Raw genomic sequence first — 57671 nt, 5'->3', positions numbered from 1 at the left:
TTACGGAAAACGTATATTATGAAATATTTAACTACTAAATAAAAAAAATACTATTATTTTATTACAGTACATGCTTTTTGGTTCTATTTTATTAGGCTATGTTTTAAAACATTGTTGATATTGTAGTATAAAGCTCATGGACAGAGGAATTTACTTTAAGAACTCTAAAAAAAAACAGATGATACATTAATATCACCTGCTTCTATATAACCTTCTAACATGAAGATTAATACCCTTTATTAAAATTGTTTAATTATTAAATCTGCTGTACCTAAGTTGGTAACAACCGGTATATTATGTACATCGCATACCCTAAGCAATGCTGATACATCTGGTTCATGTGCTATTAATGCTATTCTCATATATCCCACTCCCTATTCTAAACCATTTAATCTAGCTTTTATCTTTTATCTAAAAATATATTTTCTTTCTTCTCATACCTATATTCAATACTAAAGCTATAGACATAATAGTTGTTAAAAGTGAACTTCCACCATAACTTATTAATGGTAATGTTATTCCTGTTATAGGTAATAATCCAATTGTCATACCTATATTTTGAAATATTGCAAACAAGAAGTATGAAATTATTCCAACACATATAATAGATCCAAAAATATCTTTTGATGTTCTTGCAATAGAAATCATCTTATATATTAAAAATCCATATAAGGTTAATAATACTATAGCTCCAATAAGCCCCCATTGTTCAGCTATTGCTGCAAATATAAAATCTGTTTGAACTTCTGGAACATTCTGAGCTGAATATCCTGTTGTTCCATCAATTTTTAATGATGGCCTACTTCCAAGTATTCCGCCTGATCCTATTCCTATTAATGACTGTGTTAAGTGATATCCAGATGTAGCATCTGCTGCTTCAGGATTTAAAAACGCTGTAAATCTTTGCTTTTGATATGATTGAATAAGTCCTGAATTCCAAACTATAACTATTAATAGTACTAAGCTTAACAACCCACCACCTATTACTTTCATATCAAGTCCTGCTATATAAAATATACCAAGAACTATAAAAAAGCAAACCATAGTCATTCCCATATCAGGTTGAGTTACAATAAATATAACTGGTACCAATGCATAAAAGACAAGTATAAAGAAACTTTTAAGATTATTTATTTCTCCATCCATCTCATCTAACTTTTTAGCTAGCATAAGTATAATTCCTAGTTTTGCAAGTTCAGCTGGTTGTAATTGAAAGCCTCCAACTCTAATCCATCCCCTTGCACCATTAACTACTACTCCAATTCCCGGAATCTTAGCAGCTAAAAGCAGTATTACAGATCCCCAATAAAATATTGGAACATAATTTAATATTATTGTATAATCTATAGCAACAAAAAAATACAGTGCAATTATAGATAAAACAAGCCAAAAAAATTGTTGTTTTGCAAAAGCAAAACCATATTCTCCTTTAGTACACATATAAATGTTTAAAATACCATATAGCACTAAAAGCACTGTAGAAATTAATACAGTTTTATCAATTTCTTTTATTAATCTTAAGTCAATTTTGAAGTTTTTAAGCAATTCCTCACCTCGAATATATAGAGATTTATAATAAAATTATATATATATATTATCTTATTTTTCTCTATAAAAAGCTATTAATTCAACAAATCATAATAAAATATTAATATTTTATTATAAGCTTTATCTTCTTATACTTTTAATAGGAATACTTGCAATTAATGCAGAAGTATTTTCACCTTCCATATCTTCACTCTTATTTACAGATATTTCAACATCATCTACTTGAATTTCTATATATTTAGATATTACCGCAAGTATTTCTTTTCTTATTTTTTCTAAAGTATCTGTAGGAATTTCCCCTCTATCATGTATAAGTATAAGCTTTAATCTATCCTTTGCAACTTGCTTAGGTGTTGGTCTACTGCTCAACCCCTTAAAAAATCCCATTTAAGACCCTCCTTACTTACGTTTAAATAATCTTTTTAATGATGTAAAGAAACCAGTTGATTCTTGTTGTAAATTCATTATATCAACTTTTTCTCCTGTAATTCTTTTAGCTATATTTCTAAATGCTTGTCCTGAATATGATTGTTCCTCTAATACTATTGGTTCTCCCTTATTAGTAGAAACAGTTATGTTTTTGTCATCAGGAACAACTCCTAAAAGTTCAACTGATAAAGTTTCTATAATATCACTTATGTCAAGCATATCTCCATTTTTAGTCATTTCATAATTAAGTCTATTTATTATTAACTTATGATCTTCTAGACCTTTAGCATCTAATTTTCCTATAACTCTATCTGCATCTCTAACTGATGTTATTTCTGGATTTACAACAATAACAGCACTATCTGCACCAATAACAGCGTTTTCAAATCCTTGTTCTATTCCCGCTGGTGAGTCTATAATAACATAATCAAATTCTTCCTTTAATTCATTTACTATTCTAAGCATTTCTTGTGGGCTTATATCGTCTTTATCTTTAGTTTGGGCAGTTGGAAGTAAACACATATTTTGAAATCTTTTATCTTTTATAAGTGCTTGTTTTAACCTACATCTTCCCTCTAGTACATCAACTAATGTATATACTATTCTATTTTCTAATCCTAACAATACATCTAAATTTCTAAGTCCTGTATCTCCATCAATAACTACAACTCTTTTACCAAGTGCAGCTAATGCAGTACCTATATTTGCTGTTGTAGTTGTTTTTCCAACTCCACCCTTACCTGAAGTTACTACAATAGATTCTCCCATTTACATTCTCCTCCGATATTATATATATTTATTTGCTAAATATGGTTCAACTATAATGGTTCCGTCCTTCACTTTTGCTATTTCTGGATACTTAGGTTTTTCTAATCCATCTGGTGAAATAGTTATTACATCTGCTATTTTTAATATTTCTGGTTCTAGTAAAAAAGCAGCAATAATAGATTTTTTATTCCCTGTATTCCCTGCATTTACGCTTCCTTTTAGTGATCCTAAAACGATTATATTGCCACCTGCATGAACTTCTGCTCCGCTATTAACATCTCCTATAATTACAATATTACCTGGGTAAGTCAAACATTGACCACTTCTTACAGTACGTCTTATAAATTTAGTTTTTCCTTCATATACCCCATTAAATATTTTCGTTTGTATATTACTTTCTTGCTCTAATTGTTCAAAAATAATTTCGTTTAATTCTATTTCATTTAAAAGAGATTCTTTAAGTTTTTGAATATCATTTTTTTTTATCAAACTTAAATTCACATTAAGAATTAAGGTTGTACCTTTGTAAAAATGCTTACCTTTTGATAACTTTTTTATTAACATATTTAACATGTCTTCAAAGCTCTCGAATTTCTCCATATCAATTGTCGCATTTATACCTTCCCTGTTTCCCTTTATTAAAACACCATCCTTATGCATTGCTACCTCCAATCAAGTGATTATTATTTATGTAAAGCAACAAGATTTAACTATCTAGTTCATCACTTCTTAAACATAGCATTAACTAAAATATTATTACATTAAATAATATTAGCAATGATATATTAGGATAAATTATGTATATATTAAATATAAAATTAATACTCATTTTTGATATTACAACCTAGTTTAAATTATAACATTATTATATTATTTTTGTACATATTAATTTGGCTTTAACACTTAAAACTGCTTGTTAAAAAGTGACTTTTTGAAAGTTTAAAAAACTTCTTATAATTTTCTATTCGTAAATAAAAAAGTTATCTTAAACTTAAATTCGTTTAAGATAACTTTTTATTATTTTTCTATATATTAGTTTTGAGTAACAGTCGCTTCATTTATTTATGGTTTAGTTGTATTAAAAGGATTTTCTAATACATATTTTTTAAATGATTCTGATTGCGATGCATAATTAGTTCCAATTAATTGATCTTTAAAATATGCTTCATAAACAGCTTTAACTGCTGGAGCTATCTCTCCACCATGTCCTCCATCAAATACAACTGCAACTACTGCTATTTTAGGATTATCAGATGGAGCAAAACTTATATATGTTGCATAAGGTGATCTACCTATTTCCTTTTGATTCTCTCTAAAATCTGCAGTACCTGTTTTACCTGCTGTTGGTATAGGAAAATTTCTAAATGTAGCGGAAGCAGTACCACCTTCCGCTTCATTAACACTTGACATACCGTTTCTAACAGCATTTATTGTATCACTTTTCATTTCTACTTTATTTAAAACTTCTGAACCAAATTCTTGAACTACATTTCCATCATTATCAGTAATTTTATCTACTAAATGAAGTTTATATCTAGTTCCACCATTTGCTACAGTTGAAACATATGATGCTAATTGCATAGGTGTATATAAATTTATACCTTGACCTATTGCAGCATATACTATTTGAGCTGGTGACGTTATTTCTGCCGGTTTGTCATTAACTGCAAATCTAGTAATTATTCTAGTAACTGCAGCAACTTGCTCATCTGCATTAAATTTTTTACCTTCACTTTCCCACTTAGCCACGCTTTGTTTATATTTATCTGAATTATCTACTATTGTTTTTACATAAGGTTTTATACTCTTAGAAAACTCATCTTCTGTTTCTTCAATGCCCTTTCCTGGTTCAACTTTTTTTAATCTTTCCTCAACCTTATCTTTTATAGACTTTTTAGCTTCTTTTATTTTTTCAGTATCATCTTCTGAAAATCCTATATCAAACGGAACAAAATTTCTTTCTGCTCCCTTATAATCTCCTTTTTCCAAATAATCTACTAATTCGTATTTAGCATAGTATACTGATTGATTTTTAAATGATTCAAAATTATATGTTTGACCAAAATTTTCTTCTATCTCTATCCCTGTTGTAGCTTTTTCCTTAGAATCAGGTGGAATTCCTAATCCAAATTCCCATGCATATTTTGCTATAGAATTTAATCCTTCAATTCCTTTACCATTTAACATATACATTCTATAAGCAACTTCATAGAAATAATAGTTACAAGATACCTGTATTGCCTTAGCTACATCTGTAGGTCCATGAGTAGCACCACTATTGTGATAAATTAAACATTCTGGACCAAACGTCGGTCCAAATGTTTCAGGATGTTCTTTAAATATACCCCTATCTAATATAGTTTCACCTGGAGTAACTGCCCCTTCTTCAAGACCAGCAATTGATGTTAATACTTTAAATGTTGATCCTGGCGGGATTTTTCCCATTGTTGCATAATTATAAAATGGTTTTGGATATAAATCATTAACATCTTCTCTATACCCATTCGCATCTTCTGGAAATAATTGATTAACACTTTTACTTAATCCCTTATTTTGTATTAATTGATTTGCAAAAGCTTCATAATCTGGTGAAAAATATTCTTTGGTTTCTTCTTCACTTACCGTTCCTGGTATTGTAAATACATTAGGATTATAGTTTGGATAACTAACTAAAGATAAAATTTTACCACTATTGACATCTACTGCAATTAAAGCACCTCTTGTTGCATTAGAATATCTTGATCCATCACTATCATAAACATTTTCTCTTATATTCTTTATACCATCTGCAAAAGCATGCTCTGCTGCATATTGAATTTCACTATCTATTGTAAGATGAACATCATTTCCTGGATAAGATTGAAGCTTAAACAGTTCTTCTGTAACTCTACCTTGAGAATTTACCTTTACTGTTTTTCCACCTTTAACACCCTTTAATTGTTCCTCAAATGCTGACTCTATACCAGATTTACCTATTAAATCTGATGATACATCATATCCTCTTAATTCATACTTATCACTTTGTGAACTATCAATAGATGACACATAACCTAAAGCCGAAGATGCTAATTCTTGATTAGGATAATATCTTACAGGCTCTAAATTAACATCTATTCCTGGCAATGAACTAAGCTTTTGATAAACTATAAAAGCAGTATCTTTTTTTATATTACTTGCTATTGTTACAGCTTTATAACCTTTAAAACTTTGCATTTTTATAGCATCTTTTATTACAATAAAGTTTCTAATATCCCTTAATGAATATCCATTTTGTAATAATATATCTGTTATTTCTTTTCCGCTCATTTTACTATATGCTGCACTTTGTTCCTTATTAGGACTCGGATCAACACACTTAATTAAATTATAAGCCTTGACTAAATAATAAAAAGTATCTTCTGGACTTATCTTAACTAATTCTTCATTTATTTTTTGATTTTGATTGTCATCAAGTTCTTCTACATCCTTGAAAAGAGTTTTGTGAAGTTCATCATTTAAACCTCTATCTCTTTTAAACCTAATTTCTTCATATTTTCTTGATTCTGCATCTGATGTTTTATACTCGAAGTAAATTTCATTATTATCATTTAATTTTAAATTTAAAGTATCTTGAAATTTTTCTCCATTTTCTTCTAATACTTTAAAAAGTTCTTTCATAGTTGAATAAAACACTTTATCTGCATCTGTAGTTTTAGTATATGTAAGAGTATATGTTTGTATATTAGTAGCTAATAAATTACCACTTTGATCATATATCTTTCCTCTTGGTGCTTTTTCCGATACGAATCTTGTCGAATTGGCATTAGCTCTTTCTTTATAATTATCATAATTTAACACTTGAAGATATATAAGCTTTATAGTAATAGCTCCAAAGATAATAAACATTATTATACTCAAAATAGTATACCTTGAAATTTTCTTTTTCTTTGTTGGCTTATTTACTATCATTTAAACCTCCATGGTCTTTTTTTATATTCCTCATCTGGAATTTTCATAATTAGCTTATATACAAAAAACATAATTATAGAATTGTATAATGCCATTCCTATACCTTTGAATAGTTCCATATCTATTCTTAAAAAATAGCATATTATAAATATTCCCATATATTTTAAAACAGTTATTAAAAACATAGAAATTATGGGAATTAACTTTTTAGTTTTAAATATATTTTCACCAATTATACTTGCAAAAAGACATAATAATAAATTTAATATAGAATTTATTCCAAAAACATTAAAGAAAAATAAATCCTGTAGTATTCCACTTACCGATCCTATAAAGACTGCCTTTTCTCTTCCATATACAAGTGAGTATGCAATAGCAAAAGTAAGTAATATGCTCGGATATACCCCATGTATAGAAAAGAACGGAATTAAAGAATTATCCAATATAGCTAATCCTATAGATATTAAAATAACTATTAATTTTTCCATACTAAAACCCCTAATATTTTATTTCTCTTGTGTCTTTAGGAGATACAATAAATAATTCTTCTAGCTTATTAAAATCTACATAAGGTTTTACAACAGCACTCTTCATAACTTTTATCTTATCTTCGTCAACATGAGTAACTTCCCCTATTTTAATTTCTTTAGGATAAATCAGTCCAACACCTGATGTAATTATTACATCACCCTCTTTTACTTCTGAATCAATTGGTAAATTGTATACCTTAGCTAAATTTCTATTTTTATTATCTTTATATCCTTTTAAGTATCCAGTTGATTCTCTAGTACTTTCAACCATAACGCTTACAGCTATGTTTTCATTGATCAATGATTGAACTATACTCCAGTTACTTCCTACTGATGTTACTTGACCTACAAGACCTTGTGCAGCCATAACAACCATACCTTTTTTTATACCTTCATTTTCGCCCTTATTAACTATATATCCATCTAAAAAATTTCCACCGCTATATCCGATTATATCGCATCCTATATAATTGTAATTGTTATTTTGCTCTGCAAAATTTACAATTGATCTTAATCTTTTATTCTCTTCTTCTAAATCTGAATATTGTATAAGTTTACTTTTAAGTTCTTCATTTTCTACTGTTAGCTTTTTACTTTGATCTTTAACTTCTGAAAAATTTAAAAAGAAATCTAAAGTTTCTTTCACTCTGTTTGTAGCCTTATAAATAAGCGTTTGAGCTGGTTTCAACGCATTACTAGCACCATTTTCAATAACAGTTTTATTCTCTCTCTTGACTGTATAAACTATAAGTCCTAAAAATGTAACTGACAGCACTATAATAGTTACTGCCAGTTTGTTTTTAAGAAATTTCATTTACTAACCTCTTTGATCTTTGCTTATCTTATCAAAATCTTCTAGAGCTTTACCAGCGCCTAAAACTACACAATCAAGAGGTGCCTCTGCTATATGTACAGGCATATTTGTTTCTTCATTTATTAAAATATCCAAGCCTTTTAATAAAGCTCCCCCACCAGCTAACATGATTCCTTTATCCATAATATCTGCTGCTAATTCTGGTGGTGTTTTTTCTAGTGTTGTTTTAATTGCTTCAATAATAGCACATACTGGCTCTCTTAAAGCTTCTCTTATTTGAGATTCTGTAATTTCTATTACTTTAGGTAAACCACTTATCATGTCTCTACCTTTTATTTCCATAGTTCTATCATCATTATTAAATTCAACTACTTCACTTACTTTATCACTTTCTTCATCAGATTCACTTGCAGCTTCAACATTTACTGAATTATTAAGCTTTTTACTTACGTGAGCTGAACCTATCTCCATTTTAACTTGTTCTGATGTTCTTTCACCAATCATTAAATTAAATTCTTTCTTAATATAAGAAATTATTGCTTGATCTAATTCATCTCCAGCAACTCTTAATGATCTGCTTGTTACTATACCACCTAATGATATAATAGCGACTTCAGTTGTTCCTCCACCAATATCTACTATCATACTACCTGTTGGTTCACTAACTGGTAATCCTGCGCCGATAGCTGCTGCCATTGGTTCTTCCATTAATATAACGTCTCTTGCACCCGCTAATTTAGTAGCTTCTTCGATTGCTCTTTTTTCTACCTCTGTAATTCCTGATGGATAACAAACTATTATTCTTGGGCTCTTAAATGCATTTTTAGTAGAAACTTTTTCTATTAATTTCTTTAGCATTGTTTGAGCTACATCAAAGTCTGCAATTACTCCATCTCTTAAAGGTCTTATTGCAACTATATTTCCTGGTGTTCTTCCTATCATAAGTTTAGCTTCTGAACCTACTGCTAGTGGTTTTCTAGTTATATTGTTCATTGCTACAACAGAAGGTTCTCTTAAAACTATTCCTTTTCCTTTTGCAAATACTAAAGTGTTTGCTGTTCCTAAATCTATTCCCATATCTTTTCCAGATCCAAAAAATGCCATTGTATTTTTCCCCTTTCAATTTTCAATTATACAAATCCTTTTTCTTTTAAGCTTATAAAATTATTTTTCCCAATTATTATATGATCAAGCAATTCAATCCCCATGATTTCACCACACTCTTTTATTCTAAGAGTTATATTTTTATCTTCCTTGCTGGGTGTGGGGTCTCCTGAGGGATGATTATGAGCTATTATTATTTTTGCACTACTTTTATTTATTGCTTCCTTAAAGATTTCTCTTGGATGGACGATAGATGTATTAAGACTACCTTTGAATACATCTTTTGTGCCAATAACAATATTTTTAGTATTTAAAAATATTACCTTTAATATTTCTTGCTTTAATAAACTCATTTCTCCATTAATTAATGTCGCTAAATCATTAGGACACATAATTTTTACATCTCTATCTACTGATTTAAATGTTCTAAATCTTTTAAAAAGTTCAGCTAAAGCTAGTATTTGAGAAGCTTTGCCTTCTTTTATTCCCTTTATTGATGTTATATCATCTAAACTTGCTTCTAAAATTCCATCTAACCCTTGAAATTCTGATAATAACCTATTGCTAAGTTGAAGCACATTTTCACCTTTAGTACCGGTTCTAAGTATTATTGCTAATAATTCAGAATTATTTAAAGTATCCGCTCCATACGATAATAACTTCTCTTTAGGTCTTTCACTTTTAGGTATATCCTTAATTTTAAGACTATTTTCCATAAATACTCTCCTCTTAATATTTTGGATACCCCATCCCTTAATACTATATAGCTTCTTCAAGCATAGTTTTCAATTTATTTAAAGGAAGTCCTACAACATTATAGTAACATCCTCTAATTTCTTTAACAAAAATTCCACCTATACCCTGTATTCCATAGGCTCCTGCCTTATCTAAAGGTTCCTTGGTTTTTATGTATTTTCTAATCTCATCGTCATTCATCTTTGAAAAAACAACCTCTGTAGCAACGCTATCTTTTAATACTAAATCTTTTTTAGTGTTAATAACTACTACTCCTGAATATACCTTATGGCTTCTTCCTTGAAGTAATTTAATCATATTGAATGCATCTTCTTCATCTTTAGGTTTTCCAAGTATCTTATCATCTAATGTAACTATAGTATCTGCTGATATTATTATAGCATCTTCTTTTATCTTATCTTTAATGCTCATTGCTTTTCCTAATGCTATACTTTGAACATACTCATCAACTGAGTTTTCAAAAATCACTTTTTCTTCATCAAAATCACTAACCATTATATCAAAATCATCACATAATCTAATTAGTAATTCTTGTCTTCTTTGTGATGCAGATGCCAATATTACTTTCATATAATCACATCCCTTTAATAACTATCATCAAATAAATATCTCTTATTTATAATAATTATAGACATATTACATATTTTTAATAATTAAAATATATAAGGTGTAGTAATTGTGACGACTTACTACAGTCACTTACTACACCAATATAGTTTATCATTTAACTAGTTCTTAAACAAGTACGTTAAAGCAACTTGTAACACTTTTATAAAAATTTAATTTTATTGTAATAATTATTCTATTGCATATTTTTTAATCTTTCATAAAAGTATTTTAAGTATTCATTTACATTATTTTTATTTAATTCATCTGGTAAATTATTTATATAATCACTGATTTCTTTTAAACTATTATTTGTATCCAAGTTCTCTTTTTTTGTAATATTTAAACACCAAGTTTTATAATCAGATGTTTTTACACTTTTTACATTTTCATCTTCTAATGTGCTATTTATCTTTAAAAATGCATTTATAAGTTCTGCAACTTTATTTTGTTCTAAATTTTCTTTAGATATACTAAATTTAATTTTCACAGCATTTATTCCTTGAGATATTAAATTTTCCAATTGTTTTTCACCATCTTTTTTAGAATACAATCCTATAACAACTCTATAATGACCTTCTTCTTCAATAATGTAAGAATTATATTTAGAAGGTATTGTTCTCATTGCTGCATCTGCATTGTCTTTGTTGGAATAATATCCAAATTGTAGTGCTATAAACTCTTGATCTGAAACAACATTTTCTTGTTGATTGAATGAACTAATATCTAATTTCCCCTTAAATATGAATTTACTAAAATACATTCCCATTAAAATTGATAATAAAGCTATTATTAATATTATAAATATAAGTTTCATCTTTCCATGTTTTTTATATTCATATCTAGTATACTTCATAAAATACCTCCTAAAATTAAATTATGTAAAATATATTAATTATATTTGTAATAATATATTTATTGTTAACTTTACATTTATATGAATTATGTTAGGTATTTTATTTTATAAATTTTACTTACGATATCTTATTTAATATAAGTAAATCTGATGTTTCATATTTACTATCTTCAAAAAAGTTTTTTGCAATTCTTAATTTATTGAATCCAGAGTTATTCCAAAACTTAACTGCCCTCTTATTTTTTGAATTTACACCAACTTTGAAACACTCTATACAATATTTACTCTTAAAATATTGCAAAATTTCTATTAACATATTTTTTCCAAGCCCTTTGTTTCTAAATCTTGAATCTATTAAATATAGCCATATGAATAGCTCTGATTTTTCTTGTAACTCTAATCTGCCTTTAAACACACCATAAATCTCATTATCTTTTTCTATTTTTAAAAATAGTTCTTCTTCTGTTAAATAATATTCTAAAAATCTTCTGAAAAATAATTGTTGGTCTAAAGAAAATAAATCAACACTGAATTTGTCATTTAAAATTATCCATTTATTTAATCTATCTATGTCACTCTTTTTTACACTAGTTATTTCAAAATCTTCATAATAAAACTCAACATCTACCAATACATATATCCCCTCTTTCAATTAGTTCTAGATATTAATTACTTATTAAGTAATAATTCTTTATTAATCCATATTTATCCTTTATTAAATATAAATATTTGTTACGTTATTTGAAATGATAATTTATTTTTAAATTTGGCTCTATTTTAAATCTATGTTGATATACATGATAGATAAATATTGTATATTAATTTTTTTGAACTTACTCAGCCATTGTACCTGAGTTTAGCTTCTTTTAGTTTTAACAAAAATAAGGTATATAATAAAATTTTATAATCTTATTACATACCTCTAATATATAAATTTAAAATCAAATTTATAATATATTATTATCTTATTTCTTTTAATACCTCTAATAAATAACTCCATACTCTTTCTACAGAAGAAATACTCATATGTTCATTTGGAGTATGTGCATCAAATATATCTGGTCCAAAACTTATCATATCTAAGTCTCCTAATTTTTCTTTAAATAATCCACATTCTACACCAGCATGAATTGCCACAACTTCTGCTTCTTCATTATACATTTCTTTGTAAACATCTTTACAAATTTCTCTTATCTTAGATTCTTCTTTATATTGCCACTCTGGGTATCCAGCTGTATTAGACACAGTTCCGCCTAAAATTTCAGTTAAACATTTTATTCTTAAAACTATTTCTCCTCTTAAAGAAAATACAGAACTTCTAACTGCACTATCATATTCTACATGATCTTCTTTTGTTGTAAGAACTCCTATGTTAGTTGAACTTTCAGTTAAACCTTCAATATCAGAACTTACTGTATTTATTCCATTAGGATATAAGTATAAAAGATTTATTACATTTTCTGTACTTTTCTTTGAAAATACTTTTTCTATATTTTCTTTTAATTCTTCTATTTCTAATTGAATATTAGGATCTTTAACTCTAAATTCATTTTTAAACTCATCTCTTAATGTAGATATTATATTTAAAAATTCTTTTTCCTTATCAGCATCTATTAATAATTCTGCAATTGCTTCTCTTGGTATAGCATTATTCTTAGATCCACCGTTTAATGATACTAAATTCAACTCCATTTGGTTAAGTATATTTTTTAATACTCTTCCTATAAGTTTATTAGAATTTCCTCTTCCCAAATGTATATCAGATCCTGAATGTCCTCCACTCAAACCCTTTATTACAACTTTGAAAGCTTTTTTGCCTTCTTTAATATTTTCCCATTGTACATCTAAAGTAGATTTTGTTCTTATCCCTCCAGCACAACTTACTAATAATTTACCTTCTTCTTCAGAATCTAAATTTATTACTATTTTTCCATCTAAGCATCCTGACTTTAAAGCCATAGCTCCACTCATACCTGCTTCTTCATCACTTGTAAGTAAAACTTCTATTGCTGGATGTTCTAATGTATTATCTTCTAATATTGCCATTGCATATGCTACTGCAATACCATCATCAGCGCCAAGTGTTGTACCACTAGCATAAATAAAACCATCTTTTTCTACTAATTCTATAGGATCTTTAGTAAAATCATGCACTTTTTCGTTATTTTTTTCACAGACCATATCCATATGACCTTGTATTATTACCTTAGGAGATTTTTCATATCCTGGTGATGCTGGCTTTTTTATAATTATATTTAAGGCATCATCTTGAATTGCTTCTAATCCTAGGTCTTTCCCGAAATTAAATAAATAATCGCTTATTTCCTTCTCATTCCCTGAACCTCTAGGTATCCTAGATATTTCATTAAAGTAATAAAAAACTTTTTCACAATTAATTTGTTGAAATTTTCTCATAATTATTCTTTCCTTCCTAAATATGTGATAAAATTAACATATGTACTAATTAAGCTTAGTATTAAAATTAAATAAATTGTATTATTTATTAATTTTATCATAAAACTAAATTAATATTATAGAATTTAGCTAATTTTATTATTGAGCTTTAATATTACATAAATACAAAAAGGTATTAAAATTTATAGGAGAGGTGTTTATATGCAAAAAACTAAAATGATTTTTACTATTGGACCTGCAAGTGATAATGAGGAGACTATTAGAAAATTTATAGGAATCGGAATGAATGCTGCAAGATTAAATTTTTCGCATGGTACTTATGAATCACACAGAGAGAAGATAGAATTAATTAAAAAAGTAAGAGAAGATATGGGAACTCCTACTGCAATAGTCTTAGACATAAAAGGACCTAAGATAAGAACACATAACTTTGTAAATGATGGCGTAGAATTAAAAACTGGTCAAGAATTCTGTTTTATATGCGGAGATGAACTTCTTGGTGATGAAGAAAGATGTTCTATTACTTATGAAGAACTTTATAAAGACATACAAATTGGCGGAGAAATTCTTGTTGATGATGGTCTTTTAAGATTCAAAGTTATTTCTGTTGAAGGTAAATCTATTAGATGTGCTGTAACTGTTGGTGGAATGATTAAAAATCACAAAGGTGTTAATGTTCCTAATGTAATAATAAGACTACCTTCAGTAACAGAAAAAGATATAGCTGATATAAAGTTCGGTTGTGAAATGGGTGTAGACTTTATTGCAGCATCTTTTATAAGAAAAGCTAGTGATGTAGCTGATGTAAAGAAAATACTTTCTGAAAACAATGGAAAACATATTAAAGTAATAGCTAAAATTGAAAATCAAGAAGGCGTAGATAACATAGACTCTATAATAGAGCAAACTGATGCAGTAATGGTAGCTAGAGGAGATATGGGAGTTGAAATTCCAATTCAAAAAGTTCCTATAATTCAAAAAATGATAATTAGAAAATGTAATGATGCAGGAAAATTCGTTGTAACAGCAACTCAAATGCTTGATTCAATGATTAGAAACTCTTTACCAACTAGAGCTGAAGCAAGTGATATTTGTAATGCTATATTTGATGGAACTGATGCTATCATGTTAAGTGGTGAAAGTGCTTCTGGAAATTTCCCAATTGAAGCTGCTACAACAATGTCTGAAATTGCACAGGAAGCAGAAGCTCATTTAGATTATGCTCACTTAACAGCAAGATTAAGAGAACCATCTCTTACTGATTATGCTGGTGCAATAAGTTATACAGCTTGTAGAACTTCAAATTTATTAAATGCAGCTGCAATAGTAGCTGCTACTAAAAGTGGTGCTACAGCTACTATGATTTCAAGATATAGACCAAAATCTCCTGTTATAGCAATAACTCCTTACGAACAAGTAAGAAGAAGTTTAGCTTTAACTTTTGGTGTATTACCAATGCTTTGCGAAATGTATAATACTACTGATGAAATCTTAGTGGAAGCTAGAAGATCAGTGTTTGAATTAAATTTTGCTTTACCAGGTGATGATATTGTAGTTGCTGCTGGAATGCCAACAACTCAAACTGGTGGAACAAATATGTTAAAAATAGAGAAATTATAATATTTATTTTAAAATTTAAAATACTTTAAAACTCAAATAAGCTGTTTCAACATACAATATTCCTTGTATGTGAAACAGCTTATTTAAATCTATGTATTAATATATGTATAAGCAAAGTAGACTGAGTAATTGAACTTAGGAATACTAAAATAACTATAGTCCCATTTTAGCTTGCTCCCAATATAAAATTGAGACAAGCAGTAAATGTGACAATATTTATTAAGTATTCTCAAAATCCAATTACAATGCTACTTTGCCTATTACATATATGAATACACATTTAAAACATAGCCTTACTATTTTTTTAACTATTCATGTGTACAATATATAAATTTTCATGTATCATACATAATAATATTATTCAAATTTAAAATCCTTAAATAATTCTCCTAATGATACTCCATCTTCTTCATCTACATATTGTAAATATTCTTTACTAGTTTCTACTGCATCTTTTATACTTAAAGATAATCTCTTACCTTCCTTGTTAAAGTCTAATACCTTAACTTTTACCTTTTGATTTAATTCCAATACGTCAGATGGTTTAGCAATATTTTCATCAGTTATTTCTGAAATATGAACTAATCCTTCTATTCCTTCAAATATTTCAACAAACGCTCCAAATGAAGCAAATTTTACAACTTTACCTTCAAATATCATTCCTGACTTAATTTCATTTGTATGTAAAGTCCAAGGTTCTTTATTTATATCTTTTAATACTAAAGATAATTTTTGTTTTTCTACATCAACAGAACCTATATATACTTCAACTTTGTCATTTTCCTTTACTACTTCTTCTGGCCTATTTACTCTATTCCAAGATAAATCTGATATATGAACTAATCCTTCTACTCCACCAATATCAACAAAAGCACCATATTTAACTAACTTCTTAACTACTCCTGTTCTTTTTTCTCCTTCTTTTAAAGAATTCCATATAACTTTTCTATTCTTTTCATATTCTTCATTTTCAATTGCTTTTCTTGATGCAACTATTTTGTTATTTCTAAAGTCTAGTTCTATTATTCTAACTTCTAATTCTGTATTCTTTAATGTACTTAAATCTATCATACTTCTTGATGCTAATGAAGCTGGGATAAATACTCTTATATTACCATAATAAGAAATAAGTCCACCTTTAATTTCATCTTTTACATATACTTTAACATTTTTTTCTTCCTTAAAAGCTTTTTGTAATTGTTCTTTTTCTTTAATAACTAATGCCTTTATAAGTGATAGCTTAACATAGCCTTCACCATCGTTTGGAGATATAACGTATACATCTATTTCGTCATCAACTTTAAGTACATCCATAGGATTTTTATCATCTATTGATACTTCTTCTTTAGCTATTAATCCATCAAATGCATAATTTATATTTACTACTACTTCCTTTTCATTAACTTCTAAAACTTTTCCTTTTAGTATTTGACCTTTATTTATTCTTTTCACATCATATTCTTCTAAAAAACTTTTCATAGTATTATCTGACATTTAACCACTTCCTTAATATTATTTAGCTATCCTTTTAATACTTGTTAATATTTAATGTATAGCCAATCACTTAAAACATCTAATAAACTAGAGCTTAATTAATATAATTTTAATCTATTAATCTAATTTATACAAGAATTCACCCATTTTAATTATGTGTTTATATATTCAATAAGTGAAGTGGCATTATAATTTTTGATTTTACTCTTAAATTTTAAAGAGTTATAATATAACTCTTTAAAAGCTTTTATTTATCATTAAATATTAGATATATAGAGATATAAAGAGTTAATTGATTTTATTTTTCTCTACTTAACATTTTTAGTTGTTTTTCCATATTGTGTAGTCTAGATATTTTATCTATAATAAAGCTATAATCTTTTAGGGGGTGCTCACTATTTTTAAGATTAAGAAAAAACATATATTTACTATATTATTAGTTTTTTTATTTAGCATTTCCAGTTTGCCATTAGAACTTATATCTAATGTAAACCATAATACTAATAATAATTTAATTGCTTACGCAGATAGTAATATAGATGCCAGTATATTGAGCTCAACAAGCACTAACTTGTTAGCTAAGTCTGGTGGTAAGAGTTCCAGTGGATCTAGATCAACCAGTAAGAGTTCTAGTAGTTCAAAATCTAGCAGTAAAAGTTCCGGAAGCTCTAGCGGATTTAAATCAGGAAATTTTAACAGTTCTTCAAGTAAATCTTCTAGTGAAAGTAACAAAAATACCACTGATAAGAGTGCTGAAGGATTTAAATCAGGAAGTTTTTCTGACACAAAAAATAATAGTAATACAAATTCTTCAAACATAGATAAAACAACTAATGATTCCAATGAAACTAGCAGTGGTGCTTCAAAAGGATTTAGCAGTGGATCATATTCTTCTACTAATAATCCAAATGATTCAAATTCATCCAGCACAAATAGTAGTACGCAGAAGGATGAATCAAAAACATATATACCATCATCAAGTTCAGGGGGACTTGGCTGGTATGGAGGTTCTAGATTTTTTAGACCTATGTATTTTGGATCACCTTCAAGCTTAATAATTAATGCTTTAGTATTAGCACTAATGTTCTTTGTAATTTTAATGTTAATAAAACTTTATTTAAGAAGAAAAAGATAATAATAGATAATAATAAAAAATATTTAGGAGGCATTTTTATGGGAGTTTTTTCAAGAATATCAAATATGTTTAAGGCAAAGGTAAATAATACTTTAGATGAAATGGAAAATCCAATAGAATTATTAGATCAAAAATTAAGAGAAATGGAAGAACAACTTAGTAAAGCTAAATTAAATTCTGCACAAATCTTAGGAAATGTTCATGAAATAGAAAAGAACATGAATGATGCAAAGAAACAATCTGAAGATTTTGAATCAAAAGTAAAACTTGCTTTATCTAAAGGTGATGAAGAGTTAGCTAAAAAAGCTTTATCTAGAAAAATGGAAATTGATAAAAAATATGATTCTTTAAAATTAAGCTATGATAATTCTAAGGTTCAAGCTGATGCATTAAAGAAAAGCTTAAAGGAATTAGAAGAAGAAATAACTAAAACTAGAAACTATAGAGATGAAGCTGCTGCTAGGTATTCTAACGCTCAAGCTTCAGAAAAAATAAATGAAGTATTAGCTAATGTACAAACTAAAAATAATTCAATACAAATTGATAATATAGAAAGAAAAATTCAAAGAACCGAATCTCGTGCAAAAGGTTTAAGTGAATTAAAAGATTTAGATGATTTTGATAGCCAATTTGAAAAATTAAATGAGGTTGATTTAGACCTTGAATTAGAAAAATATAAAGATAATAAATAGGTGATTTCATATGAGTAAAGATTTAGATTTTATTAATGATGAGAAGAAGTACTGGGGAAAAATTTATACTGATATAGCTTATTCTATAAGTGAAAATGCATCATTTCTCTCTAAAGAAAAATTAAAAAACAGAAAATATTATGTTAAATCTTCTGTATTAAAAGATTATATTAAACTTTTAGATTCTACTGAATTAGATTGTAAAAAAGGTGGATTATTTAAATTATTTAAATCCAATAGTGCTTTAGATAAAGTAAGCAACTTTAAAACTGAAAACAGACAATCATTCAAAGAATTGGAGAATTGCAGTAAATGTACTTGTTTAAATTGTACTTTTGATTGTAAATTTAAATCATGCACAAGCTGTAGATTTGGATCTTATATTAAATCATGTGATAAAGAAAAGATTAATGTTAGAAAACATGATAACTTCATTATTGATTTAACAAATAATGATAGTGGTAATTCATCTAAATATAAAGTTTTAGCTACACTTGAAAATTGTATTAATGAAAATCAATATATAATACTAGAAAACATATCTTCATCTAATGATAAATTAGTATTATACTACTATCCCGAAATAAGAGGAGATTCTTATGGAGAGATTACTGATGTAGATGAATTTGATTTTATAGTTGAAACTTATCAAAACGCTGATTATTAAAGATGTAATTTTAGTAGACTATGTTTTAGTATAGTGTTGATATATACATAAGCAAAGTGGACTGAGTAATTGAACTTAGGAATACTAAAAATGATTATAGTCCCATTTTAGCTTGTTCCCAATATAAAATTGTGACAAGCAGTAAATGTGACAATACTCATTAAGTATTCCAAAAGCCCAATTACAATGCCACTTTGCCTATTGTATATATCAACATATATTTAAAACATAGTCAATTATTAGAACAATAAAGCTGTATTGAATTAATTTCAATACAGCTTTATCATTTATACTATTTCTTTTTTATTTTTTATTTCATTGTTTTTCTTTATTTCGTTAAAGCAATAATTTATTATATCACTTCTCTTTATTATTCCTATAAATATTCCATCATCATCAACTACTGAGACAAAATTCTGACTTATAGCTAATGATATTAAGTTCTCTATATCAGCATTAATAGAAACAGATTTATGAGATATTCTTCGGCTTATATCACTTACATTTACACATTCAGTATTCTTAAAATTTAGGTCAGGAGTATTCTTTAATTTCCATAATAAATCTCCTTCTGTTAATGTTCCAACATACTTTCCTTCTTTATCAATAAGTGGAATAGCTGTGTATCCGTATCGCTCCATCTTCTCCATAACTTGTCTCATTGTTGCATCTTCGCTTTCATATACGACTTCATTTTTTGGAGTAAGAAAAAATGCTATATTCATAACAAAATCCTCTCTTGTACTAATATTATTTACTCTTGTATACTTATATTTTAACATATTTTTATAAAAAAATCTTTAATGAAAACCTTTATTTGCATGAATTTAATTTCTCCAATTTATAGTAATAATTTAGATAAGCCTCTTCTTTAAGTATAGTATTTACTTCATTGTAGGCATTTTCACCTTGAAGTGTTCTTTTAACTATTAACTCACTCAGTATCTTATTATTACATTTAGGACAAATACCTATTGATACAAATCTCCAATTTAATAACTTGAAATTTTCTTTTAAATCTATTTTTTTGTTACACTTAGGACATCTTATATCTAATTTCTCTTCATCTATATCTATATTTTCTAAATCTTTTACGTGTATTGCAGGCATACTATATATATCATTTATTATATAATTTTTAACTATTCTAGAATTGTATATGTGCTTAAATACAAGTAAAGTATATTCAGCATCATTTAATGCATCATGAAGTTTTGTATTATCAACTTTAATTTTCAATTCATCTAATGCACTTTTTAAGCCCATTGCTTTCTTATGTCCTAAAATCTTAGTTGAATATTCTTGTAAATCTAAATACTCCTTTATCCAACTTAAATCAGTATAATTATGATAATTAGAATTTATTATAATTTCAGCAATATCATCCTTAGCCCATGAACATATAATATCCCCATCTTCAATCATATTCTTTAGCTTATCCATGCCTTGTTTAAATGTTATTCCTTCTCTTTTTAAAGTATCCATAGTTATCTTTGTTATATTCGTTACTATTGGATTCATTACAGGAAACACAGATGGCTTTATATATTCTCTCATTTCAGCCACTTGTTTCATATACTTATCAACTTTTATAGCACCAATCTCTATAATTTCATTTTCTAAATTTATATTTTCTAATTCTTTATGTTTATCAAAGAAATCTTCTTCATATTTAGTTATATTTTTTAAATTATTAAATTCTAAATCAATTATTACATACCCCATACCCAAATCCTCTCTTAATACAATGCTTCTGGTTAAAAACTAATTAATATTTTAGTATAAAAATATGCCCTATACTAAAATATCAATTATCTTTAGGACATAAAATGCTTTTTATATACTACATGAAATCTATTCCTGCTAATTTCATTAAATTAATAGCATTTTGAGTCTCACTCTTTCCCCTTCTAAGTATATAATCAAATTTTATTTTATCATCTTCATAAAATTCTCTAAAATTATAATTTATTATTTTATTATCTTCTTTTTCTAAATCACATAATTCTAAATCATGAGTTGAGACAAGTCCTATAGCACCGTATTTTATTAATTGATTTATTAATACAGTAGCTCCAGTATGCCTATCTCTAGAATTAGTTCCTTTAAATATTTCATCTAAAAGGAAAAATACTTTTTCTCCTCTTTTACAAGCTTCTATAAGTATCTTTATTCTTAAAATTTCTGCATAAAATGAAGAAATACTTTCTTCTAAACTATCTCTTGTAGTGATGCATGTATATAAACTCATTATTCCACAGTTAAACCTTTTTGCACATACAGGAGCTCCTATATAACTTAATAACAAATTACAACCTATGCTTCTTAAAAATGTACTTTTTCCTGACATATTTGAACCTGTAATTAATGCAACCTTTTGAATTCCATTTAAAGAGAAACTATTTTTTACTGCTTTATGTCCTATTAAGGGATGACCAATCTCTTCTCCATATACTTCACTAGTATCTAATATATTAGGATATACCCACTCTTCATTATCAAATGCTATATTAGAAATACTATTTAATGCATCAAATTCATTCATTACATTAAGCCATTCCATTAACCTTAATCCATTAGTTTTTCTCCATTTTTCTAAATTATTCATTATAAATACATCTGAAAAAAATAATATATTTATTACTAAATAATATGCATTATAAGAACTATCTCCTATCCATTCTACTAAATTAGTTAGTTTTTTCATTTCTTTCTTACAACTAACTTCTTCATGAGATATCTTATTTTTTAGTTCCTTTAAATATTCTGAATTAAAATTTTCATTTTCTATTAATTCTAATATTTCGCTATATCCATTAATATCTTGTTTTATATTGTTAAATAGTAGTATGTCTTTATTTATTGATTTTGTTAACATTTTAAGTACAACAAAATCAATCATAAATACTAATATAACAAATGACCAAGGTAATATAGTACTTAGTGCTAAAAATATTGATACAAAATTAGTCACTATAAAAATACAGCTAATAATTATATTTATTTTGTTTACTTTGCTTTTCTCTTTACCCCAACTAATTAAATCATTCAAATTAAATTTAGATGATTTGTTCATTAAACCTTTTACTATAAATTTTTGTCTCCATTGAACTTTTGAAGATAGCTCTTTTATAGATTCCTGTCTTATTAGTATATCGTTTTTATTTATATTTTGTTCAATACTTAATATTTGTACTAATCTCTTTCTACCACCAGATGTAACTGTAGAATTTATAAATTGAAAAAGAGAATTAGGTCCAAATATATTTAAATCATTTATAAATTTATGTTTATAATTTAAGTATTCCTCACCATTATCTTTAAACTTTTTAAAATCTCCATTTATTCTATCAATACCTTTTTGATTCATGTCTATTAATATATCTGCAATATTTTTGTCTCTTAGCTTACTTGAATGAAATAGTGCTGCAATTATAAACATAATCAGAAACATGGTAGTTGTAAATATTATTGCTATATAATTATTTGCCTTATATAATAAATAATCAATTATTAACATAAAAAGAACTATTACTAACCTAATAACACTTATAATATTTATTTTTTTTAATAATGACTCTCTTTTTGTTATATTTTCTTTTAAAGTACTTTTATAAAATTCCTTTGAATTGCTCATATTATCTCCCTCTTATTATTAGTAATAATATACTAATTTTAACATATATATTGCCATTTCATAAAAAAATCATAAATAAAATTTATGTATAATTAAAAAAGTGAACCTAATTGGTTCACTTTTTATCTACTTACTTAAAGAATTATATATCTTATCTAAATTATTTTTCATAGCGTCTAAATAACTCATATCATCTTCATTTGATTCTAATGTATATATAGGAACTACCTCTGCACCAACTTCTGATGCTAATGTCTCTGAAACTTTTGGACTTGCTAAAGATTCAGAAAAAATAACTTTTATATTATTTTCTTTACAGAAATTAACCAAATTTTCCAATTCCTTGGGAGTAGGTTCACCCTCTCCATATAAATTTTCAACTGATTTTTGAGATAACCCAAAATCCCTACATAAATAACCAAAAGCAGCATGACCTGTTATAAAATCTTTTTGGCTTAACTCATTAAACTTAGCTGAGTATTCATCATATAAACCTTGTAATTCTTCTTTAAATTTATTATAGTTTGCTTCATATGTATCCTTATTTGCTTCATCCAAACTTATAAGTGAATTTTTTATATTTTCACATTGTTTTTGTACTTGTATTAAACTTAACCATGAATGAGGATCTACTAGTTCTCCCTCTTTTCTAACATCAATGCCATCGCTTGAATTTACTTTTAATACTTTATCATCAGAAACTACATTATTAACAGAATCAATCCAATGTTCCATTCCTAATCCATTATAAATAAAAATATCACTATTCATAAGCTTTTCAAAATCTTTAGTCTTTGGTTCATAATCATGTGGTTCCATATTTTCAGGAACTAAACAAGTAACCTCAATTTTATCTCCGCCTATTTTTTCAGTGAATTCCTTTAATGGATATATTGAAACCATAACCTGTAACTTTTTACTCTCATCATTTACTTTATTAGATTCATTCGTTGAATTTGAATTAGAACATCCAATGATAAATAAACTCATTAGAATGCATGATAGTGTTAAAAAAAATCTTTTTTTCATTAAGTCCTCCTATTTGCATATGATTTGCATTTGCAAATATAATTTTAATTTATTTTCTTATACTTGTCAAACTATAATATAATTATTAACTTAATTCGATTAAATTATAATCATATGAAATATTATCTAAAATATTCTTTTCTATTGTTTGGCATGTAAAAAATATTACTTGATTAAAATCTTCTTTTATTAATAGCTTTAATGCTCTTTCTCTTCTATTATCATCATATTGTATAAATGCATCATCTAAAAATATAGGCACTTTCTTATTTTTAAACAGCATATTTATAAATGATAATCTTAGCGATAGATATAACTGATCCTTAGCTCCATTACTTAATATTTCTGAATCAAATAATACGCTATTATCCCTCACCTTTAACTTATAGTCCTCAGATATTTTAACATCTTTATAATTTTTTAATGTTAAGAAATTAAAATTTTTTAATACTTCATTGTTCAACTTAGGTCCTATATTGCTTCTTAGTTCTTTAAATGATTCTTGTAATTTTAAAGAAGCTACTTCTAAAGCCTTAAATTCTTTTTCACACTTTAAAATTTTTTCCTGAGCATCATATAATTCTTCTTCTATCTCAGCTATTGCTCTTTTACCTAAATATCGTTTTTCTATAAGATGTTCTAAATCTTTTATTTCTTTTTCTATTTTTAATAACTTGTTAGAACTTTTTTTTATTTCTTTTTCTATATCTTCTTCTGATTTATAAGAATAGCTTAAATCATCAGGTAATATATTTTTAATTTCTTTTTTGATTTCTTCTATATTCCTATCTTTTAAAAGCACCTTATATGTTTCTTCTACACTATTAAGATTACTTTTTACTTCCATTATTTTATTAACTTTATCCTTATACTCTTTAATTTTTATATGAAAATCCAATATATCAATATTTTCAAATTCCATTCCTTTTGTCTTTTCTCTTAAATCTTCTTCTTTATCCTTTAGTTGAAAATCTATTTCTTTTAGTTCTAATGCTAATGAACTAATTTTATATTCCATTGGTAATAACTCTTTTTTAAATTTACTATATATATTTACTTTATTTATTGTTTCTTCTATGGAATTACACTCTAATAATTTAAATAATGATTCTAGTACTTTCTTATTTTTATTATATTTATTATTTAATTCTTCTATATTAAAATCATTAATTTCTTTAACTTTAGAGTTTATAGATGCATAAATATTATCCTTATAGATTTTATATGAATCATATTGTGATAATTGCTTTATTAAATTCTCATAATCCTTACAATTAATTTCATTCATATGCAAATTCAATTTTTCTTCATATTGTTCTACTTCATTTTTTAGCTTTTGTATGCTAAGTTTATTTTTTTCTTTAATAGAAGCTTCCTTCATTATTAGTGAATACTTTAAATAAACTTTAGTCAAAATAGCTAGTAAAGGTACTGTTAAGATATCTATTATAAAGTTCTCTTTAAAAATACCTATAAATAAAACTACTAAAAACAAAGCAAACAATACATAAATAAAAATCATCTTATTCTTAATATTTTTTATAGAGCACCTCTCATTGTTTGATGAGTATAATTCTAATTTATATTTTAGTTCTTTTAATTTATCTTTATATAAATTAATATTTTCCTCTATATCCTCTCTATATTCAGCTATATATTCCAAATTCCTCATTTTATTAGATCTAATATTTAAATCATTTTTAAATGTTTCTATAGAATTTTCTATAGACTCAACTTTATATAATTTCTCCTTTAAATTTTCCTGTTCTATTTTTAATACATATAATTTATCTTTTATATCTTCTTCACAAAGGGAATCTAATACTTTATATTCTTTAAAATCATTGTTTTTTTCATTTAATTTATTTTGTAAAATATTTAATTCTCTTTTCTTTTCTTGTTTTATATCATTTAAATTTAAATATCTATTATACTCTTTATTTAATTCTTCTAAAAACTCACTATTTATATTAGTATAATTTCTATTTAGTTCTTCATTTATTACTTCTTCTTTTTTCTTAAGTTCTTCACTCTTCTTTAAATATTGCGCAATTTCTAAATAATCTTTTTGTAAATTACTCTTTTTTATATACTTCTTGTATAATTCTAAACTATCTAATTTCTTTATTATTTCTTCTTTTTCATTTTTAGTATTTAATAATTTTTCTTCATTTTCTATGTTTGCCTCTGACAGAGTATATGCATTCCATAATTCTTCTTTTAGTAAATTTTTCTTTTCTGTAAGTAAATCTAATTCCCCAGATTTCCTAGTTGTCTTAATTTTCTTTTTTCCTTTTTCTAATACTTCTATTGCTTTCTTAAAAGATACATTTTCTTCTCCTGAATTATAAGTATTAGTTATTTTCTCCATTATTTCTTCTTCTTTATCCTTATTTACCATAACCCCTAATTGATTTATAAATAAAGTTTTAGAAAATGTTGATAAATTTATATCTAAAAAATATTTTCCTGGTTCATTATTATATGGTATATCTATTTTATCTCCAGTTACTTCATCAAGTATTTCACAGGTATCTTCTTTTTTAGTTAATCCAAAACTTCTTCTTATAACATATGTTACCCCTTCATGTTCAACTGTTAATTCTCCACTTATTTTTCCGCCAGTTAATGGAGTAAACTTTTTCCTATCATTATCTTTGCCACGATTTTTTTCAAATCCATAAAGCCATATCTTTATAAAATTCTCTATTGTACTTTTACCTTTTTCATTTTCACCATATATTAAGTTAAATTTATTAGCAAAGCTTATAATTCTTCCTTTTATCCCTGCAAAATTTTCTATATTAACTTGCTTAATAATTATAATCTCTCACCTCTTCACCCGATAAACTTTGAAGTCCTTTCTTTAAAGCTAATTTTATTATTTCTTTTTCTTCTTCTGTTTCTGCTTTTTCTAGTTCTTCATATATTTTTCTTGCAAATAAGCTCTTTATTGAATACCCTTTCAATAATTCATCCATATCTATTTTCACTTCAGTTTTATCTATTACTCTTATATCGTAATCATCCTTTTTTATCATCTCTTCTATGATTTCTTCTCTTAAATTAAATTCCTCATTAATTTCTCCCTTTAATATTACTTTGTAAGAATTATCTTTAATATTTTCTTTATCTATACAACTAAAAATTTTACTTTTAACTTGATTGTATCCAAAACAACCTTCTATATTTATTTCCTTTTCATAATAATTTCTAATAGCTGTTTTTATAAACTTATAATCACAATATCTATTAGAAATCTCTAATAATATAATTCCTTTGTCATCTAATTCATCAAATCCTCTTCCTTGTGGACACCCACTATATGCATAATAAGTATTTGATACTTTATTAACACCAACATACTTATGTCTATGTCCTAATGCTATATAATCCATATTACTTTTAGCAATTTCTTCTTCAGTTATAGGGTTATATTCATTCTTTTCTTTTGATGATATCTCTCCATGAATAACCATTATATTGTTATATCCATCAATTCTATTTACATCTTTTATTAAGGATTCATAAATATAATTGTGAGTAAAAGCAGCTCCCCATACAATAGTTTTTAAATCCTCTAAAACCACTTTTTCCATATTTCCCTTAAATATATATACATTTTTAGGCCACTCTATCATGCTATAAAACGATTTTTCATTATATGGATCATGATTACCTGGACTTATAAATATTTTTACTTTATCTATTTTCTCAAAACATGATTTTAAAAAACATAATGTACTTTTATTTACTGATAAATTATCAAACATATCTCCTGCAATTAATAAAATATCTATATTATTTTCTAATGAAATTTTTATTATTTTTTCAAAGACTTCTTTAAGTTCTTCTCTACATTTAATAGATTTATTATTCTTCATTCCACTAAAAGGAGTATCAAAATGTAAATCTGATGTATGTAAAATTTTTATTTTTTTCATAATATCACCTTTTCATCGAACTTTAGTTCTCATTTTATCATGAAATTTAATAATAGTCCAAAAATTTTCCTTTATTTCCAACATTTATTTATATGATTTTATACTATTAATTAAAATATCTTCCATTTCAATTTAAATTGAAAATTTCACATAAAAAAGTTCTTTTGTAATAAAATTTTCTACTACAAAAGAACTTTTTACACTTAGTATTAAAATAACAATTATATTTTTAATACTAAGAAAATTGATAAACTTTAATAAAGAAATCTACATAAGTTCATGATATTTATTTAAAACATAAGAATTGTTATTTTAATTCCACAGTAACTGCTCTTTCTTTATAAACTTCTAATGATTTATCTGGACTATCATATATTAAATTATAAGTTTTATCTTCTAATATTCCATTCAATGTTACAACTCCAACTCCTGATTCAATACTTTCTACATTTTCTACATTGTTATTACTTTTTGTTTTAATATCATCTCTTGAAATATTTAATCGTAAATTCACCATTGTTGGATACTTAGTTTCATAATATATTTTTGTTTTATTTTCTTCTCTTACCACTTTAGTTATATTCAATTCAGAATCACCGGTAAAATTAAATCCATTTTCACTTAATGTTAAACTTATTTCTTTTTGCAATTTTTCTCTATATGCCTTTTTAAATTCTTTTGCTTCCCCATCGGTAGATGGCATTTCTTCTGGAGAATAGTGTTGCTTATTTTTATAAGGAATAAATGTTAATGAATTTAATTCTGAATCATTATTTAAAATTTCACATCTAAATTTTCCTCCACCAACTCCTGTACTTTCATTGCAATTATCAATTTTAACTTCTCTTCCTTTATCATCAACAACAATATAATTCATAATTGATATTTTATCTTTAGAATCTTTAAATGTCCCACTTATATAAGTGCTTATAGGTGTTACTATTACATTTTTTATTTTATAATCCCCTACAGTATTATCTAATGAATATTCTTCTATTTTACTCTTAATTTTTTCACTAGATATAGGAATATTAAAATCCCATTTATATTTTTCATTGTCAATTTCATCTTCAATACTAATATTAAAGTTAAACGTATCTAAAATATCTAATTGTGTTAATCCCATAAATGAATTATCATACATGGTATTATCTATATCAAAAATATTAATTCCACCAACTGTATTACTATTTATAGGCTTTGAATATCCCGAACTAGTTAGATTTACTTCTTTTCCATTTACTGAAACTTTAGTATTTAGAAAAGATGATAATTTCGCAAGTTTTTCTAAAGAATCCGCCACTGTACCTTCTACTTTATATGCTATTTTAAGCTTATATCCATCATAAAGCACACTTGTTATTGTAAAATTTACTCCATTACTCTCTTTAGTTATATTTACATCAGATGCATAATCAGAATATTGAGGTGATAGTCCCATTATTTCAGCTATAAAATCCTTAACTGGAAGACCTAATGCATTAGCTGTCGTAGTTATCCCCACACCTACACTGGCAAATAATACAAAAAAGCAAATAACCGCTATACTAATAACTTTTCTATATCTTTTTTGTTCTTTATGCTTAAGTGAATCCAATGTTTCTTGAATCATTAGATCTATTTTATCTGGAACACTATTATACTTACTTTTAATTTTATCTTTTAATATTTTATCAAAATTTTTATTGTCCACTTTTATTTTTCCTCCTCTCTAACTATTCTAATTTTAATAACTCGTAAAGCTTTTTTCTAGCTCTTAAAAGTCTTGTCCTAACTGTAGTTTCATTAATATTTAAAATTTTAGCAATTTCTTTTTGAGGAATGTCGTCAAAATAATACAAGACTACTAATTCGCGTAAATCTTCATCAATGTTATTTAAAGCTGTTTCTAAATCTATATTTTGATATTTATCCTCATAATTGCCTTCTATAATTGTTTCATCTAAATAAATAACTCTTTTTTCTTTTTTAATTATTGCTTTGCATTCATTTATAAGAATTCTAATAATCCAAGTCTTAAAGTACTCATGTTTTTTTATTTTTACTATATTCTCATAAGCCTTTAATATTGTATTTTGAATGGCATCCTCTACTCTCTCTTCATTTTTTAATATTCCTTTCGCTACTCTATATAATGACAACTTATTTTCTGTAATTAATTCTATAAAAGCTTCTTTATCCCCCTTTGAAGCTTTATATTCAGTACTATATTTTTTTAATTTATTATAATCAACTATATTATTTTCAACTTTTCCTTTCTCACTTTTATTTTGAGTTATATTCATTTCATATAATTTGTTTATTTGTTGCTTTATAATATTTAATTTTCTATCTAAAATATCATTCTTTATATTTAAATTTATAAAATTAAATATATCTATACAACTAAAAAAATTATTAAAATAACTACTATACATTTTATGTTCTCCTCCTTTCAATATAAAAGACTTTATTTATTTAACTACTTATTAGATGCTTTTACTCTTAATAATGTTCTAGTATTTTTTTATATTTTATATAAAATTTGTATTTACTCTTATTCTAAACTATTTTTAAATATTTTTTAGTAATAAAAATGTAATGCTTAGATAAAAAACTTTATAAATAAAAAGAAAGGGTACACTACATTTTAAGTAGTGTACCCTCCTAGTTTTGCAATACAATATAACTTTACTTAGTTATATTTATTCTCTTTTCAATTTGTTATTGAATTGAGTTTTCGTATTGCTCTACCATTCTTTTAACCATTTCGCCACCTACGGAACCACATTGTCTTGAACTTAGATCACCATTGTATTCACTAAATGGTACTCCTAGTTCATTAGCTACTTCGTTCTTGAATCTAGCTAATCCTTGTTTTGCTTCTGGAACTAATACGCTGTTTGACATAACAATCCCTCCCGGCTATTGGTATTTATATAATCAGGAAAATTTAAATTTTATTTAACTCTTCCTGGCTACACTATTATATTATCCAATATAGATATATATATTCTTGGTAATTAAATGTACTTATAGAATATAATACAAAATAAATTTATTATTACACTATAATCTAATATTTAAGGGTTGTTAATATATAACTTTTAAATTATAATATAATAAATACTTTGATAATCAAAATGTTTAACAATCAAATTTGTTTGAAAGGATAAATGAATATGAAATTTAATTCACTTAAAATAAGTAATTTAATAGCAAACCTTCCAATAATACAAGGTGGAATGGGAATAGGCGTGTCCGCTTCAAAGCTTGCATCAGCGGTTGCTAATGCTGGAGGAATAGGTATTATTTCTTCTGCTCAATTAGGCTATAAAGATTCTAATTTTAATAAAGATGCTTTAGGTTCAAATTTAAATGCATTAAAAGAACATATAATAACTGCTAAAAAGAATGCTCCTAATGGAATAATTGGAGTTAATATAATGGTTGCAAGCAGCAACTATGCTGAATATGTAAAAACAGCTATTAATGCTGGTATTGATTTAATAATATCTGGTGCTGGTTTACCTACTATGCTACCTAAAATAGCAAAAGATTCAAAAGTAAAACTTGCACCTATAGTTTCATCATTAAAGTCTGCAAAGGTAATCTTAAAATTATGGGATAGACATGATAATATAGCTCCAGATTTAGTTATTATAGAAGGTCCTAAAGCAGGTGGACATTTAGGATTTAAAGAAGAAGAACTAAAAAATGATAATATAAATTTTGATGACACTATAATTCAAATAATTGAAGAAACAAAAAAATATAGTGAAAAATATAATAAGGAAATTCCTGTAATAGTAGCTGGTGGTGTTTATGACGGCTATGATATTGCTAAATATCTTAAACTAGGTGCTAATGGTGTCCAAATGGCTACACGATTTGTTGCTACTTACGAATGCGATGCGTCACAAGAATTTAAAGATGCATATATTAATTGTTCAAAAGAAGATATAGATATTGTTAAAAGTCCTGTTGGAATGCCTGGCAGAGCTATAAAAAATGATTTCATAAAAAAGACTTTAACAGGTAGAGAAAATATAACTAGTTGCTATAATTGTTTAACTCCTTGTGATCCTAAAACAACACCTTATTGCATAAGTAAAGCACTTATGAATGCTGTTAATGGAAACATTAATGAAGGACTTATCTTCTGTGGAGAAAACGCAAGTAGAATTGATAAAATGATGTCTGTTAAAGAACTTATGACTGAATTAGAAGAAGAATTGAGAAAAGCTTAATATAATCTATTCACATTTTATTGATATATTCATAGGTAAAGTTGTATAAATTAATTAAACTTATCCATAATAAAATAAATATATTCTCATTTTAACCTAAATATATAAGATTTTAATAATTACCCTTATTTTTAATTTTATTTGATAATCCTCAAGGTTAAGTTAAAATACAACTTTGCTTATTATATATAATAGTAAAAATTATCTATTTAATTATTTACTTTTTAAAAGATATTGATATTAAAAAAATCACTTAATATCAATATCTTTTTTTATTTAATTTTGTCTCTGTTTTAGCAGAGTGTTGATATATGCATAAGCAAAGTGGGCGGAGTAATTAAACTTAGGAATGCCACTTTACCTATTGCATATATCAACACACATTTAAAACGGAGTATTAATTTTAAATATAAAAAAAGCTAGAACTTATATTCTAGCTTTTTCTTATGGCAGGGGCACTAGGATTTGAACCCAGAACCAATGGTTTTGGAGACCACTACTCTACCGTTGAGCCATACCCCTAAGTCGTTTTTAATTTTAACATGAATACCATATTTATGTCAACAAGATTTAAAAAATAACTTAATAGTAAAATTAAACTTATCTTCTTTTTTATACTTATTAAATTTAAAATTCTAAGATAAAATACATAAAATATAATTTTCAACTTTTAACTAATAATAAAACATTATCTTATCTAATTATATTAAATTTATTCATAACATAATTAATTTATATTTTTATTTAATCAGTATTTATTTATATCATCTTTTAAATTTATTGCAGACGAATTTAATAATTCAGATCTGACTATAGACTCCTTACCATATTTTTTTCTTATCATATCCATTGTAATATCTAGACTCTTCTGTTTTTCATTATTTTTAAAATCAAAAAGACTAGGCTGATAATACTTATTATCACACAATTTAGTAAGTCTAACTCCTAATAAACGTATTTTTTCTCCTTTATAACATTCATAAAAAGCTTTTTTTATTCCTTTAAAAATTTCCATAGTATTATCTGTATAGTTACTTAAAACCTTTTGATGAGAATATAATATAAAATTATTAGTTTTTATGCTTACAGTAACAATAGAACATAAATTTTTACTTTCTCTAAGCCTTCTTGAAACATTTTCTGTAAGAGAAAGTAGGATTTTCAAAGCTTCTTCAGTATTATCAACATCCTTAGAAAGAGTCGTAGAATTTCCTATTCCTTTTATTTTTAAAGATTCTGATTCAACTAACTCAGAATTATCTATTCCATTAGCATATTCATATATAAGTTTTCCATGTGAATGCATTTTTTCAATTAAAAAATTAACATCTAAATTAGCTAGTTCTCCTATTGTCTTAATATTTAATTTAGTTAATTTCAATTTAGTAGATTTACCAACCATAAATAATTCTCCAACTGGAAGTGGCCACATTTTTTGTTTAATTTCATTTTTAAATAAAGTGTGTATTGAATTCTTAGGTTTAAAATCACTTGCCATCTTAGCTAATAATTTATTTGTTGATATTCCTATATTACAGTTAAACCCAAGCTCTGCACTTATCCTGTTTTTGATATTTACAGACATCATATTATAATTACCTTTATAATGAGTACAGTCCATAAAACATTCATCAATACTATATCTTTCTATCTTAGGAGAATACTCCTTTAATATTTTTATCATTTCATTGCTAAGTTTAAAGTACCAACTATGATCTGGCGGATATATAACTAAATTAGGACATTTCTTTTTAGCTTCATATAAACTCTCACCTGTCTTTACTCCTAGCTTCTTGGCTGGTATTGATGCTGCTAAAACAACACCATGACGTTTTTCCTCATCCCCACCTATAGCTGATGGTATTTTTCTTATGTCTATATTGCTACCTTCATTTAAAAGTTTAAGTGCTGTCCAAGAAAGATATGCAGAATTAACATCTATATGAAAAATTAATTTATCACTTCTACCCAATATATCTACACTCCCTAAATGTATTCTTACTTCACTATAATTTTATACGAACATTAGTTCTATTGTAAAGTAAAAAAAATTATCTATAGATAATTTACAGCATTTATTTTTAGACAAAAAAATAAAAGCCGCAACACAACGTGTTACGACCTTTTCTGGCAGGGGCACTAGGATTTGAACCCAGAACCAATGGTTTTGGAGACCACTACTCTACCGTTGAGCCATACCCCTTCACAACAGTATTTATTATATAACATGATTATTAAAAAATCAACTATTTTCTACAATAAATCTGTTAATACTTTTATGTTGTATAATATTAGCTCATCAAAAGACATATTTCCGTAATACTTCCATAAATTCACCACTTTGTATTTCGATAAATCCATATTAGTTTGTTCTGTACCATCTTTTAATATAACTAGTTTCTTTTCATCTAAATTATTAACTTTTATAAACTCTGATATTTCATAATTGTTTAATTTTACTACATGTAATCCTAAGTCTTTAGTTAAATAATCAAAATTATCATTTAAAGCTAGGAATGTATAATCTTTTAATCCTTTTATTTTTTCACTATAGGGTTCTATTTGAACATTTAATTCTTTTATAGCATTATTATAGTTTTCTTCATAATAATCTCTATTTTTAGGGTCTCTATCTTGAACAGCAGCTTTTATATTGTATAAAGCTATCTTATATGAATCTATTCCTTCAAAGTAATAAGGGTTTTCTTTTGATGATTCATTTCCACCATAATTTAGAAGCCTCATACCTCTTGATAAATTAATTATTCCCATACTACCCTTTTTAAGTTCATCTATAAAACTATTTGCCCAAGGTTCAAAACTTGTTCCAGAATAAATAAAAAGATCCATATTAGATACATTTTCTATAATCTCTTTATTGTACTTAAATTCATTAATATCTGCTTCTTCTGTCATCATGTATTGAACATTGTGTTTATTATTAACAATTTTCTTTACCATTTTATATTGTGGTTTATTAACAGTCATTATATTTAAATATTTCTCTCTATCTTCTTTTTGATTATTTTCAGTATTAGCTAATAACGGATTCGCAAATACTCCCATACCTATAGAAAATGTAAGAGTTATTACAATCATAATAAAGGTAATCTTTTTCAAATCGATCTCCTCCGAAAATATATATAAATTATTTCCAAATAAAACTCTAGTAATATTATATCAACTAAATATGTTAAATGTATATATTTTTATTATAAAATTTATTTAAATTTAATTTATTATGTATATTTTTGTATACTTTTTTAACTTATATTAATTAATTTGCCCTATTATTCTAACTTTAAATATAATATTATTATAGATTAATTTTTATAAGTAAAATTATAAGCTTTGATTTTATAATTGAAATTAGATAAAATAAAAAGATGGCAATAATTTTTAATATAAAAACAAATTAAGTTTAAATGCTAGTGAAAGGAGTTCTTTTTATGGAATTTAATGTTTATAGCATAAATGAAACTACTAACTTAGGTATAGAAATAGGAAAATTACTTAATTCAGGAGATATAATTTGTCTAACAGGAGATTTAGGTACTGGTAAAACTCATATAACTAAAGGCATTGCTCTTGGTTTAGATATAAAAGATGATATTACAAGCCCTACATTTACAATTGTAAATGAATATGATGACGGAAGATTAAAATTAAATCATTTTGATGTATATAGAGTAAATGATCCTGATGAAATATATGCAATTGGATTTGATGATTATATTTTTTCTGATAGTGTGTCTATCATAGAATGGGCAAATTATATTGAAGATATTCTTCCTGATGAGTTTCTTCATATAAATATAGAAAAAGATTTAGAAAAAGGTGATAATTATAGAAAGATAACATTAACACCTTACGGCAAAAAATATGAATATATAAAGGAGTTAAAAATATGATTATACTAAGTATAGATTCATCTTCAAAAGTTGCAACTGCTGCTTTACTTCAAGATGATAAATTACTAGGAGAAATAACTTTAAACAATAAAAAAGAGCACTCTACTATATTAATGACTTTAGTAGAAAATTTATTAGAAAACTGTAATTTAGATATTGATTCTATAGATGGCTTTGTAGTATCTAAAGGCCCTGGTTCTTTTACAGGTTTAAGAATTGGAATGGCTACAATTAAAGGATTAAGCTTTGGAGGAAATAAACCTTATGTAAGTATTTCTAGTCTTGATGCACTTGCATATAGTATTTCTCCATTTAACGGTATAATCTGTCCTGTAATGGATGCATTAAGAAACAATGTTTATACTGCCTTATATAAATCTTGTAACGGAAAGTTAGAACAAATAATGGATTACTCTGCTCTTGATATAAATGAGCTAGTTGATATGCTTAATGAAAAAGGAGAAAATGTTATGTTCATTGGTGATGGACTTAATAATACAAAGGAATACATATTAGAAAATTGTAATAATTGTTTCTTTCCACCAAATCATCTTAATTTAGTTAGAGCTTCTTCATTGGGTGAATTAGGACTAATAAAACTAAAAAATGGTGAATATGATGATTCTAACTCTGCTCCATTTTATTTAAAAAAACCTCAAGCTGAGAGGGAATATGAAAAAAGGATGAAATTAAAAAGTGAAACTAACAACTAGTTTAATGACTGAAACTGATATTGATGATGTTTTAGAAATTAGCTTATTAAGTTTCCCTACATCTTGGAGTAAAGAATCATATATTCAAGAATTAGCAAATCCTCTTGCTAATTATATAGTTGCGAAATGTGATGATAAAGTTATAGGTTTTATAGGCGCTTGGATAATAATAGATGAAGCCCATATCACAAATATAGCTGTACATCCTAATTTTAGAAGAAAAAATGTTGCTTCTGCTTTATTAGGTGAATTAGTTAAATTAACTAAAAGTGCTAATTGTAATGCTTATACTTTAGAAGTAAGAGCTAGCAATATTCCTGCTCAAGAATTATACAAAAAATATGGATTTGTAGAGCAAGGAGTGAGGAAAAATTATTATCAAGATAATAAAGAAGATGCAATAATTATGTGGCGTATAGATGAAAAAAATAATTCGTAAGCTAATTTAGCCTACGAATTATTTTTATATATTTAATCATTCAGTTATAGTCTTTGAGTTTTTTTCTGGACTTCCAAAGTTAGGTTCTGCCTTAAATATAGATGCAGACACCTTTTTATATAAAACATATGTTAATGTACATACCAATATAGCTTTTATTCCATTAAAAGGTACTAAACCCACAGTAACATATCTTAATAATTCTGCACTGCTCATTTGCATACCATATGCTGGTAAAAGCAAATATACATTTGAGATAATTCCTATAATTTCGATACAAACTCCACCTAAAATCATTCCTAAAATAGCTGATTCTTTAGATTTATTTCTTTTATAAAGAATTCCTGCTGGTAATATTAAAGATACTCCAACTAAAAAGTTAGCAAGTTCTCCAACAAATCCACTTTGACTTCCTTTAATTAAAAGAATCAATATGTTTTTAATTAATTCTATAGTTACACCTGCCAATGGTCCAAATCCAAATGCTCCTAATAATGCTGGCACATCACTTAAATCAATTTTAAGCCATGGAAATACTGGATAAGGAATTTCAAGGTACATAAGTATAAGTGCTGATGCTGATAATAATGAAATTTTAATTGTTTTGTTTGTGTTTTTGTTCATTTTTACGCCTCCCAAAAGATTATCTCCCTGGTGTAGCTTATTAAGTCTTAAGATAACGTTTTACTACTCTTTGTAAGATTAAATTACAAATTAAGTTGTTCTTAAATTTAATATTTTTATTCTTTAGATTTTATGTTTTCTTAAAGCACATTTTTATATAAATTGTATGCTAAAAATTACATTTCATAACTCTCTAAAAAACAAAAAAACTGATGCATAAATACATCAGGGCATATACTAAATTATTAAGAATAAAACTATCTTAATTCCTAATAGGTTACCTTCTTTCATCCAGACTATACTGTTGGCTTCGGAGTTACACCGAATCTGCTATAAATTTAGCTCGCGGGCTTTACCGCCAGTAGGGATTTACACCCTGCCCTGAAGATATAAGTATTAAATTATTTTTTACTATACATTCATTATATATTCTTAAAATAATTTTTACAACACATTTTTAAGCAGTATATATATTATTTACTTTTTTAAAATTTTTTATGATATGTATATACTTTAAATATATGTTGATATATGCACTAGGCAAATTAACATTGTTCCTAAATTCAATTACTAAATCAACTTTGCTTATGCATATATCAACACTTTACTTAAACAGATGTAATATTAATTATGCTAATTCTGGAGAAAACATACTGTTATTATTTTTTATTGTATCTACTGATTCTGTAACATCATTTTTACAGCTTTCATAATTTTCTTTAACAGTATTACTTACTTCTTCAATTCCATTGAAAACAGTATTTTTAACTTCAGTTGTAGTACTCTTTAAAGTATTAAATACATTAATACTTCCGTCTTTAATTTCACTTGCTACAAACTTTACATTTGATATAACATCTTTACTAGTAGAAATTATTGTATTAGGAATATCTTTTGCAATATCCAATGAGTCCTTTAATTTGTTAAGATTATTCACTACTTCACCATAACTCTTAGACATGTCTTCATACCCTTTAACTAGAGTATTTTTAATTCTACCAATAGGCTCTTTTATTGAATCGACTCCATTTTTTACAATGTTAAAAGTTGCTACTGTCTTTTTTATTATATTATCATTAGGATTACTTGTCGCCATTTTAACTCCTACTACAGTGCTTCCAATCTTACCTGATACTTCTAATACATCAGAAGATACAGATACTAATGTCTTACTTCCAACACTAATCATATCAGTAACAGCATTTTTTACATTTAAAGCAGCTTCTTTCAATTCCGATGCTGTAGTTGTTACTTGTTTTACCGTACTAGCTATTTGTGATGATGTTTTATTTATAGTATTTGTTACTGATTTAGAAACGTTCATTATAGTCTTATTGATTGCGTTTGAAGCATCTATTACACTTTTAGAAACTGAATTCACAGTATTTTTAACGCTTTCACTTACAGATATAATTGTTTTATTTACATTATCAACTACTGATGTTACTGCCTTTTTTACCGCATTTGCAGTAGATGTTAATCCTTCAAAAAAGTTTCCAAGTGAACTTTTAGTTGTATTTTTTACTTTAGACACTTCATTTTCTGTAGAAGCATCTTTTAAAATTGATGCTTTGTATTCATCAATGTTCATATTATTTTCATTGCTAGATATAGTTTTTTTACTTTGAACTTTACTATTTTTTTGATTTATATTATTTATGTTTTCATTAAAATTTGTGTTAATATTGATAGCTTTTATCATATTTAATCACTTCACTTTCAGTATTTAGTAATTCATTTTTCCTTGAGCCGTATAAGAAGTGTTTTCTAACAATTTGATTTGATCTTCTAAAACAAATTCTCCATCAATAAATAATTTAATTGTCCAAATTCCACAGTTATTTTTATGACTATCATTTAATTCCATCCAAAACCACATTAATATTGGATCTTTTTCATTATCTTTTGTAGCAAATAAATTATTTTCTACTACTTGAAACAATTCTCCCTTCGGGGTAAACCATGCTGTTGTAATGCTATGCAATCCTGTTACATTAGTGAAACCCAATCTTGTAACAACTTTTTTATCTAATAATACATTAAAATTCTTTTTATTTGCTGATTTTTGTTCTTCATTGATATTGCAAGTCACATTATACGAATCAACATGAACAGTATATTGATTATTGTTATACATTCTTTGATTTTTATCATTTATTATAACTACAGACCAAAGCTCCTCATTATCATCTGGTAAATATATATTTGCTGATGAATCATTAAGTTTTAATTCATTATTTATAAGAAATTTGTAATAATGCTCTCCTTCTAAAAGATCACATTTTAAAACCCATTTGCTTCCTTCTCTTACCATATTCCCTTTTGTATGATCAAAATTATTAAAGCTTCCTATAACAGCCACACTATTAACTTCTAAATTCCCTTTTCCTTCGTACTCAAAAATTATCTCCATAACTACCTCCTTTACTAATATTTTCGTTATTATTTTGTGAATATTTACTATTTTCATTTATAAAACAAGAAAATTATGGAATTTAAAAATATATTAAGTAATTTTTAATATTCCATAACTTCTCATATCTTAAAATTAGTATACTGATTAACTAATAGTAATTTTTATTTTTTATCTGAATTTATCTTTGTTAATTTAATGGCTTTTTCATTATAAACTAAAAAAATTCCTGAACAAACTAGTATTAAAGATATTAAAATTTTAATATCAAATATATTTTCTTTAAGAAATATAGCTGATAGTAATGTTCCAAATATAGGTACTAAGAAATTAAAAACTGATATTACTCCAACCTTATTAAATTTTAATAATTGAGTCCAAACAGCAAAAGCTATTGATGATAATAATGCCATATATATTAAAAGCAATGTTGAATTTAATGTAAATCCTTTTAAAGATCCACCAAATAAGAACCCTAATATGCTTAATAGAATTCCACCTATAAGTAATTGATATCCAGTAACTATTGATGCATCTTTATTTTGAGTAATTTTTTTACCATATATTGCTGATGCAGCAAAGATTATTGCTGCTATCATAAGAGAACCTTCTCCTCTCATAGAAAATGCTTGTCCTGTAATTGCTTTACCATTTAAATTAACAATAATTACACCAACAAATCCTATAATACATCCTATAACTTTATTAAAATTTAATTTATCGTTTTTGTATATTATATGAGCTAATATTATACTTGCAAATGTCCCTGTTCCATTTATTATAGATCCTCTTACTCCTGTTGTATAAGATAATCCAATATAAAAAAATATGTATTGAAGAGCTGTTTGAGTAGAACCTAATAAAGTCATTTCTCCAAATTCTCTTAATGAATAATTAAATATATTTTTTTTATTAATTACTTCTAGCAATAATACCAGAATACCTGCAATAGCAAATCTATACCCTGCAAATATTAATTTTGAACATATATCATTTGATCCTATATTAAATAACTGGTAACCAACCTTTATGGCTGGATATGCACTTCCCCATAAAATGCAGCATATAATTGCTAATATAACTATATTTTTTCTATTAGTATAAATTTTTTTCTTATCCATGCGTAACTCCCCCAATTTAAGTTATATTGTGAACAAATAATTAATTATAAAAGACTGTTTCGTAAATAATATTTCTCTAAAATTATTTTGAAACAGTCTTTTTATTAGCTTATCTATTATAAACTTTTTATAATATTAATACTATTTTAAAATAGTTTAATTCTTTATTTTAAGCATTCAATTTTTCTTCTACATCTTTCATGCTTAAAGAAATTCTCTTTCTTTTTGGATCCACTTCTAAAATACTAACCTTTACTATGTCTCCAACCTTTACTATATCTAATGGATGTTTTACAAACCTATTTGCCATTTGACTTTTATGAACCAAACCATCTTGATGAACTCCTATATCAACAAAAGCTCCAAAATCAGATACGTTCCTTACTGTTCCATTTAAAACCATTCCTGGCTTTAAATCTTTAAGTTCTATTATTCCAGTTTTTAATATAGGCGTTGGCATTTCATCTCTAGGGTCTCTACCAGGCTTCTTTAATTCCTTTATTATATCTTTTAATGTAAGTTCTCCAATATCTAAGTCATTACTTAATTTACTTATTCCATTTAGTTCTGCTCTCTTATCTATATCATCTAAATTATTATTTTTTAAATCATCTTTATTATATCCTAATATTTCAATTAACTTCTTTGCAACATTATATGACTCTGGATGCACAGACGTATTATCAAGGTATTCTTTACTTTCAGAAACTCTTAAAAATCCTGCACATTGCTCATATGCCTTCTGACCTAACCTCTTTACTTTTAGTAATTCTTTTCTTGATTTAAATTGTCCTAGTTCTTCTCTATAGGCTACAATGTTTTGTGCAATAGTAGAATTTATTCCTGATATATATGTTAATAAAGATGGTGTTGCTATATTTAAATCCACGCCAACAGTATTAACAGAATCTTCAACCACACCAGCTAATGATTGTTCTAATTTTTTAGGAGTAACATCATGTTGATATTGACCTACACCTATAGCCTTTGGATCAATCTTTACTAGTTCTGCAAGTGGATCTTGAAGTCTTCTACCTATTGATATAGCTCCTCTTACAGTAACATCTAAATTAGGATATTCCTTAGTTGCAAGCTCTGATGCTGAATAAACTGATGCCCCTGCCTCAGATACAATTACATATGATACTTCTTTTCCTTTTTCTTCTTTTATCTCTTTTATCATTTCAGCTATGACTTCTTCTGATTCTCTTGAAGCTGTACCATTTCCAAGAGATATAACATCTACATCATGCTTGTAAATTAATTCTTTTAATGTTTTTTTAGTTCCAGCAATATCTCTCTTAGGTAGCGTAGGATATACCGCTGTATTCTCTAAGAACTTACCTGTTTCATCTAATATTGCAATCTTACATCCTGTTCTAAATCCCGGATCAAACCCCATTACAACTTTACCCTTTATAGGTGCTTGTAATAATAATGCTTTTAAATTTTCTTTAAATATATTTATAGCACCTTCTTCACCAATATTAGTTAATTCATTTCTTATTTCTCTTTCTATTGATGGGTATATTAATCTTTTTAAAGAATCCTTTATAGAAAGTTTTAATTTTTCATCTAAAACTTCATTTCCAGTTAAAATATTATTTTCTAAATATCTTATTATTTTATCTTCATTAACTGTAATTTTTACACTTAATACTTTTTCTTTTTCTCCTCTATTAATAGCTAATATTCTATGTGGAGGTATCTTTTTAACTTCTTCCTTATAATCATAATACATTTCATAAGGAGTAGTATCTTTTGAATCACCTTTTGATTCTATAAAACCTTCTTTTATAATTAATTCTCTTATATGTTTTCTAAATTTAGCCTCATCAGATATATTTTCTGCAATTATATCTAATGCTCCTTGAACAGCTTCTTCTGCCTTTAATACACCTTTTTCGTCATTAATGTATTTAGATGCTTCTTCATTTAAATTTCCTTTAAAAACTCCGCCTTGTATTAATTCTGCAAATGGTTTTAATCCTTTTGCTACAGCTATTGTAGCTTTAGTCTTCTTTTTAGGTTTATATGGTCTATATATATCTTCAACTTCTGTTAATGTTGTTGCTTTTTCTAATGCATTTTCTATTTCAGTATTTAATTTTCCTTGCTCATTAATCAATCTTTTAATGTCATCTTTTCTTTCATCTAGATTTCTTAAATAAGTAAGTCTTTCTGATAACTTTCTTAACACTTCATCAGAAAGACCTCCTGTTGCTTCTTTTCTATATCTTGATATAAACGGAACTGTATTTCCATCATCTAAAAGACTTACTACATTGTTAATTTGAGTTAATCCTAAATTCAATTCTGCTGCTAATCTTTCTTCTATAGATTTCATGCTTTCCTCCTAATGACTATATTAAATTATCCACTCTGTTTTATAATTAACTGTTTATATTAAAGTATTAACATACTTCTAAATAAATAAACTTTATAAAATATCTAAGTGACTACTAATATTATAAACTTATTTACATTAATAGCAATATTATATGTATATATTAACCAAAACATAAAATTAAACACTATATTAATTTTAAAAGTTAACATAACTTTTAAATAATTAGCTTTTTGAATTTACATTAAATGTAATATATCCTATATTTTTATTGCTCTTATGTAAAGCTAACTGTATAATTATAATTGGAAATATTTGTAATAAGAGGTGCTGCAGATGATTAAAGTTGTTAATAAAGTTACTTCATTCTTATTATTATTTTTTATATTAGTACTATCTTTAAATAAGTTAAAAGTTATAGATTACTCTGAAGATTTAAGAAACATATTTTATTTTTTGACTCTTATATTAACTATATTTTCAGCTATAAATGTAATCTTAACTACTAATTCCAAACTTTTTAAGTTTATTAACATAGTAATAATATTAAATTTAATTATTGGTGGAATAATTTCTATATTGGAATCTGGATTAAATATGTATATTTATAGTTGCTTAGCTTTTACATCTATTTATTGCATTATTGACATGTTTTATAAAAAAGTATAAATAAAAAATATAAGCTATTCACATAAAATACGAATAGCTTATATTTTTTATGTTGTTTTTAATAATACATTGTAGATGATAATCCAGCTATTAATGCACTAAAAACAAATATGTATAATAATATTACTACGAATGTAAACACAAAGTATGCTAGTCCTGCTTTATTCCAAGTTTTTTGAACTAATAAAAATTCTTCAGCACTTGAATAACTTCCTTTTTTCCATGCCCATTCATTTCCTTTTGCTCCACATACAAATATCCATACTATGTTAAGTAGAGGAACTAAACATAAAAGAGGAAGATAACTATTATTACCTATTCCCCAAAATATATTTAGCATAAATGCTCCCCAATTCCACTTTTTCACTTCTTGTGGAACTTGATTGTTTGAAATATTCTCCATAAATAATGCCTCCAATTATAAATTATGTACACCATATTTTAACTTATTTGATTTTGTTTTTCAATTATTTCTTTTTGTGTAACTATTTACATTGTGTCTTTTTTATTTTACATTTATATTTATATAAAAATATAGTTCATATTGTTAATTAATTATTAATAAACTCTACTATGAGAAATAATTTAAGAGAGGTTAACAATGAAAAAGATTATTTATTACAGTAGTTTATTATTAGTATTTATAGCTCTAGTATTTTCAATATTTCTTCAAACTACATATTATCACTTTAACTCTTCAAACGTTAAAAATAATATTAAAATAATTTCATCTGATGAATATGAAGGTAGATTAACAGGCTCAAGCGGAAATGAAAAAACTGCTGATTTTATAGAAAATTGGTTTAAAGATATTGGTTTAGTTCCATTAACTGAAAATTATAAAGAAAGTTTTTATGTTAATACACCATTTAAGAATGGAAATAATCCCTCATTTAAAATATTAAATGATGATAAAATCTTATATGATTACAAATATGGTGTTGATTATAAAGAGGACTTGCTTAATTTTAATGAAAGTTCAGTTACTTTTAATAAAGAAGATATTCTTAACATTTTCCCTACTTCTTTAACAATAAAACATGATGAAAAAATATATTTGTTTTATACACCTTCATGTAACAACTTTTCTTTTAGAAGTTCCTTTAATGATAAATCTGATTATCAATTTTCAATTGCTATAACTACTGAGTTATATAACAATATACTAGATTCTTTAAGAAGCAATAATATAATAAAAATTACTCTTCCTTATTCTAAGCATGAAAAATCAACCTCTAATGTAGTTGGAGTAATAAATGGAACGTCTAAAAATTTACCGCCACTTGTAATTACTGCTCATTTCGATCATGTAGGACAAGATTATTTAAATAATTGTTATGGCGGTGCATTAGATAATGCTTCTGGTACAGCTTTTTTAATGGAGTTATCTAAGAATTTATCAAGTTTCATAAAACCAAAAAGAGATATTATTTTTGTAGCATTAACTGGAGAAGAGTTTGGATTACTTGGATCTTCAAATTTTGCTCAAAATCATGAAAATCTTATAAAAAATAGTGAAATTATTAATTTTGATATGATTGGTGCTGCTAATACCCCTATTTCTATAATGAGTGGATCAGTATGCAAAAGTAATAAAGATGCTAATATAAATTTATTAAATTCATTAAAAACAATCTGTTCAAATAAAAATATCGATTATAAAATTACATTTGAAGATTGTAGTGATCATGCAAGTTTTACTAATATGGGAATGGATTCTATTACATTATGTCATTCTGATACCTCTAAAATTCATACGCTAAATGATAAAGTAGAGTATATTGATACCAAAGCAATTGATGATGTTTATTCTCTTGTTAAAGATGAAATTTCTAATTATGCTTATGATGATTTTAGATTAGTCTTTTATAGTCATAATTTTATTTTATTTTTATTTGCTTTATTCTTATTTATATTCTTTTTACCCACTATCAAGAAAAAATTAAAACAATACGTTAATAAAAATAAAATTCGTGTAATTTAAATTTTGTTTTTCTACTTATTATATATTTTTTGTAAATCAACTATGCTAGATTTTTAAGTGAATAAATCAAAAAAGTTGAGAGTTAAAAATTTTTCATTAACCCTCAACTTTTTTTATTTTAAGCTCTTTAAGTATGAATTTATAAATAAATCCAAATCTCCATCCATAACTGCAGTAACATTAGAAACTTCTACATTTGTTCTATGGTCTTTAACTAAATTATATGGGTGAAATACATATGAACGTATTTGACTTCCCCATCCCATATCTTTTAGTTCTCCAGTTAAATCTTCAATTTTTTCTTTATGAGCTCTTTCTTTTAATTCTATTAACTTTGCTTTAAGCATTCCCATTGCTGTATCTTTATTAGAAAACTGACTTCTTTCATTTTGACATTGCACTACAACACCAGTAGGAAGATGTGTTATTCTCACTGCTGAGTCAGTTTTATTTATATGCTGTCCTCCAGCCCCTGATGCCCTATAAGTATCAATTTTAATATCTTCTGACCTTATATCAATATCTTGTTCTTTTGTAAGCTCTGGTAATACTTCCATTGAAGCAAATGATGTTTGTCTTTTACCATTAGCGTTAAAAGGTGATATTCTAACTAATCTATGAATTCCTTTTTCAGCTTTAAGATATCCATAAGCATATTCTCCTATGACTTTTAGAGTAACGCTCTTTATCCCTGCTTCATCACCTTCAAGTAAGTCAATCATTTCAACTTTATAATTCTTCTTTTCACACCATCTTGTGTACATTCTAAGAAGCATTTCTGTCCAATCATTTGCATCTGTACCTCCAACACCTACGTGTAATGTAAGTATTGCATTATTCTTATCATATTCACCTGACAATAGAATTTCCATATTATAATTATCAATTTCTTCTTCAATCTCTTTTATATTATTAATTATTTCATATGCAGATTCTTCATCGTCATCATCCATAATTTCTTTTAAAACTTCAATATCATCAAGCTTAGATTGAACACTTTCTACTCTTTGAATCTTGTCTTTTATTCTTTTACTCTCTTTAGTTATCTCTTCTGCTCTTTTAGTATCATTCCAAAAGCCATCTTCTTGCATTTGAAATTCCAATTCACTTAATTGTTTTTCCAAATATTCTTTGTCAAAGAGATTCACTCATTTCAAATATAGATTTTTTTATATTAGAAAGTTTTAATAATTCTTTTTCTAATTCAATAATCAATATATTCACCTCTTCATTTTTTATTTTTAATAACACCATATTACTTATAAACAATTACATTTACTTATCCACAGGTTTTATGTGTTAACAGTTGATAAAAATAATATTGTTATTTAAAAAACTCCGTAGCAAATTTCATAATATTATTTTACTATGAAACTTCTACGGAATTTATTATACTATCTTTATAAATATTTTAATATTTATTTTTAAGCTTCTCTACCACAACAATTTTTAAATTTCTTTCCACTTCCGCATGGACATACATCATTTCTTCCAAATTTATTAAGATTTCTAACTGGTCCTACTGGAGCTGATGGTTTATCTCCATGCACAGCATCTGTTTCTTGTGCAACTCTTACTCTTTCAGGTGCTCTTTCCACTTTAACATGGAATAACATCTTTACAGTTTCCTTCTTAATAGAATCTATCATTTCTTCAAACATAGCGCTACCTTCCATTTGATACGCTTGAACAGGATCTACTTGTTTGAATGCTCTAAGTCCAATACCTTGTTTTAAGTTATCCATATTATTAATATGATCCATCCATTTTGTATCAACAGATCTTAAAAGAACAACTCTTTCTATTTCTCTTAATCTTTCTGATGTAAATTCTTCTTCTTTATCTTCGTAGCTTTTAACTGCAACATCATATAAATGATCTACTATTTCTTCCTTTGACATATCTGCAAGTGCAGGTAAATTCACTTCATTTGTTGGTATACATATGTCATTTAAGTATGATATTAAGAATAAGAAGCTTTCTCTATAATCTTCAGCATCTTCTTTAATATGAGCATCAACTGCATCTGATATTACATCTCTTAACATATGTAATATTTCTTCTTTTACATCTTCACCCTCAAGAACTTCTGCTCTTTGTTTGTAGATAACTTCTCTTTGTTTATTCATAACATCATCATATCCTAATAATGTTTTTCTTATATCAAAGTTATTACCTTCAACTTTCTTTTGAGCATTTTCTATAGACTTAGAAACAAGTTTACTTTCTATTGCTTCATCTTCTTGAAGACCAAGTTTTTCAACAACACCTTGAATTTTTTCTGATCCAAAAATTCTCATTAAATCATCTTCTAATGAAATAAAGAATGTTGATTCACCGTTATCTCCTTGTCTACCAGAACGTCCTCTTAATTGGTTATCTATTCTTCTTGATTCATGTCTTTCAGTACCTATTATCTTAAGTCCACCAATTTCAAGAACACCATCTCCAAGCTTAATATCAGTACCTCTACCAGCCATATTAGTAGCTATAGTAACCATACCTTTTTCTCCAGCATGAGTTATTATTTCTGCTTCTTGTTCATGGAATTTTGCATTTAAAACTTGATGTGGAACGCCTTTTTTCTTAAGCATACTTGAAATCAATTCTGATTTTTCAATACTTACAGTACCAACTAGTACTGGTTGACCTACTTCATGCGCCTTTGCTATCTCATCAACAACAGCCATGATCTTTCCTTTTTCACTTTTAAATACTAAATCCGGATTATCTATTCTAACAACTGGTTTATGAGTTGGAACAACAATAACATCTAATCCATAAATTTCTCTAAATTCATTTTCTTCTGTTAATGCTGTACCTGTCATTCCTGATAATTTTTCATACATTCTGAAGTAATTTTGGAACGTAATAGTCGCTAATGTCTTAGATTCTCTTGCAATCTTAACATTTTCTTTAGCTTCTATTGCTTGGTGAAGACCATCCGAATATCGTCTTCCTTCCATAAGTCTTCCTGTAAATTCATCAACAATTATTACTTCTCCATCTTTAACCATGTAATCTTTATCTCTTCTCATTGCATAGTTAGCTTTCAATGCTTGAGTAACATAATGTTGTAATTCTACATTTTCAGCATCTGCATAATTTTCTACTTTAAAAGTTTGTTCTGCTTTATGGAATCCTTCATCAGTTAACATTACTGCATTAGCTTTTTCATCTATTGTATAATCTTTTTCTTTTACTAATGTTTTAACAAAATAATCTGCTACTTTGTAAAATTCTGTAGATTTTTCTCCTTGACCAGAAATTATAAGTGGAGTTCTAGCTTCATCAATTAATATTGAGTCAACTTCATCTACTATAGTAAAGTTCAATTTTCTTTGAACTCTTTCTTCTTTGTATATAACCATATTATCTCTTAAATAATCAAAACCAAATTCATTATTTGTTCCATAAGTTATATCTGAGTTATATGCTTCTCTTCTTTGTTCATTAGTTAATTCATGAACAATAACACCCGTTGTCAATCCCAAAAAGCCATATAATTCTCCCATTTGTTCAGCATCTCTTTTTGCAAGATAATCATTAACTGTTATTATATGAACACCCTTGCCTGTTAATCCGTTTAAATATGCTGGTAAAGTTGCTACTAATGTTTTACCTTCTCCGGTCTTCATTTCAGCTATTCTACCTTGATGTAAAACAACTCCTCCAATAAGTTGCTCATCATAATGTTTCATATTTAATACTCTTTTAGACGCTTCTCTAACTACTGCAAATGCTTCTGGTAAAATATCATCTATTGCTTCACCATTGTTAAGTCTTTCTTTAAACTCTACAGTCTTTGCTTTTAATTCATCATCTGAAAGTTTTTGCATAGCTTCGTCTAATTCATTTATTTTGCTGACAATAGGTCTAATTCTCTTTACTTCTCTTTCACTATATGTTCCAAATACGGCACTTAATAATCCCATAATGTCATCCTTTCAAACTACATATTTTGTCAATAAAAGTAATTTACTTTCTTGCAAATCGTACATTCTATCATTATAACATTCTCTATCAATTATTTTCAATAAAATTTACAATTTTTTGTTTAATATCAATTTCCAGCATAAGAATAATGTGGATTATATATACGTTTTTTATTAAAGTTACCTTAAACCTAGATTTTATCTAGCTTTTTTCATTTAATTTACCATAAAATAAAAATCCTCTAGCATATTACTAGAGGATTTCCAAATTTTTGTTTTATCTATATTCTGGATCTAACAATCCATAATCGCCATCTTTTCTTTTATATATTACATTTATTTTATTACTTTCTACATCTTGATAAACAAAGAAATTATGTCCTACTAATTCCATTTGAAGTATTGCTTCATCTACATCCATAGGTTTAACACCAAATCTCTTTCTTTTAACTAGCTTGGCTTCTTCTTCATCAGCTGCAACTGGAGACAAATCTACTATTTCTCCAAACTTTAATGATCCATTCTTTTTTCTAGATAATTTAGTTTTTTGTTTTCTAATTTGTCTTTCTAGCTTTTCCTCAACTAAATCTATAGCTCTATACATGTCTTCATTAGCTTCTTCTCCTCTTAATACGACTCCATTAAAAGGTATCATGACTTCTACTATTTGCCTATTTCTTTGTACGCTTAAAGTAGCCTTGGCTTCTATATCAGAATTAAAATATTTTCCTAACTTTGAAATTTTCTTTTCAACCATTTCTCTCAATGCATTAGTTAACTCAATATTTTTTGCTATAACTATTACTTTCATAAAAATCCAGCCCCTCTCTGTATAAAACCTTTTAGACAAAATTTATTTTATTTATTAACTATATTTTACTACTTTTTTTCCTAGTTAACAAGAGTAATATTCAGAATTTACAGAAAATTCTTAGTTTCTATTTTATTCTTTTTATTACAAAATATTACTTATGAACATATAAAAAAAGTAAAGCTAGTTGACCTGGTTTTTGCCCCCACACTCGCCTGCTGGAGCTTTTGCTACTAAAAGTTAATTCCTCACTACTAACCCTCTCACTCTTCATGAATGGCAGGACTCACTTCTATACCGCACCATGCTCATTAGACATTTTGTCTAACTTAAGTGGATCGTTTTGCCTGCGACTAGCATCGACTTTCAACCACAAACCTAGCTTTACATTAATATTATATATGACTTTTCGCTAAGGTCAATAGTTTTATTTCTTTTGCTCCATATTTTTTTAATACTTTATATCCTTCTCTTATTGTAAAACCAGTAGTTGTAACGTCATCAATAAGTATTATTTTTTTATCATTTAAATCAATTTTCTTTATTATATCAAAAGAACCACTAATATTTTCTTTTCTTTCATTTTTATTTAACATTTTTTGTTCTTTTGTGTCTTTTACTTTAATTAATATTTTTTTACATTCCATATTTAACGAACTAGCGATTTTTTTAGCAATATATTCACATTGATTAAAACCTCGCTTTTTTTGAGATTTAGTAGTCATAGGTATATATGTTATTATATATTCTTTATAATTTATATTATCGATAATATATTTTTCTAAAAATTCAGATAGGATATCCCCTGCTGTAAAATTATTCTTATACTTAAATTTAAGTATAAGCTCTTTTATTACTCCACCATAATACCCATAACTTATTATCTCATTATCATTGTTTTTAATACATGTAATTTTAGACTTACAAATATCACATATTCCAGTATAGTCATTTCTATTACATAATATACAATAATTTTCAATTGGATATATTATTGAAACTACACTTTCATATATAATTTTTATTATTTTTTTGATCTTTTTTCCCATATTTTTCTGTTAAATTCTCTTGATAATTCTTTTGCTTTATCAATATCTTCTGAAACACTATTAGATACTAATAACACTTCAGGTAACTCCTTATTTATTTGTCCTATTTTTCCACATAAATACATGAGTTTCTTGTACGTGTACCTAATATCATCTGCAAATAAGATAACCGCATCATTAACAAGACAATATTCACTCAACTCCTTAACTTTATCAGTTATTATAAATATTGCCTTATCTTTATATTTTAATACTCTACCACATCTTTTAAATTCCTCTTCTTCAGATACCTTTATAACTTTTACACCTTTCATTATTAATTGTGTTTCAAAATATTCATAAACCGAATTTAATCTTTCCTTATCTGGAGTATAAATAGCAACTTTCTTTCTCATATTTACAAACCATTTAAGATATTCATATAAATTATACGGTATATCTGTGTTTAAGTTTATTCTTGTTGTTAAAATTCTAGGTTCAACAAATGGTTTTTCATAATTATATGGTGATAATTCAATAAATTCTCCATTTAAACTTATTTTCTCTATTCCATAAAATATTATTTTGTTACTTAAAATAGAACAAATATCCATTTTATTTCTTAGATTTAAATTATCAATATTTGAAAAATATCCTATATCATCAAATATAATTAAATCGTATTTTCCTCTAATAAGACCTAAATTTCTTTCATTTACAAATGTTAAATTAGTAATTCCTTTACCACATTCAATATACGAATAAGTTATCTCTAAGTTAACTTCTCTTAATAGAGTTAATAATTCTCTATTTTCTCTATTATTTCCCCAAATATACAGTATCTTTCCGCCTTGCATCGAAATTTCATTTATTATATCTGAAAATATATATGATGTATTAAAAGGCACTGTAATTATATTTAAAAATTTTATGTTCTTTTTATACCAATGAGCTATTTTATCTATTGCATAATTCAATTCTTCATAATCAAGCTGATTATATTTGCCCATCTAAAAATCTCCTTTTATAAATTATAATATTATGCTACTCTATTGCATTAGTCAGTATATCTTTAATTCTATATTTTAATCCAGAATACCGCTCCATGATATTCGTATTTCCAACCATGTAAATTAAAGCTCTTTTCACACCTACAACTACAACAAGTTCTTTTGCTCTAGTTATACCCGTATATAAAAGATTTCTATTCATCAAAAAAGGACTTCCCATAAATACGGGAATTATTACAACTTTAAATTCACTACCTTGACTTTTATGTATTGTAGTAGCATATGCTAGGTCTAATTCATCTAAATACATAAAGTCATATATAACTTTTCGTTCATCATCGAATGTTATAGTAAAGCTTTTATTTTCTTCATCTATACTTTGTATAAAACCTAAATCCCCATTAAATACTCCAACACCTTCATATTCTCCCTCACCTTTAATTCTAGTCCATTTTAAAGAATAATTATTTTTAGTTTGCATTACTTTATCACCTTCTCTAAAAATAATTTCTTTTATCTTCTTTTCTTTCTTGTCTTTTGATGGTGGATTAAATACCTTTTGAAGATTTATATTTAAATTATTTACTCCAAGTACTCCCTTTCTCATAGGACTTAAAACTTGCATATCTCTAAACTTATCCCATTGCTTATTAAAACTTGGAAGTCTCCTATTTATTAAATCTATGATAACATTAACTGTTTTGTTTAAGTTTTCTTCACCAATAAAGAAAAAATCTTTATTCTTTTGATTTAATATAGGTGCCTCACCTTGATTTATTCTATGAGCATTAGTTGTTATTAAACTTTCAGTTTCTTGCCTAAATATTTCATTTAGCCTTACAACTTTAATATATTCACTTTCTATTAAATCTTTTAATACATTCCCAGCTCCCACTGATGGTAATTGATCAACATCACCAACAATTATTAATCTAGTACCTAAATTAACAGCTTTTAATAAATTATGCATAAGCATTATGTCTATCATGGAAGCTTCATCTATAATTATGACATCAGTATCTAATGGAGATGATTCACTTTTTCCAAAAACAGAATCATCTTCTGATACACCTATTTCTAATAATCTGTGTATAGTCTTTGCTTCACGACCTGTTGATTCTGTCATTCTTTTTGCAGCTCTTCCAGTTGGTGCACCTAATATTACATCCATGCCGTTTTTTTCATATATATCAATTATACATTTAATTATAGTGGTTTTTCCTGTACCAGGACCACCTGTTATTATTTCAATCCCATTATTAAAAGCTCCAAGTATAGCTTCTCTTTGAGATGTAGCAAACTTTATATTATATTCCTTTTCTAATACATTTATTTCAAAATCCAAGTCCGAATTAATAGTTTGTATTGTTTGCATACCTAAAGTAATTATTTTATTCGTAACTCCTAACTCACAATAATAGTAAGGGAGCAAATATACAGCTTCTTCTTCTCCCAATTTTTCTAATATTATATTTTTGGAAGCAGCTATTGAGTATACATTCTCCTCTATTAATATTCTTTCAATGGATAAAAGTTTTTCACAATCTTCTATTAATTTTTCTTTTGGCATATATGTATTCCCTAATAAACAAAACTGATTTAAAGCATGCTTTATACCACTTTTTATTCTAAACTCTGAATTATCACTTATACCAAGATTCATAGCAATTCTATCTGCCGTTTTAAATCCAATTCCAACTATCTCTTCAGATAATATATAAGGATTTTCTGAAACTATTTGGTTAGATGATGGTCCAAATTTTTTATATATTTTCATACATTGATTATTACTTAACCCATACTTATGGAAATGTAGTATAACTTCCTTTAATCCATTCTGTTCCATATAAGATTCATATATTATCATGAACTTCTTTTTTCCTATACCTTCTATTTCCATTAATCTTTCTATATGATTTTCTAGTATATCTAAAGTTTCTTCACCAAACTTATCAATTATCTTTTTAGCTGTAACAGGACCTATTCCATGTATTATTCCTGCACTTAAATATTTCTCTATTCCATCTAATGAATCTGGCAATACCTCTTCAAATTCAGCTATTTGGAATTGCTGTCCAAACTGCTTGTGCACAGTCCAATGTCCTTTTATTTTTACATTTTGTCCCTCTTTTATAAATGGAATAGTCCCAACTGCACTTATTAAGTTTTTAGCAGTTCTTATTTTACAAACTACATATCCAGTTTCTTCACTTTTAAATACGATGTTTTCAACAAAGCCATCTATGACTTCCATATAATCTCTCCAAATCATCAAAATAAATTTATTTTATAAACTCTATTAATCTAATCTTTATTAAAAATAATGTTTATAATATTATACTATGAATAATAAATTTATAAAAATTTAAATACATACTGTTTATATTATCGACATGATCTTTAAAAATAATATGTTGTTTTAATAAGAATCTTTTTAAAATTCGATATAGCTTTACTTATGAATACATCACCACTTTGCTAAAATATTTTAATAATATAAATTCCTAAAGAATAAAAAAACTTATCTTACTATTAATACACTTAATAAGTAAGATAAGTCTTTATAAATTATATAAAATTCATTAGATTTCTAAATATATTTTTTTATTTCTTCTAATTTATTTAATCTTTCCCATGGTAAATCAAGATCAGTTCTTCCAAAATGTCCATAAGCAGCAGTTTGCTTAAATATAGGCTTTCTTAAATCTAAATCTCTTATTATAGCACCTGGTCTTAAATCAAATACTTTTTCTACTATTTCAACAATCTTATCCTCTGGCATTTTACCTGTTCCAAAAGTTTCAATTTCAATAGAAACTGGTTTTGCAACCCCTATAGCATAAGCTAATTGTATTTCTAATTTATCTGCAATACCTGCTGCAACTAAGTTCTTAGCCACCCATCTTGCTGCATAAGCTGCTGATCTATCAACCTTTGTTGAATCCTTGCCTGAGAATGCTCCACCACCGTGTCTTCCATATCCACCGTATGTATCAACTATTATTTTTCTTCCTGTTAATCCTGAATCCCCTTGAGGACCCCCTACAACGAATCTTCCAGTTGGATTTATAAAGTATCTAGTTTCTGAATCTAATAATTCAGCTGGAACTACTGAGTTTATTACATGTTCTTTTATATCTTTTTCTATTGTTTCTAATGATACTTCTTCACCATGTTGAGTAGATATAACTATTGTATCTATTCTCTTAGGCTTATTGTTTTCATATTCAACAGTAACTTGTGTTTTTCCATCTGGTCTTAAATAATCTAAAGTTCCATCTTTTCTTACTTCTGTAAGTCTTCTAGATAATTTATGAGCCATATAAATTGGTAGTGGCATGTATGCATCTGTTTCATTAGTAGCGAAACCAAACATCATACCTTGATCTCCAGCACCTACTGCTTCTACCTCATCTTTTTGACCTTTTTTAGATTCAAGAGCTTCATCAACTCCCATTGCTATATCTGCTGATTGTTCATCTATAGTAGTCATAACTGAACAAGTGTCACAATCAAATCCATATTTTGCTCTATCATATCCAATTTCTCTAACTGTTTCTCTAACAACTTTAGGAATATCAACATAACAATTAGTTGATATTTCTCCCATTACCATAACTAGTCCTGTAGTAGTACATGTTTCACATGCAACTCTCGCATTTGGATCCTTAGTTAAAATAGCATCTAAAATAGCATCTGAAATTTGATCGCACATTTTATCTGGATGCCCTTCTGTAACTGATTCTGATGTAAATAATCTTCTCATTGTTTTCTCCCTTCATTCTGCTCTTTATTATAATAAATTCTTAAACTTATATTTGATCTTGATATAAAAAATAGCTAAGCGACTTTGAATCGTCCACTTCTTTACGCATCTTATTTCTATAATTCATGTAAGAAAAATCTAACAAGTGACTATAGTCTCTTTTTTTATTCTTTGGATGTACTCATTATGCCTATAAAATACAGTATTTTATAAGTTATCCACAGATTTTCAGACGATATAAATTTCTAAAGAATAAAAAAACCCTTCTATAAGAAGAGCACTAATTCAATAATCCTTTTCTTATCTTGTAGATACAATTTATCTACAGGAATTGGCACCTTGTATACACAGGTTGCCGGGTTTCATAGGGCCCTTTCCCTCCACCTCTCTCGATAAGAGTAACTTTAATTTAATTTTCATTCGTATTTTAACATATGGTATTTACTTAGTCAACCTATAATTTTTAGTAATTAATAAAACTATCTAATTAATAGTTTTTCCTATTTTCTATAAAATCTATATCTTTATAACCTTATTTTAAAATTAAATATGTACATAAACTATACTTACAATAACTTCTGACTATTAAATAATAAAAAAGAGAATAAACTATGTTTATTCTCTTTGGTGGAGGAAGATGGATTCGAACCATCGAAACGTAACGTAACAGATTTACAGT

The 57671-nt window shown here is 26.3% G+C and carries 48 protein-coding genes, 2 tRNA genes, 1 pseudogene and 2 riboswitches; of the genes and pseudogenes, 10 read left to right on the top strand and 41 right to left on the bottom strand.

Annotation, left to right across the window (positions count from 1 at the left end):
• Positions 1-239: 239 nt before the first annotated feature.
• The 14 genes and pseudogenes from NG901_RS11090 to NG901_RS11025 form a co-directional block, all read right to left on the bottom strand.
• Positions 240-341: pseudogene (locus NG901_RS11090) on the bottom strand (methylglyoxal synthase); the annotation flags it as partial.
• Between the two features lie 70 nt (positions 342-411).
• Complete coding sequence (rodA, locus tag NG901_RS11085; protein ID WP_252214503.1) at positions 412-1545, bottom strand: rod shape-determining protein RodA; 1134 nt, start codon at positions 1543-1545, stop codon at positions 412-414.
• A 123-nt stretch (positions 1546-1668) separates the two neighbouring features.
• Positions 1669-1935: a cell division topological specificity factor MinE gene (minE, locus tag NG901_RS11080; RefSeq protein ID WP_252214500.1), complete on the bottom strand. Its 267-nt coding sequence runs from the start codon at positions 1933-1935 to the stop codon at positions 1669-1671.
• Positions 1936-1947: 12 nt separating this feature from the next.
• The gene (minD, locus tag NG901_RS11075) at positions 1948-2745 is read right to left on the bottom strand and encodes a septum site-determining protein MinD (RefSeq protein ID WP_252214497.1); all 798 of its coding nucleotides are present in this window, start codon (positions 2743-2745) and stop codon (positions 1948-1950) included.
• 18 nt (positions 2746-2763) lie between these two features.
• Positions 2764-3405 (bottom strand): septum site-determining protein MinC, encoded by a 642-nt coding sequence (gene minC, locus NG901_RS11070; protein ID WP_252214494.1) that lies wholly within the window; start codon positions 3403-3405, stop codon positions 2764-2766.
• Positions 3406-3807: 402 nt separating this feature from the next.
• Positions 3808-6693: a penicillin-binding transpeptidase domain-containing protein gene (locus tag NG901_RS11065; RefSeq protein WP_252214491.1), complete on the bottom strand. Its 2886-nt coding sequence runs from the start codon at positions 6691-6693 to the stop codon at positions 3808-3810.
• Positions 6690-7181 carry a rod shape-determining protein MreD gene (gene mreD / locus NG901_RS11060; RefSeq protein WP_252214488.1) on the bottom strand — a complete coding sequence of 164 codons (492 nt, stop codon included), beginning with the start codon at positions 7179-7181 and terminating at the stop codon, positions 6690-6692. The genes NG901_RS11065 and mreD overlap by 4 nt, the downstream gene beginning before the upstream one ends.
• 10 nt (positions 7182-7191) lie before the next feature.
• Entirely contained in the window at positions 7192-8037 is an 846-nt protein-coding gene (gene mreC, locus NG901_RS11055) for a rod shape-determining protein MreC (protein WP_252214485.1), read from the bottom strand.
• A 3-nt stretch (positions 8038-8040) separates the two neighbouring features.
• Positions 8041-9141, bottom strand: a complete 1101-nt coding sequence (locus NG901_RS11050; RefSeq protein WP_252214482.1) for a rod shape-determining protein — start codon at positions 9139-9141, stop codon at positions 8041-8043.
• Between the two features lie 26 nt (positions 9142-9167).
• A complete protein-coding gene (radC, locus tag NG901_RS11045) occupies positions 9168-9857 on the bottom strand; it encodes a RadC family protein (protein ID WP_252214479.1) in 690 nt (229 codons plus the stop codon).
• 43 nt (positions 9858-9900) lie between these two features.
• Complete coding sequence (locus NG901_RS11040; RefSeq protein WP_252214476.1) at positions 9901-10467, bottom strand: Maf-like protein; 567 nt, start codon at positions 10465-10467, stop codon at positions 9901-9903.
• A gap of 232 nt (positions 10468-10699) precedes the next feature.
• On the bottom strand, positions 10700-11359 hold the full coding sequence (locus NG901_RS11035; protein ID WP_252214473.1) for an SPOR domain-containing protein: 660 nt from the start codon (positions 11357-11359) through the stop codon (positions 10700-10702).
• A 118-nt stretch (positions 11360-11477) separates the two neighbouring features.
• The gene (locus NG901_RS11030) at positions 11478-11990 is read right to left on the bottom strand and encodes a GNAT family N-acetyltransferase (protein ID WP_252214470.1); all 513 of its coding nucleotides are present in this window, start codon (positions 11988-11990) and stop codon (positions 11478-11480) included.
• Positions 11991-12319: 329 nt separating this feature from the next.
• Positions 12320-13774, bottom strand: a complete 1455-nt coding sequence (locus tag NG901_RS11025; protein ID WP_252214467.1) for an aminoacyl-histidine dipeptidase — start codon at positions 13772-13774, stop codon at positions 12320-12322.
• Positions 13775-13975: 201 nt separating this feature from the next.
• On the opposite strand from NG901_RS11025, the gene pyk reads away from it, so the two are divergent.
• A complete protein-coding gene (pyk, locus tag NG901_RS11020; RefSeq protein ID WP_252214463.1) occupies positions 13976-15394 on the top strand; it encodes a pyruvate kinase in 1419 nt (472 codons plus the stop codon).
• Positions 15395-15751: 357 nt separating this feature from the next.
• Here the strand turns inward: pyk and rpsA are convergent, their stop codons facing one another.
• The gene (gene rpsA, locus NG901_RS11015; RefSeq protein ID WP_252214460.1) at positions 15752-16888 is read right to left on the bottom strand and encodes a 30S ribosomal protein S1; all 1137 of its coding nucleotides are present in this window, start codon (positions 16886-16888) and stop codon (positions 15752-15754) included.
• A 463-nt stretch (positions 16889-17351) separates the two neighbouring features.
• Here rpsA and NG901_RS11010 point away from each other — a divergent pair, with 463 nt between their 5' ends.
• The 3 genes from NG901_RS11010 to NG901_RS11000 are packed head-to-tail and all read left to right on the top strand — an operon-like array spanning position 17352 to position 19382.
• On the top strand, positions 17352-18023 hold the full coding sequence (locus NG901_RS11010; RefSeq protein ID WP_252214458.1) for a hypothetical protein: 672 nt from the start codon (positions 17352-17354) through the stop codon (positions 18021-18023).
• A 38-nt stretch (positions 18024-18061) separates the two neighbouring features.
• The gene (locus NG901_RS11005) at positions 18062-18715 is read left to right on the top strand and encodes a PspA/IM30 family protein (protein ID WP_252214456.1); all 654 of its coding nucleotides are present in this window, start codon (positions 18062-18064) and stop codon (positions 18713-18715) included.
• Between the two features lie 10 nt (positions 18716-18725).
• On the top strand, positions 18726-19382 hold the full coding sequence (locus NG901_RS11000) for a DUF1292 domain-containing protein (RefSeq protein WP_252214454.1): 657 nt from the start codon (positions 18726-18728) through the stop codon (positions 19380-19382).
• A gap of 287 nt (positions 19383-19669) precedes the next feature.
• Here the strand turns inward: NG901_RS11000 and NG901_RS10995 are convergent, their stop codons facing one another.
• From NG901_RS10995 to NG901_RS10955, 9 genes are all read right to left on the bottom strand, one after another.
• Entirely contained in the window at positions 19670-20107 is a 438-nt protein-coding gene (locus tag NG901_RS10995) for a CBS domain-containing protein (protein ID WP_252214452.1), read from the bottom strand.
• A gap of 88 nt (positions 20108-20195) precedes the next feature.
• Complete coding sequence (locus NG901_RS10990) at positions 20196-21107, bottom strand: 3'-5' exonuclease (protein WP_252214450.1); 912 nt, start codon at positions 21105-21107, stop codon at positions 20196-20198.
• A 118-nt stretch (positions 21108-21225) separates the two neighbouring features.
• Positions 21226-23019, bottom strand: coding sequence for a MutS-related protein (locus NG901_RS10985; protein ID WP_252214446.1), 1794 nt, complete (start codon positions 23017-23019; stop codon positions 21226-21228).
• A gap of 126 nt (positions 23020-23145) precedes the next feature.
• A complete protein-coding gene (locus tag NG901_RS10980) occupies positions 23146-24048 on the bottom strand; it encodes a metal ABC transporter solute-binding protein, Zn/Mn family (RefSeq protein ID WP_252214443.1) in 903 nt (300 codons plus the stop codon).
• An 85-nt stretch (positions 24049-24133) separates the two neighbouring features.
• The gene (locus NG901_RS10975; protein WP_252214878.1) at positions 24134-26872 is read right to left on the bottom strand and encodes an AAA family ATPase; all 2739 of its coding nucleotides are present in this window, start codon (positions 26870-26872) and stop codon (positions 24134-24136) included.
• Positions 26862-27992: a metallophosphoesterase family protein gene (locus tag NG901_RS10970; RefSeq protein WP_252214440.1), complete on the bottom strand. Its 1131-nt coding sequence runs from the start codon at positions 27990-27992 to the stop codon at positions 26862-26864. The genes NG901_RS10975 and NG901_RS10970 overlap by 11 nt, the downstream gene beginning before the upstream one ends.
• A 307-nt stretch (positions 27993-28299) precedes the next feature.
• On the bottom strand, positions 28300-29685 hold the full coding sequence (locus NG901_RS10965; protein WP_252214438.1) for a DUF4179 domain-containing protein: 1386 nt from the start codon (positions 29683-29685) through the stop codon (positions 28300-28302).
• A 22-nt stretch (positions 29686-29707) separates the two neighbouring features.
• On the bottom strand, positions 29708-30409 hold the full coding sequence (locus NG901_RS10960) for an RNA polymerase sigma factor (protein WP_252214436.1): 702 nt from the start codon (positions 30407-30409) through the stop codon (positions 29708-29710).
• 286 nt (positions 30410-30695) lie between these two features.
• Complete coding sequence (locus NG901_RS10955; protein ID WP_252214434.1) at positions 30696-30881, bottom strand: alpha/beta-type small acid-soluble spore protein; 186 nt, start codon at positions 30879-30881, stop codon at positions 30696-30698.
• A gap of 272 nt (positions 30882-31153) precedes the next feature.
• On the opposite strand from NG901_RS10955, the gene NG901_RS10950 reads away from it, so the two are divergent.
• Positions 31154-32221, top strand: a complete 1068-nt coding sequence (locus NG901_RS10950; protein WP_252214432.1) for an NAD(P)H-dependent flavin oxidoreductase — start codon at positions 31154-31156, stop codon at positions 32219-32221.
• A 447-nt stretch (positions 32222-32668) separates the two neighbouring features.
• Here the strand turns inward: NG901_RS10950 and NG901_RS10945 are convergent.
• From NG901_RS10945 to NG901_RS10930, 4 genes are all read right to left on the bottom strand, one after another.
• Positions 32669-32743 (bottom strand) — tRNA-Trp (locus NG901_RS10945).
• A gap of 226 nt (positions 32744-32969) precedes the next feature.
• Positions 32970-34196 carry a Y-family DNA polymerase gene (locus NG901_RS10940; protein WP_252214876.1) on the bottom strand — a complete coding sequence of 409 codons (1227 nt, stop codon included), beginning with the start codon at positions 34194-34196 and terminating at the stop codon, positions 32970-32972.
• A gap of 153 nt (positions 34197-34349) precedes the next feature.
• Positions 34350-34424: transfer RNA gene (locus NG901_RS10935), tRNA-Trp, on the bottom strand.
• Between the two features lie 50 nt (positions 34425-34474).
• Entirely contained in the window at positions 34475-35341 is an 867-nt protein-coding gene (locus NG901_RS10930) for a metal ABC transporter substrate-binding protein (protein ID WP_252214430.1), read from the bottom strand.
• A gap of 329 nt (positions 35342-35670) precedes the next feature.
• On the opposite strand from NG901_RS10930, the gene tsaE reads away from it, so the two are divergent.
• Genes tsaE through rimI form a run of 3 tightly spaced genes read left to right on the top strand, consistent with a single transcriptional unit; the run spans position 35671 to position 37284 of the window.
• Positions 35671-36132 (top strand): tRNA (adenosine(37)-N6)-threonylcarbamoyltransferase complex ATPase subunit type 1 TsaE, encoded by a 462-nt coding sequence (gene tsaE / locus NG901_RS10925; protein ID WP_252214428.1) that lies wholly within the window; start codon positions 35671-35673, stop codon positions 36130-36132.
• The gene (tsaB, locus tag NG901_RS10920) at positions 36129-36845 is read left to right on the top strand and encodes a tRNA (adenosine(37)-N6)-threonylcarbamoyltransferase complex dimerization subunit type 1 TsaB (protein ID WP_252214426.1); all 717 of its coding nucleotides are present in this window, start codon (positions 36129-36131) and stop codon (positions 36843-36845) included. Before tsaE ends, tsaB begins: the two co-directional genes overlap by 4 nt.
• On the top strand, positions 36829-37284 hold the full coding sequence (gene rimI, locus NG901_RS10915) for a ribosomal protein S18-alanine N-acetyltransferase (RefSeq protein ID WP_252214424.1): 456 nt from the start codon (positions 36829-36831) through the stop codon (positions 37282-37284). The genes tsaB and rimI overlap by 17 nt, the downstream gene beginning before the upstream one ends.
• A gap of 36 nt (positions 37285-37320) precedes the next feature.
• Here rimI and NG901_RS10910 read toward each other — a convergent pair whose 3' ends face one another.
• The 5 genes from NG901_RS10910 to NG901_RS10890 all read right to left on the bottom strand — a co-directional run bounded on the left by NG901_RS10910 (position 37321) and on the right by NG901_RS10890 (position 43789).
• Positions 37321-37908 (bottom strand): ECF transporter S component, encoded by a 588-nt coding sequence (locus tag NG901_RS10910; RefSeq protein WP_252214422.1) that lies wholly within the window; start codon positions 37906-37908, stop codon positions 37321-37323.
• A gap of 275 nt (positions 37909-38183) precedes the next feature.
• A riboswitch (FMN riboswitch) is annotated at positions 38184-38301 on the bottom strand.
• A 235-nt stretch (positions 38302-38536) separates the two neighbouring features.
• A complete protein-coding gene (locus NG901_RS10905; RefSeq protein WP_252214420.1) occupies positions 38537-39610 on the bottom strand; it encodes a hypothetical protein in 1074 nt (357 codons plus the stop codon).
• A gap of 24 nt (positions 39611-39634) precedes the next feature.
• Complete coding sequence (locus NG901_RS10900) at positions 39635-40321, bottom strand: early set domain-containing protein (protein WP_252214418.1); 687 nt, start codon at positions 40319-40321, stop codon at positions 39635-39637.
• Positions 40322-40485: 164 nt separating this feature from the next.
• Entirely contained in the window at positions 40486-41442 is a 957-nt protein-coding gene (locus NG901_RS10895) for a DMT family transporter (protein WP_252214416.1), read from the bottom strand.
• 169 nt (positions 41443-41611) lie between these two features.
• Entirely contained in the window at positions 41612-43789 is a 2178-nt protein-coding gene (locus NG901_RS10890) for a Tex family protein (RefSeq protein WP_252214414.1), read from the bottom strand.
• 336 nt (positions 43790-44125) lie between these two features.
• Between NG901_RS10890 and NG901_RS10885 the strand changes: the two genes are divergently transcribed.
• Complete coding sequence (locus tag NG901_RS10885; RefSeq protein WP_252214412.1) at positions 44126-44458, top strand: hypothetical protein; 333 nt, start codon at positions 44126-44128, stop codon at positions 44456-44458.
• A 58-nt stretch (positions 44459-44516) separates the two neighbouring features.
• Here NG901_RS10885 and NG901_RS10880 read toward each other — a convergent pair whose 3' ends face one another.
• Positions 44517-44861 (bottom strand): ribonuclease G, encoded by a 345-nt coding sequence (locus tag NG901_RS10880; protein WP_252214410.1) that lies wholly within the window; start codon positions 44859-44861, stop codon positions 44517-44519.
• A 198-nt stretch (positions 44862-45059) separates the two neighbouring features.
• Here NG901_RS10880 and NG901_RS10875 point away from each other — a divergent pair, with 198 nt between their 5' ends.
• Entirely contained in the window at positions 45060-46442 is a 1383-nt protein-coding gene (locus NG901_RS10875) for a M28 family metallopeptidase (RefSeq protein WP_252214408.1), read from the top strand.
• A 113-nt stretch (positions 46443-46555) separates the two neighbouring features.
• Here NG901_RS10875 and prfB read toward each other — a convergent pair.
• The 7 genes from prfB to metK form a co-directional block, all read right to left on the bottom strand.
• Positions 46556-47657 (bottom strand): peptide chain release factor 2 gene (gene prfB, locus NG901_RS10870; protein ID WP_350339618.1). Its coding sequence is split into 2 segments (ribosomal slippage): positions 46556-47578 and positions 47580-47657, totalling 1101 coding nucleotides; the frame shifts between segments, so codons are not numbered across the junction.
• Positions 47658-47866: 209 nt separating this feature from the next.
• Positions 47867-50377 (bottom strand): preprotein translocase subunit SecA, encoded by a 2511-nt coding sequence (gene secA / locus NG901_RS10865; protein ID WP_252214404.1) that lies wholly within the window; start codon positions 50375-50377, stop codon positions 47867-47869.
• Between the two features lie 277 nt (positions 50378-50654).
• Entirely contained in the window at positions 50655-51188 is a 534-nt protein-coding gene (gene hpf, locus NG901_RS10860) for a ribosome hibernation-promoting factor, HPF/YfiA family (RefSeq protein WP_252214402.1), read from the bottom strand.
• A 395-nt stretch (positions 51189-51583) separates the two neighbouring features.
• Positions 51584-52237 (bottom strand): ComF family protein, encoded by a 654-nt coding sequence (locus NG901_RS10855; RefSeq protein WP_252214400.1) that lies wholly within the window; start codon positions 52235-52237, stop codon positions 51584-51586.
• The gene (locus NG901_RS10850) at positions 52213-53226 is read right to left on the bottom strand and encodes a hypothetical protein (protein ID WP_252214398.1); all 1014 of its coding nucleotides are present in this window, start codon (positions 53224-53226) and stop codon (positions 52213-52215) included. Before NG901_RS10850 ends, NG901_RS10855 begins: the two co-directional genes overlap by 25 nt.
• A 34-nt stretch (positions 53227-53260) precedes the next feature.
• Positions 53261-55480, bottom strand: coding sequence for an SF1B family DNA helicase RecD2 (gene recD2, locus NG901_RS10845; RefSeq protein WP_252214396.1), 2220 nt, complete (start codon positions 55478-55480; stop codon positions 53261-53263).
• A 336-nt stretch (positions 55481-55816) separates the two neighbouring features.
• Positions 55817-56992, bottom strand: coding sequence for a methionine adenosyltransferase (gene metK / locus NG901_RS10840; RefSeq protein WP_252214394.1), 1176 nt, complete (start codon positions 56990-56992; stop codon positions 55817-55819).
• 297 nt (positions 56993-57289) lie between these two features.
• A riboswitch (SAM riboswitch) is annotated at positions 57290-57391 on the bottom strand.
• Positions 57392-57671: the final 280 nt, after the last annotated feature.

Source organism: Clostridium sp. CMCC3677, from assembly GCF_023845585.1.
GTDB classification, from domain to species: domain Bacteria; phylum Bacillota; class Clostridia; order Clostridiales; family Clostridiaceae; genus Clostridium; species Clostridium aquiflavi.
This window is presented reverse-complemented; position numbering and strand designations above follow the sequence as displayed.

Coding starts and splice junctions, on each gene's coding strand:
- minE (WP_252214500.1), bottom strand. CDS start 1,935: ATGGGATTTTTTAAGGGGTTGAGCAGTAGACCAACACCTAAGCAAGTT.
- minD (WP_252214497.1), bottom strand. CDS start 2,745: ATGGGAGAATCTATTGTAGTAACTTCAGGTAAGGGTGGAGTTGGAAAA.
- minC (WP_252214494.1), bottom strand. CDS start 3,405: ATGCATAAGGATGGTGTTTTAATAAAGGGAAACAGGGAAGGTATAAAT.
- NG901_RS11065 (WP_252214491.1), bottom strand. CDS start 6,693: ATGATAGTAAATAAGCCAACAAAGAAAAAGAAAATTTCAAGGTATACT.
- mreD (WP_252214488.1), bottom strand. CDS start 7,181: ATGGAAAAATTAATAGTTATTTTAATATCTATAGGATTAGCTATATTG.
- mreC (WP_252214485.1), bottom strand. CDS start 8,037: ATGAAATTTCTTAAAAACAAACTGGCAGTAACTATTATAGTGCTGTCA.
- NG901_RS11050 (WP_252214482.1), bottom strand. CDS start 9,141: ATGGCATTTTTTGGATCTGGAAAAGATATGGGAATAGATTTAGGAACA.
- radC (WP_252214479.1), bottom strand. CDS start 9,857: ATGGAAAATAGTCTTAAAATTAAGGATATACCTAAAAGTGAAAGACCT.
- NG901_RS11040 (WP_252214476.1), bottom strand. CDS start 10,467: ATGAAAGTAATATTGGCATCTGCATCACAAAGAAGACAAGAATTACTA.
- NG901_RS11035 (WP_252214473.1), bottom strand. CDS start 11,359: ATGAAGTATACTAGATATGAATATAAAAAACATGGAAAGATGAAACTT.
- NG901_RS11025 (WP_252214467.1), bottom strand. CDS start 13,774: ATGAGAAAATTTCAACAAATTAATTGTGAAAAAGTTTTTTATTACTTT.
- pyk (WP_252214463.1), top strand. CDS start 13,976: ATGCAAAAAACTAAAATGATTTTTACTATTGGACCTGCAAGTGATAAT.
- rpsA (WP_252214460.1), bottom strand. CDS start 16,888: ATGTCAGATAATACTATGAAAAGTTTTTTAGAAGAATATGATGTGAAA.
- NG901_RS11005 (WP_252214456.1), top strand. CDS start 18,062: ATGGGAGTTTTTTCAAGAATATCAAATATGTTTAAGGCAAAGGTAAAT.
- NG901_RS11000 (WP_252214454.1), top strand. CDS start 18,726: ATGAGTAAAGATTTAGATTTTATTAATGATGAGAAGAAGTACTGGGGA.
- NG901_RS10995 (WP_252214452.1), bottom strand. CDS start 20,107: ATGAATATAGCATTTTTTCTTACTCCAAAAAATGAAGTCGTATATGAA.
- NG901_RS10990 (WP_252214450.1), bottom strand. CDS start 21,107: ATGGGGTATGTAATAATTGATTTAGAATTTAATAATTTAAAAAATATA.
- NG901_RS10985 (WP_252214446.1), bottom strand. CDS start 23,019: ATGAGCAATTCAAAGGAATTTTATAAAAGTACTTTAAAAGAAAATATA.
- NG901_RS10980 (WP_252214443.1), bottom strand. CDS start 24,048: ATGAAAAAAAGATTTTTTTTAACACTATCATGCATTCTAATGAGTTTA.
- NG901_RS10970 (WP_252214440.1), bottom strand. CDS start 27,992: ATGAAAAAAATAAAAATTTTACATACATCAGATTTACATTTTGATACT.
- NG901_RS10960 (WP_252214436.1), bottom strand. CDS start 30,409: ATGTATAGTAGTTATTTTAATAATTTTTTTAGTTGTATAGATATATTT.
- NG901_RS10955 (WP_252214434.1), bottom strand. CDS start 30,881: ATGTCAAACAGCGTATTAGTTCCAGAAGCAAAACAAGGATTAGCTAGA.
- NG901_RS10950 (WP_252214432.1), top strand. CDS start 31,154: ATGAAATTTAATTCACTTAAAATAAGTAATTTAATAGCAAACCTTCCA.
- tsaE (WP_252214428.1), top strand. CDS start 35,671: ATGGAATTTAATGTTTATAGCATAAATGAAACTACTAACTTAGGTATA.
- tsaB (WP_252214426.1), top strand. CDS start 36,129: ATGATTATACTAAGTATAGATTCATCTTCAAAAGTTGCAACTGCTGCT.
- NG901_RS10910 (WP_252214422.1), bottom strand. CDS start 37,908: ATGAACAAAAACACAAACAAAACAATTAAAATTTCATTATTATCAGCA.
- NG901_RS10905 (WP_252214420.1), bottom strand. CDS start 39,610: ATGATAAAAGCTATCAATATTAACACAAATTTTAATGAAAACATAAAT.
- NG901_RS10900 (WP_252214418.1), bottom strand. CDS start 40,321: ATGGAGATAATTTTTGAGTACGAAGGAAAAGGGAATTTAGAAGTTAAT.
- NG901_RS10895 (WP_252214416.1), bottom strand. CDS start 41,442: ATGGATAAGAAAAAAATTTATACTAATAGAAAAAATATAGTTATATTA.
- NG901_RS10890 (WP_252214414.1), bottom strand. CDS start 43,789: ATGAAATCTATAGAAGAAAGATTAGCAGCAGAATTGAATTTAGGATTA.
- NG901_RS10885 (WP_252214412.1), top strand. CDS start 44,126: ATGATTAAAGTTGTTAATAAAGTTACTTCATTCTTATTATTATTTTTT.
- NG901_RS10880 (WP_252214410.1), bottom strand. CDS start 44,861: ATGGAGAATATTTCAAACAATCAAGTTCCACAAGAAGTGAAAAAGTGG.
- NG901_RS10875 (WP_252214408.1), top strand. CDS start 45,060: ATGAAAAAGATTATTTATTACAGTAGTTTATTATTAGTATTTATAGCT.
- secA (WP_252214404.1), bottom strand. CDS start 50,377: ATGGGATTATTAAGTGCCGTATTTGGAACATATAGTGAAAGAGAAGTA.
- hpf (WP_252214402.1), bottom strand. CDS start 51,188: ATGAAAGTAATAGTTATAGCAAAAAATATTGAGTTAACTAATGCATTG.
- NG901_RS10855 (WP_252214400.1), bottom strand. CDS start 52,237: ATGGGAAAAAAGATCAAAAAAATAATAAAAATTATATATGAAAGTGTA.
- NG901_RS10850 (WP_252214398.1), bottom strand. CDS start 53,226: ATGGGCAAATATAATCAGCTTGATTATGAAGAATTGAATTATGCAATA.
- recD2 (WP_252214396.1), bottom strand. CDS start 55,480: ATGGAAGTCATAGATGGCTTTGTTGAAAACATCGTATTTAAAAGTGAA.
- metK (WP_252214394.1), bottom strand. CDS start 56,992: ATGAGAAGATTATTTACATCAGAATCAGTTACAGAAGGGCATCCAGAT.